Below are 57671 nucleotides of genomic sequence, written 5' to 3'. Positions count from 1 at the left end.
CGCGCCCACGATCATGAACAGCAGGCGCAAGGCCGAGCGCAGGATGATGGCTTGCGCAAGCTGGCTGCGGGCGATCGTCGTTTCAGCCACCGTCACGGAAAAGGGCACGGAATTGATGCCGGTGGAGGCAAAACGGCGGATCGCGGCGATGCGGATCGGCTCGTCACGAAACACTGCATCGCGATAGGCAGGCGTTTCTCCGGCCGGATTCTCCACCGTCGGCAGGTTCTGGTAACCGGTGAGAAATTGCCCGTTTGGCCCGTCGACACGGTAAAACACCCGGTCCTGCGCCGCTGATGTCAGCATTTCCAGCGCGACATAGGGAATATCGACCTCCAGCGAGCCGTCTTCGGCCACCACCACCCGCTCGGCAATCGCAAGCGCGGAACCTGACAGCACCCGGTCGGAGACGACATTGGCCGTATTGACCGCCTCGCGCCAGGTATCAGTGAGCGCAACGCAGCCGATGATGGCGGTGGAGATGAGAAGCCAGCCTAAAAGACGCCGCCTGAGCGAATAGGCGGCCTGTCTCATTCAGCCATCTCCGGCAGCTTTTCCAGATAATAGCCGATGCCACGCGCCGTCTTCACCGTCAGCCCGTGGGGGGCAAGCCGCTTGCGCAGCCGGCTGACATATTGCTCGATGGCGTTGCCTGATATCTCGTCGTCGAAACCGGTCAGCGATTGCACGATCGCCTCCTTGGCAACCACCTTGCCCGCCCGCATGAACAGCACCTCGAGCAGCGCCACTTCACGCGCCGGAATATCGAGCGGGCGCCCATCGGCTGAAAAGGTGCGGGATGTGAGGTCGAACAGGACTTTGCCGAAGCCGAGCGTAGAAGAGCGCAGGCCGGCATTGCGACGCAGCAGCACCCGCACCCTCGCCTCAAATTCGGTGATGTCGAAGGGCTTGATCATGTAGTCGTCGGCGCCGAGATCGAGCCCCTTGACCTTCTCCTCCGGCGTGCCACGCGCCGTCAGGATCAGCACCGCCGCCTTGTCCTGGCGCGAGCGCATGGAGCGCAGCACCTCGATGCCGTCCATTTCCGGCAGGTTGAGGTCGAGAATGACGAGATCGAAATTTTCCGCCGCAATCGCCGCGTCGGCGGAAGCGCCGTCTGAAACGACATCCACCGCATAACCGCTGCCGCGCAGAAGCGCACACAGCCCTTCCGACAGCACCTGATTGTCCTCGACCAGCAAAATACGCAATTCTTCCTCCCGCAACATTGCCGAGCTTATCCAAGCCCTTGGCGCTTGTGAATGGCAAGCGCGTGCGGCATGATCTTTTCCATGCGTATCGCCGTTTTTCTCTGTCTCTGTCTTTGCATGGCCTCACCGGCGCTTGCACAAGTCGCCGTTTTCCCTGCACCATCAGGCAAGGCGGATGCGGAAACGCTGGTGGTTTATTCCTCGCTGGACGAACCGCTGGCCACGCCGATGATAGAGGGTTTCCAGAAGGCCAACCCCGATATCGCCGTCCATTACGAGGACATGCTGACCGGCGAAATCTATGATCGCATCGTGAAAGAAACCGATGCGGGCAAAAAGACCGCCGATTTCGCCTTTTCATCCGCCATGGATTTGCAGGTGAAGTTGAGCAATGACGGTTACGCCCAGCGCTCCGACCTTGCCATGAGCGCGCGCTGGCCCACCTGGGCCAACTGGCGCAACACCGCCTATGCGCTGACCTTCGAGCCGGCGGTGTTCGTGTATCACAAGCCGAGCTTCACCACCGAAAAGCCGCCCGCCACCCGTGCCGAATTCGTCGATTATCTTGAGCGCCACGCCAAGGAAGTGCATGGCCGCATCGCTACCTACGACATTGAGCGCTCCGGCGTCGGCTTCCTGTTCATGTCGCGCGATCAGGAGCAGTTCGGCGATATATGGAGCGTCATCAAGGCTATGGGCGCGGCCGGCGTGAAGGTCTATTCCACGTCATCCGCCATTCTGGAGCGTGTCTCCGACGGGCGCTTCGTGCTGGGCTACAATATTCTCGGTTCCTACGCGGCCGACTGGGCCTCGCGCCATCCCGATGTCGGCATCGTTCTGCCCAAGGACTATACCGTGGTCATGTCGCGCATCGGGCTGGTGCCGGAAGCCGCCGCCAACCCGGCGCTCGGCCGCCGCTATCTCGAATTCTTCATGTCCAAGGAGGGCCAGACGATCATGGCCCGGCAATTGCAGATCCCCGCCGTCAGCCCTGACGTGGCGGGCGAAAATACCGCCAACACCATGCAGGCGATCCACGGCGCACAATTGCGCCCCGTGCCCGTCAGCCCGGGCCTGATGGTCTATCTGGATCAGGTCAAGCGCAGCCGCCTGATCGAGCGGTGGAACGAGGCGCTACGCTCGCAATAGTAGACGGCAAGCACAAATTAATAGAGAGTAAATGCGCAAGGACTTGCGGTGCGTCAGTTAGATGACAGCTTTTTATGATGCTCTGCAATCCTTCTTCATTCCGTGGAGGCGGAAGAAGATGCGGGAGGAAATCTTGAGGACCGTAGAGCTCCGCGCTGCCCTGGCAGCGTCAGGATAAGCACGGCCTGAAACTCCCTTCCGCATAAACGAAAAACGACGCCCAAAAAGGGCATCCTGAGGAGGGTTTTCTAAGTGAAACATTTTCTTATCGGCACATTTCTGGCAGGCGTGATCGCGCTTCCGGCGGTCGCAGCGGACTACACCATCATCGCGCCGGCCAATCCCGGCGGCGGCTGGGACCAGACCGCGCGTTCCCTGCAGACCGTGCTGCAGGAAGAAGGCATTTCCAAGAGCGTTCAGGTGCAGAACGTGCCAGGTGCCGGCGGCACCATCGGTCTTGCACAGTTCGCCAGCCAGCAGAAGGGTAACCCGAACGCCCTCATCGTCGGCGGTTACGTGATGGTCGGCGCGATCCTCACCAACAAGGCGCCCGTCACCCTCAAGGAAGTGACGCCAATCGCCCGCCTGACCGGTGAATATGAAGCAATCGTCGTTCCGGCATCTTCGCCGCTGAAAACCATCGGCGACCTCGTCGACCAGCTCAAAAAAGATCCGGGCAGCGTGTCCTGGGGCGGCGGCTCGGCCGGCGGCACCGATCATATCGCTGTTGGCCTGATCGCCAAGGCGGCCGGCGTCGATCCGACCAAGATCAACTACATCGCCTATTCCGGCGGCGGCGAAGCGCTTGCCTCGATCCTCGGCTCGCAGGTAACAGCCGGCATTTCGAGCTACGGCGAATTCGAAAGCCAGGTCAAGGCGGGCACGCTGCGCCTGCTGGCCGTTTCCAGCGAAGAGAAGCTGGAAGGCGTTGACGCGCCGACGCTCAAGGAAAGCGGCCTCGACGTCGTCGTGCAGAACTGGCGCATGGTCGCTGCTCCTCCCGGCCTGACGCCGGAACAGGAAAAGGCAGTCAGCGCCGATATCGAGAAGCTGGCGAAATCCGCAAAGTGGCAGGAAACGCTGAAGACCAAGAGCTGGATGGATACCTATCTTTCCGGTGACGAGTTCAAGGCGCAGCTTGCCAAGGACACCGACGCCACCGCCGCCATCCTCAAAGAAATCGGACTGGTAAAATGAGCCAGGGTTCCAACCCTTCACAACATCAAGAGCGCCGCCCTGACTGGGCGGCGCTGGCGATCGCCGTAGCCCTCGTCCTTATCGCCTGCGTGATCTTCTGGGACAGTGCGCGTCTCGCCAGCGTCACCGGCTACTCGCCGGTCGGTCCGGCAACGGTCCCCTACGCCATCGCCTTCTGTCTTGTCGGCCTTGCGCTCTGGACGGCCATCGAAGCCTGGCGCGGTGATTTTCCTGAACGGGACAAACAGGAAGTCGCCCCGGTCATATGGGTCGTCGCCGGCCTTGCCGCGCAGATGCTGTTGCTGAACGTCGCCGGTTTCTCCATCGCCACCGGTCTCCTGTTTGCGTTTACGGCGCGCGCCTTCGGCAAACGCAAGCTCTGGTATTCGATCCCCATCGGCATCGCTCTGAGCTTCGTCATCTGGATCATCTTTGCGCGGCTGCTGCAACTTTCTCTGCCTGCCGGGCCTCTGGAGCGGCTGTTGTTCTAACAGCCATTCCGACCAAAATTCGAGATCACAGGAAACCGCCGGCGCGCGATGACGCAAACGCCAGCCGTTCCGCCCGCCCATCTGCTCGACTTGGGGGACATCTGTCCATGAGTACGTTTGAATTCCTGCTGCACGGTCTTGAGGTTGCTGCCCAACCCATGAACCTGCTCTATGCGCTGATCGGCGTGACACTCGGCACTGCCGTCGGCGTTCTGCCCGGCATCGGGCCGGCGCTGACGGTCGCTCTGCTTCTGCCCGTTACATACCGGCTTGATCCCGCCGGTTCGCTCATCATGTTCGCCGGCATCTATTATGGCGGCATGTATGGCGGATCGACCACCTCGATCCTGCTCAACACGCCGGGCGAAAGCGCATCGATCGTTACTGCGCTCGAAGGCAACAAGATGGCCCGTGCGGGCCGCGGCGGTCCGGCACTTGCCACCGCCGCCATCGGCTCCTTCGTCGCTGGTCTCATCGCCACCGTCGCTCTCGCCTTTGTTGCACCCTATATCGTCAAGCTGGCGCTGGTTTTCGGCCCGCGCGAATATTTCGCGCTGATGGTGCTCGCTTTTGTCACCGTCTCCTCGGCTTTCGGAGATTCGGCACTGCGCGGCCTTACCTCGCTGTTCATCGGCTTCGCGCTCGCCATCGTCGGTATCGACCAGTTGACCGGCCAGACCCGCATGAGCTTCGGCATTCCCGACCTTCTCGACGGCGTGGAAGTGACGACGCTTGCGGTGGCCATGTTCGCCATCGGCGAGACGCTGTTCATCGTTGCGCAGGGCCAGAGTGGCGACGAGAAGGTCGAAGCGGTCAAGGGTTCGGTCTGGATGAGTGCGCAGGACTGGGCGCGTTCCTGGAAACCCTGGTTGCGCGGCACATTGATCGGTTTCCCGATTGGCGCCATGCCTGCCGGTGGTGCTGAAATCGGCACCTTCCTTTCCTATGCCACCGAAAAGCGGCTCAGCAAACATCCGGAAGAATTCGGCCACGGCGCTATCGAAGGGGTTGCCGGTCCGGAAGCCGCCAACAACGCGTCCGCTGCCGGTACGCTCGTGCCCCTCCTGACGCTCGGCCTGCCGACGACGGCAACCGCTGCCATCATGCTTGCCGGTTTCCAGCAGTTCGGTCTTCAGCCTGGCCCGCTGCTGTTTGCCACCAATCCGCAGCTGGTCTGGGGCCTTATCGCCAGCCTGTTCATCGCCAACCTGATGCTGCTGGTGCTCAATCTGCCGCTCATCGGCCTGTGGGTGAAGCTGCTGACCATCCCGAAACCCTGGCTCTATGCCGGCATCCTGCTGTTTGCGACGCTCGGCACCATCGGCGCCAACCCGTCCGTGTTCGAACTCGGCATGCTGCTCGCCTTCGGTATCCTTGGTTACATCATGCGCATCTTCGGTTATCCGATCGCGCCTGCCGTGGTCGGCCTCATCCTCGGGCCGCTTGCCGAACAGCAGCTTCGCCGTGCACTCGCCATCGGCCAGGGCGACCCGACCGTGCTGCTCACCTCACCGATTGCCGTCGGCCTGTTCCTTGTCGCAGCCGCCGCCTTCATCGTCCCGCTCATCATGCGCATCCGCGGCCGCGGCGAGGTGCTGACGCAGCTTGCCGCCAACGAGGACTGATAACAAACAGCCTCCCAAGGCAACTGGCCCCGTCTCCTTCCGGATGCGGGGCCCTTTTTATTCACGGCAACGGGATGTGTGACTCAGGCACGGCCGTGGTAGTATTCCTGTCCAACGCAGGAGAAAAACATGCGCAAGATCGCGATCATGCTGGTTCTGGGCCTTGCCGGCTGCGCCACCGCGGCACCCGACGTGCAACCCATTCCGGGCAGCATCACCTATGGCGGACAACCCCACACCAAATTGACCAAGTCACCCATCGGCAGCACGCTCAGCCACGAATTCGTCATGGGCGACGGCCGGCTGGCGATTGAAACCTACCGCATCCAGCCTGACCGGTCGCTGAAACTGGAAAGACGCGAGATCGTCGGCGACTGGCCGCCGAATTGAAAGAAGATACGGCCCCTGATGTGGCTCCGGGGTCTGCTTCCGGTACCACACACATTTCCCGCTCACGGCAATTCAGAACCATTCTAAAACATATTTTTGATTTCCGCATACCTTGCCAATAAAGCTGACAGCGAACATCAAGTTACGCCTGCGGGATCCGCTTCCGCAGGGTCAAGAACCATATTGCAAGGGACATATCCGTGGCCATCAACTTCACCTTCCCCGTTCGGCTGCTGGCAGCAGCGGCCTTCAGCCTTGGCGCGATGACCGCAGGCGCTGAGGAAATGACGATCAAGCACGCGCAGGGCGAGACCGTTCTGAAAGCCGCGCCGAAAAAGGTTCTGGTTCTGGATATCCCCTCGCTCGACAATCTCGATGCGATGGGCGTCGAGCCAGCTGGTGTCCTTGGTTCCAACCTGCCGACCTATCTCCAGAAATATGCCGATGGCAAATATCTGAAGGTCGGCACGCTGTTCGAACCCGATTACGAGGCGATCAATGCGGCAGAAGCCGATCTCGTCATCGTCGGCGGCCGTTCGCGTGCGAAATATCCCGATGTTGCGAAGATCACGCCCGCCATCGACATGTCGATCGATTCCAAGGAATTCATCGCGAGCGTCAAAGCCAATATCACCAAGCTCGGCGATATCTTCGGCAAGCAGGAAGAAGCAAAGAAGCTCGACGCCTCCATTGACGAGAAGGTCGCAAAACTGAAGGCCATCGCGCCGAATTCCGGCACGGCGATGATCCTCGTCACCAATGCCGGCAAGGTCGGTGTTTACGGCCCAAGCTCGCGCACCGGCTGGCTGCACACGGAAATCGGCTTCAAGCCGGTCGCTCCTGATATCGATGACCGCTTCGACCGGGGCGATGTCGTGTCCTTCGAATATCTGGCAGAGGTCAATCCCGAATGGCTGTTCGTGATAGACCGCGATGCCGGCATCGGCCGCGCAACGGACCCAGGCAAGGCCGCCGCCCAGGTGCTGGACAACGAACTGATCCACCAGACCAACGCCTGGAAGAAAAAGCAGATCGTCTATCTCGACCCGCAGGCGGCCTATATCGTCAGCAGCGGTTATACGGCGCTCACCACCTTGCTTGATCAGGTCTACGAGGCCGTGTCCGAGAAGAAGTCGTAAAAACTGCCTTCGCGACGTCATCCCCGGGCTTCTCCCGAGGATGACGAAGGAGAGGTTCAGTCCTCCGGGCAATCTGCGAGGTCGAAGCGAGTCATCACCATTTTCGAAAAACCACTGACGTGAAATCCCTGTCCCTCATCCTCGCCCTCCTTCTGGCGCTGACACTCGCCATCGTCAGCCTGTTCGTCGGCGTGAGCAACGTCTCGCTGGCGACGCTTTTTGCGCCGGATACGAGCGCGGATGCACTGCGGGTGCTCCTCGTCAGCCGCATTCCGCGCACGCTGGCGCTCATACTGGCCGGAAGCTCGATGGCGATTGCCGGTCTCATCATGCAGATGCTGGTGCGCAACCGCTTCGTGGAGCCTTCGACGGCTGGCACCACCGAATCCGCCGGCCTTGGCCTGCTCACCGTCACCCTGCTTGCCCCGGAAACGCCGATCTTCGGCAAGATGTTGGTGGCCGCCGCTTTCGCGCTGGCGGGAACCGCACTTTTTCTGCGTATTCTACGGCAGGTGCCGCTGCGCGATGTGCTGCTGGTGCCGCTGATTGGCATCATGCTGGGCGGCGTCATTTCTGCCGTCACCACTTTCTTCGCCTATCGTTTCGATCTGCTGCAATCGCTCGGCGCGTGGATGACCGGGGATTTTTCCGGCGTGCTGCGTGGCCGCTATGAATTGCTGTGGATTGGCTTCGTTTTCGCCATCGCCGCCTATCTCGCCGCCGACCGTTTCACGGTGGCAGGCATGGGGCGCGACTTCACCACCAATCTCGGACTGAACTATCGCCGGGTGATGGCGCTCGGCCTCACCATCGTCTCGCTGGTCAGTGCCGTCGTCGTCGTCACGGTGGGCATGATCCCCTTTCTTGGCCTGATCGTGCCGAATGTGGTCAGCCTGATTATCGGCGACAATATGCGCCGTTCCGTGCCCTGGGTGGCGACACTTGGCGCGGTCTTCGTTCTTGCCTGCGACATCATCGGCAGAACGGTGCGCGCGCCCTATGAGATACCGATCGGAACCGTGGTCGGCGTCATCGGCAGCGCGTTGTTCCTCTATCTCCTGCTCCGGAAACGCCACCATGCATGAGAGACATCCCGACCGGCGCGCGAAACTCGTGCTGCTGATGCTTCTCGCACTGGCGCTCATCTCCATGGCTGCCTTCATGACGCTCGGTGCAAAGGGCAGTTGGAGCTTCATCCTGCCGTTTCGCGGCATCAAGCTTCTGTCGCTTTTGCTGGTGGCCTATGCCATCGCCGTTTCGACGGTATTGTTCCAGACGGTCACCAACAACCGCATTCTCACCCCTTCGGTGATGGGTTTCGATTCGCTCTATGTGCTGGTGCAGACGGCGCTGATCTTCGTGTTTGGCTCGGCAACCGTGGTGATGATCGATCCGCAACTGAAGTTTCTTGCCGAAACCGCGCTGCTCGTCACCTTCTCCGCCCTGCTCTACCGCTGGCTTTTCGTCGGCGCGGAACGCAGCCTGCATCTTCTGGTGCTGGTCGGCATCGTCTTCGGCGTGTTCTTCCGCAGCCTCTCGGGCTTCATGCAGCGCGTACTGGACCCCAATGAGTATGCGGTGCTGCAGGATGTGCTGTTCGCCAGCTTCAATTCCATCGATCCCACCCTTCTTGCGGTATCAGCCATCATCGTCGGCGTGGTGACGATTATCGGGTTGCGGCTCCTGCACACGCTCGACGTTCTTTCGCTCGGCCGCGCAACGGCTATCAGCCTTGGCGTGGACTACAAGCGAACGGTGACGATCATCCTCGTGCTGGTCTCCGTTCTCGTTGCTGTTTCCACCGCACTCGTCGGCCCTGTGATGTTCTTCGGGCTGCTGGTTGCGGCGCTGGCCCATTATCTCACAGGCAACGGCAAACATGCCTATGTGCTGCCGGCTGCAATCCTCATCGCCATCATCTGCCTTGTTGGCGGTCAGGTGGTGCTGGAGCGGATCTTCGCCTTCAACACGGCGCTTTCCATCATCATCGAATTTCTGGGCGGCATCGTCTTTATCGGTCTTATTCTCAAGCGGGGTGCGCGATGATCATCGCCAGTCAGATCAGCAAATCCTATGGCGAAACGGTTGTTGTCGATGGCGTCTCCGTCGCCATTCCGGCAGGCGGCGTCACCTCCATCATCGGGCCGAACGGGGCGGGAAAATCCACGCTGCTCTCCATCGTGGCACGGCTGATGTCCATGGATGCGGGAACCGTGACTGTGGACGGGCTGGATGTGACCAAGACCCCTTCCGACACGCTGGCAAAACGGCTCTCGATCCTCAGGCAAGACAACCACATCTCGTCACGCCTGACGGTGCGCGATCTCGTCGGTTTTGGACGTTATCCCTATTCCAAGGGCCGTCCCACCATCGAGGACAAGGTCCATATCGACCGGGCGCTGGAATATCTCCATCTCGAAAACCTTTCCGGCCGCTTTCTCGACGAGCTTTCCGGCGGCCAGCGTCAGCGCGCCTTCGTGGCAATGGTTCTGTGTCAGGACACGGACTATGTGCTCCTGGACGAGCCGCTCAACAATCTCGACATGAAACACGCCTCAAGCATGATGAAGATCATGCGTCGCGCCGCCGACGAGCTGAAGAAGACCGTGGTTCTGGTGCTGCACGACATCAACTTCGCCTCCTGGTACTCCGACACCATCATCGCCATGCGTGATGGCCGAATCTGCCGCCAGGGACCGGCGGAACAGATTATCCGTCCGGAGGTTCTGCGGGAAATCTACGACATGACCATCAGTGTCAACGACATAGACGGTCGACGCATCTGTCTGTTTTATGAGTGAGATACGACGATTGCAGAGGTTTTTTGCCTTTGCCGTCCGAGCGACGGAACAGGGCGACCGGCCAGGGCGTTAATCGGGGGAGATTTTGCCAAACGGCATTCCGTCCGCAACGTCAGGAGACATCGATGAAGACGCACAAGACGAAGAACGACCTGCCTTCCAACGCCAAATCAACGGTGATGGGTATTCTGAACGAATCGCTCGCTTCGGTTATCGACCTTGCACTGGTGACCAAGCAGGCGCACTGGAACCTGAAAGGTCCGCAATTCATCGCCGTGCACGAACTTCTCGACACCTTCCGCGCCCAGCTCGACAATCACGGCGATACCATTGCCGAACGTGTGGTGCAGCTTGGCGGCACGGCGCTCGGTAGCCTGCAATCCGTCTCTTCGACGACCAAGCTCAAGGCCTATCCGACCGATATCTACAAGATCCACGATCATTTGGACGAACTGATCGCCCGTTATGGCGACGTGGCCAACATGATCCGCAAGGCTATCGATGATTCCGACGAGGCCGGCGACCCGACGACAGCGGATATCTTCACCGCCGCCTCGCGCGATCTCGACAAGGCGCTGTGGTTCCTCGAGGCGCACGTTCAGGAAAAGAGCTGAGCCGTAACGCGGCTACTGACACCACACACACGAAAGCGCCCGAGATGCCCGGGCGCTTTTTTAATGAAATGGCGCAATCAGTGCCGACGTAAAACCGCAAGACCGATGTCGCGCAACATCTCATGATCGAGAATGCCGCGCTGGGCGCTACGGATCAAAACCGCCGCGCACTCGTTGGCGACGTGGCTACAGCGATCTTGAAGGCACTCGAAACATACGCCGTCGAAAATATTCTGCAGATCGGTGATCTGCTGGGGCGACAATTGTGCGCCGACTCTTTCAAAAGCTGCATACGACAAGGCTCATCCTCCCGATGATGACATGCCAAGTATCGTTTCTTTTTTTGTGGACATGAAATTTGTACACCCGAACGAATCACTTGTCGAATCAGATTTTAACCAAATGTAAACAGGTTATTTTTTGGCCATCCGGCCGGTTGTGTGCTTTTACAACCCAAATAAAGGCCAGCCGAAACAATACCTTCGCCCCCAACACACTTTTTTACGACGCATCGGCCCGGCCGTTTTGAATAAACCCACAGGCCAGACGGATTTCCACCGAAACCGCAAAAGAAACTGTTGCATTCCAAAAACGATTGAGCGATATAGCACCCGTCGCCACGCTTTGGCGGCCCGCGGTCCAGCGAACTACCCCGGACCAGCGGTTTTTGAGCGGGTGTAGCTCAGGGGTAGAGCACAACCTTGCCAAGGTTGGGGTCGAGGGTTCAAATCCCTTCGCCCGCTCCAGTTTTCCCTGGAAAACGTTGGGTTTGTCAAAGCGCTTACGGGCACCGCCCTGATTTTGCCGCCGGTCCCAGATAGCTCCTCTTCAACCGAAGCCTACCCGCATGTTCTGGGCCGATCTGACGCCCAACCATAGTCCCGTGCCCTAGACACCGAACTTATTCGCTTCAGGAAGGCGTTTGCGGACGTGCAAGACATGATAGCCGATTTGGATTCTCATTAGAATTATTTAGTATTAAATATTATTCTTATTTAATATAAGAGTACAGTATATTATTATAAGATACGCAATTACTAATAATACATAATTGTTTCTTAAATTTGTAAGTATAATCATCACCGGAAAAGCGCATGATGCCGAAATATGACCCATGAAGGGCTCGATTTTCTTGTGGGAGCCATAACGATGAGAAATATTCCCGTTGTCGGAAAGTTTTTGACGGTATTTGCGCTATTCGGCGTATGTGTAATCCTGATTGCGGCCTACTCCGCCATACAGATCAAATCGATCGATGGAAGTTATAGTGACCTTATTGCGCGTGACAGCGCAGCGGCCTTGAATTTGGCACTCGCGAACCAAGAACTGCTGAACGGGCGTGCGGCTTTGGCCGATATGATGATCGCCTTTACGGAACAGGGTAATGCCGCTGCCGAAGCTGAGGTGAAGGCCACACGCGACAAGTTCATGGTATCGATGGATGGAGCCATCGCCAATATCCCCGAAGACAACCGCCTGCGCGTACTCAAGGACGACGTGACGACGCTCTATAACGTGACGTGCAAGAACGCCTGGCACCTGGGCCGAACCGCATCAACCGTGGATGAGGCACTTGCGTCGCAAAAAGCGTTTGGCACCGAGTGCCAGCCAGTCTTTGCCAAGATCGGCGCGAAACTTACACAGATAGCCACTGATATTTCGAACCGTAGCGCCCAGCAGAGCGATGATCTGAGCGACATAAGCCAACGGACTGCACTAATTACCGTCGCGGCGGTCGTCCTCGGCTTCATCACCGTCGTCGTCATCGGATATTTCGCGATCAGCAGCTGGCTTGTCACGCCGATCCGGGGTCTTGTCGGCACGATGCAAACGCTTGCGGAGGGTAACCTGTCCGTCAAGGTCGAGGGAACGGACCGGCGCGACGAGGTCGGCACGATGGCAAAGGCCGTTGAGGTCTTCAAGGATAACGAATTGAAGGCCCGCCGGCTGGAAGCGGATGCGGCGCAGGTGCGTAACCAGTCCGAGGCAGAGCGTCAAAGAACCGCCGAAATTGATCGCAGGCGCGCCGCCGAAATGGCGGAAGCGACCAGCGGCCTTGCCGAAGGTCTGAAGCATATGGCCAATGGCGACCTGTCCTACCAGCTGAAAACGCCTTTCTCCGCAGAATTCGAAAGCCTGCGTGCGGACTTCAATATCGCCGTAAACCAGCTTAGCAAAACACTGCTGTCCGTTGCCGATGTAACGGCCACGATCGACAACGGCTCTCGCGAGTTGAGTTCGAGTGCGAGCGACCTGTCGCAACGCACGGAAACCCAAGCCGCATCGCTGGAAGAAACAGCCGCAGCGCTCGACCAGATAACCAGCAACGTCAGCAATTCGACCAAACGGACTGAGGAGGCCCGGATCGTGGCGGTCGAGGCCAACAGATCCGCCCAGACATCCGGTCAAGTCGTGGCAACTGCGGTCGATGCCATGAAGCGCATAGAAAGCTCTTCAAGCCAGATTTCCAACATCATAGGCGTCATCGACGAGATTGCCTTCCAGACCAATCTTCTGGCACTCAACGCCGGCGTCGAGGCGGCCCGTGCGGGCGAGGCAGGCAAGGGCTTTGCGGTTGTGGCACAGGAAGTGCGTGAACTGGCCCAACGCTCGGCGCAAGCGGCCAAGGAAATCAAGGAGCTTATCCGCAACTCCGCCGACGAAGTGCAGAACGGCGTGAAACTCGTGACCGCAACCGGCGACGCCCTGAAGATCATTGAAAGTCACGTCATCGCCATCAATACACAACTCGACGCCATCGCGACATCCGCAAGGGAACAGTCGGTCGGGTTGGCCGAGGTCAACAGCGCGGTGAACCAGATGGACCAGGTCACGCAGCACAATGCCGCGATGGTCGAAAGGGCTACGGCCTCCAGCGCATCGCTTGCCGGTGATGCCGAAAAACTCCGCCAGATCGTCGGCCAGTTCAAGCTGGATGGCGCAATGGCCAGCACCAGCACGGCTAGAACCGCATATATGCCTTCAGCGCCGGTGCGCGTTGCGGACAACGCACAGCCGAGACCATCCCCGGCGCGTCGCATGATCGGCCAGGTGGCCGCAGCGCTCGGCGTATCCACGGCCTCGAAAGATCAGACATGGGGCGAATTCTGATCCACTTTCTCAGAAGACACCCGGATAGCTTATCCGGGTGTCTTAAGGTTATCTATATCAGTGAAAACCGCTCCCCCGTCATGCCGGGCTAGACCCGGGTGACGGCACCAGGAGGAATTCCACCCATACCCGTTGGCAACGGTCAGGCAGCCGCGTCCCATACCGGCGCAAGCCCGTCCGGCGAGACGATACGGCCATCCGGTCGAGCAAGAGCGCGGATCGCATCCGTCTCAGCGACCGACAGCGTGAAATCGAAGATCGCAAGGTTTTCATCAACACGGGCTTCGCTCACCGTCTTCGAAAGCGCAATCACACCCTGCTGCTGCACGAGCCAGCGCAGCACCACCTGCGCCACCGACTTGCCCCGGCTTGCGGCGATGTCCTTTAGAACCGGATCGGCAAAAACCTTGCCGTCGGCCATACCGTAATAACCCGTCACCGACATGCCGGCAGCCTTGGCCGCCGCGATCACCATATCCTGATCGATATAGGGATGGTATTCGATCTGATTGGTGACGATCGGTGCCTTTGACAAACTGACCGCCTCAGCCATCAGCGCCGTATTGAAATTGGACACGCCGATATGGCGAACCTTGCCGGCGTCGCGAACAGCGTTCAGCGCGCCGATCTGCTCGGCCAGCGTTACCGCCTCGTTCGGCCAGTGCAGAAGCAGGAGATCGACATAATCGGTCTTCAGTTTTTTCAGGCTCTCATCGACGGAGGCAAGAAAGGCATCGTGCCTGTAGTTCTCCACCCAGACCTTGGTGGTCAGGAAGATATCGCTGCGTGCCACGCCGGAACCGGCAATGGCTTCGCCGACTTCGGCCTCATTACCGTAAATCTGCGCGGTATCGATATGGCGAAAGCCGGCCTTCAGGGCATGCGGAACGATCCGAAGAACATCGGGGCCGGGAATACGGAAGGTACCGAAGCCAAGCGCCGGGATCGATGCGCCGTTGGCGGTGACATCAAACATATATTTTCTCCTTTCAGGGTGCGCCCGGCCAGCCCTGCGGCAGTGGCCGGGATTTATATGAAAACTCAGGCAGTCTTCAGCGAGAGCGAGGCGCGACGGTCGAGTGCACTGCTCCAGAGGGTCAGAATGAGGGCAATAGCGACAAGGATGGCGCCGACCCATGGGGTTGCGGCAAGGCCCATCGGCGATTCCACCACCAGACCGCCAAGCCACGCACCAATCGCGATGCCGAGATTGAAGGCGGCGATATTGAGCGCCGAGGCGACATCGACAGCGCCGGGGCGATGTTCCTTGGCCAGCTGCACCACATAAAGCTGCAGGCCGGGAACGTTGGCAAAGGACAGGAAGCCGAGCGCCACCAGCGTGATCAGGGTCAGAACCGGCGAAACGGCGGTGAAGGAAAAGACCAGAAGCACGATGGCTTGTGCCAGAAAGAGTCCGATCAACGCCTTGACCGGATTGTGGTTGGCGATTTTGCCGCCACCGATATTACCGGCGGCAATGGCGATGCCGTAGAGCACAAGGATCAGGCCGACGCTCTTTTCGGAGAAGCCTGTGACATCCTGAAGGATCGGCGCCAGAAAGGTGAAGGCGACGAAGGTGCCGCCGTAACCAAGTGCGGTCATGGCGAAAACGATGAGCAGTCGGCCGGAACCCAGCACCCGCACCTGATCGAGAAGGCTGGCGGACGGCGCTTTCTTCAGCGTGCCCGGCAACAGGGCCGCGATACCGGCAAAGGCGATGACACCAAGACCTGCAACCGCCCAGAAGGTGGCGCGCCAGCCGAAAATCTGCCCGATATAGGTACCGATCGGCACGCCGGTGACGATGGCGACGGTCAAACCCATGAACATCATGGCAATCGCCGAGCCACGGCGGTTTTCCGGCACGAGATCGGCGGCGATGGTGGCGCCAACGGAGAAGAACACGCCATGGGCGAAGGCGGAAAGCACCCGCGCGACCAGAAGCGTCTCATAGCTTGGCGACACGGCGGCTGCGACATTACCGACGACGAACAGCGCCATCAGACCCAGCAGCAGCGGCTTTCTTTCGATCTTGCCGGTCAGCGCAGTCAGGATCGGCGCACCGAAAGTGACACCCAGCGCGTAAACGCTGACGATAAGGCCGGCAAGCGGCAGGGTAATGTGGAGATCTGCGGCGACCGTCGGCAAAAGACCGACGATGACAAACTCCGTGGTTCCGATCGCGTAAGCCGCGATCGTCAAGGCAAATATGGCCAATGGCATGACGAGTACCTCTTCGCCCGGAGCGGGATCGCGGGCGTTATGGACAGCGGGTGCTGTCCGGTTGGATCAAATATGTGATTGCAATATGGGCGAAGGGGACTTGCATGATAATCAGCAAGATTGGATAAAGGCCTTTGAATTAATTTCACAAGTGGTGCAGCGATGGACAACAGGGCCGGAGAAATGGAAGTCTTCGTGGCGGCAGCCGAGCTGGGGAGTTTTTCCGCAGCCGGGCGCAGGCTCAAGCTTTCACCCTCGGCGGTGAGCAAACTTGTCACCCGCATTGAAGACCGCCTCGGCACCCGCCTTCTCGCTCGCTCCACCCGCGTGGTGACGCTGACGCCGGAGGGGGAAATCTATCTTTCCCGGGCAAGGCGCATTCTGGCCGACATCGCCGATACGGAGCAGATCGTAGCAGGCGGCGGCAAGGTGGTGCCGCGGGGGCTACTGCGTGTCAACGCCACGCTGGGCTTCGGCGAAAGGTATCTTCTGCCGCTCGCACCGGAGTTTTTATCTCTTTATCCGGAAATCGAGCTGGATATCTCGCTGACCGACGGCGTCATCAGCCTGATCGAGGAGCGCACCGACATAGCGATACGATCCGGCGGGATGGCGGATTCGTCCCTCAAGGCAAGAAAGCTGAAAGAGGTCCGACGGATCATCGTCGCCTCCCCTGCCTATATCGAAAAACATGGCATGCCGGAAAAGCCGCAGGATCTGGCCCAACACAATTGCATCAGCTTCAATTTCAGTCGCAGCCTCAACGAATGGCCTTTCCGTGATCCCGGCACGACTGAAGTCTACCGCCTTCCCGTGACCGGCAACGCCTCGGTCAACAGCGGCATGGCAATGCGTAGGCTGTGCCTGACGGGCCTTGGGCTGGGAAGGGTCGGAGAGTTTCATGTCGAGCCGGATATCGAGGCCGGTCTGCTCGTGCCGGTGCTGGAGGATTACAATCCGGGCGACATGGAGGTGATCCACGCCGTTTATGCCGGACATGATCACCTGGCCGCCCGCGTACGCGCCTTTATCGATTTTGTCGCGGCAAAGGTCGGGCGGTGACTAGCCGCCTCAGACGAGGCTGTGAACCATCTTCGCCAGCCAGTCCACGAAAACACGGACCTTGTTGGTGACGTGCCTCGTCTGTGGGTAGACCACATAGATCGGCATCGGTTCGCGCCGCCATTCCGGCAGAACCGGCACAAGCTCGCCACGCGCAAGCGCGTCCTTGACCATGAAAACGGGCAGCTGCACCATGCCCATGCCCGCCAGCGCGGCGTTGAGATAGGTGCGGCTGTCATTCACCGACACGACATAGTTGGGCGTAATCTCGACGCTGCGAAGCCCGTTGTCGAATGAGATCGGCATGATCTGGCCCGTGGTGGCATTGAAATATCCCACGGAATGATGTCCGTTTTCGAGATCTTCCGGCTGTTGCGGCATGCCGAAACTCTCGATGTACAGGGGAGAGGCGAAGGTTTCGAATTTCAGCTCGCCGACCTTGCGCGCTATAAGGGATTGATCCCGCAAGGTGCCGACCCGCAGCGCGCAATCGACATTCTCCGCGATATAATCGACCAGACGGTCGCCGACGCCGAGATCGAGCCGGATTTGCGGATAGCGCTGGTAAAATTCGCAAAGATGTGGAATAACCACGAGGTCCGCGAAGACACCGGCCATTTCCACCCGCAACCGGCCAGACGGCTGCACCTGCGCGCTGGACATGCTGCCATCAAGCTCTTCGATTTCCGACAGAATCTGCGAGGCCCGCTCATAATAGAGAGCGCCGTCCGTCGTCAGCATCACCCGCCGCGTTGTGCGGTTGAGAAGCGTGGTATGTAAATGCGCCTCCAGCGCCTGGACCATGTTGGTGACGGTGGTTTTGGGCATGTTAAGCGCGGTCGCGGCGCGGCTGAAATTGCCGGTTTCGACGACGCGAGTGAATACCCGCATGGCGGAAAGCTGATCCATGTCGCTATTATCCGTTTTTTTGGAATAGTGTTTTCATTTTGACGTACTTGATCGTTTTCTCCCGAACAATAATATGAATTTCAGATTTTGCAAATATGGTGAGCTGCTGATGGCGGCGCACGGGACCGGATCAGATGAAAGCGCACTGGGAAAATATAGAAGGCTGTGGGGGCTCGGCGTCCCAGCTTTCCGTGCGCCGATATGAAAGTGCCGGCCTGTGCACCAACCCGCCTGTGGTCCTTTATTTGCGCGGCGGCTCGTTTCTTGAAAAGGGCGGCAATTGCCCGGAGCTTCCGGTGGCACGCGCGCTCGCCGAAAGCGGCGCGATCGTCGTCGAGGCCGACTATAGCAAGTCGTCCGGCAACGAGTTTCCGATGGTGATCGATTGTGCCTTCGAAGCGCTGGATCACCTGAGCCGGGACCGCAAGCATTATGGCGGCGCGAAATCGCTGCTGTTTGTGGCCGGCGAAGAGGCTGGTGGCAATGTGGCGGCTGGGCTTGCGCTGAAGGCGCGGGACCGCATGCCGGGCAAGCTTGCCGGTCAAATACTTCTGTCGCCCATGATCGACCCGATGATGACGACGGAATCCTTCCGCGATGCGGACAGGATCGGCATGCGCCAGCGCTGGGCGGATGGCTGGAGCCATTACCTTGCCAAGGCCTGCGGGTTTTTTCACCCCTATGCCGCGCCCTGCCAGTGTACGCGACTGAACCGGGTGGCGCCGGCGCTGATCTTTACCGCCGAGGACGACCCTCTGCGCGACGAAACGGTCGGTTATGCCGACAGGCTCATCGCCTCGGGTGTCAGCGTCCGGCAGCATGTTTTCCCCGCCGGTATTGGCTGGACGGGGCTTTATCAAGGAAAGGGCGGCGGATGGGTTCCATCCGTCTGTTCGGAGTTCAAGACCTTCGTTGACCACATAAAACACTGAAATCGCATTTTGAGCATGTCCAGTAAAAGTGCGTAGCGGTTTTACGCCCGGACCATGCGACAAAACACACAGATAGAGAAACTGACCGGCTCCTGATCCGAGCCAAGGAGAAACCCATGACGCTGACCACAAAGCGCCGGGCCCTGACGGGCGCCGGTATCGGGCTTGCTATGTCCGTTGCAGCCGCAGCACTCATTTTCGACCTGCCCACCAGCCGTGATGCGACGGCAGCTTCCACCCCGGCTGAAACGCCGGCTATCCCAGTCACCGTCGCCAAGGTGGAAAGCCGCGATGTGATGCGCTGGGAAGAATTTTCCGGCCGTCTCGAAGCCGTCGACCGCGTGCAGATCCGCTCCCGCGTCGCTGGCCAGATCAAGGCCGTGCATTTCCGCGAAGGCGCGCTGGTGAAGGAAGGCGACCCCCTCTTCACCATCGATCCGGCCCCCTATCAGGCAGCCGTTGCAGGTGCTGAAGCCCAGGTCGCCTCCGCCGAAGCCAAGGTCAGCCTTGCCAAGACGGAACTCGACCGTGGCCGCAGGCTTTCCGACAATCGCACGATCTCCCAGAGCGACCTCGACCAGCGGCAAAGCTCGTTTGCGGATGCCGAAGCCCAGCTTCGCGCCGCCCGCTCGACGCTGACGACGGCTCAGCTCGATCTTGGTTACACCGAAATCGTTGCACCGGTTTCCGGCAGGGTCGGCCGCATCGAAATCACCGCCGGCAACCTCGTTGCCGCCGGCTCGACATCGCCTGCCCTGACGACGCTGGTTTCGGTCAACCCGATCTATGCCAGCTTCAACGCCAGCGAAGGAACGGTAGCGAAAGCGCTTTCCGAGCTGCCGAAGACAACCGACGCCCTGCCCGCGCTCGAACAGATCCCGGTGGAAATCGGCACGCTTTCGGATGAAGGCACGCCGATCAAGGGCACCCTGCACCTCATCGACAACCAGGTCGATTCCGCCAGCGGCACCATTGGTGTGCGTGCGGTCTTCGAAAATCCTGATGGCAGGCTCATTCCCGGCCAGTTCGTGCGGGTGCGCATGGGTGAACCGAAGCCGGAAAACCGGATAGTCATCAGCGACCGCGCCATCGGCACGGATCAGGACAAGCGGTTCGTCTTTGTCGTCGATGCCGAAAACAAGGTGAGCTACCGCCAGATCAAGCCCGGCGCACCGGCTGACGGCCAGCGCATCATCGACAGCGGCCTTGCCGCCGGCGATACGATCGTTGTCAACGGCCTGCAGCGCATTCGCCCCGGTGCAACCATCGCACCGCAGGCGGAAGACAAGGTCGCCGCCTCGCAATAACGCCGTCCCGCCTCCGGCGAGACGCATTTCACAAAGAACCGGCCCTCACCGGCGGCCATGATGCCGCCGGAACGGTCCTTGCATTTCCAAATCTACCCGGAGAGGGGACTGGATATGAATATTTCCAGATTTTTTGTCGACAGGCCGGTCTTCGCCGGCGTGCTGTCGATCCTGATCGTGGTCGCAGGCCTTCTCGGCATGCGCGCCCTGCCGATTTCCGAATATCCGGAAGTCGTGCCGCCATCCGTCGTCGTCCGCGCCACCTATCCCGGTGCGAACCCTGCCGTCATCGCTGAAACAGTCGCCACGCCGCTTGAAGAACAGATCAACGGCGTCGAGGACATGCTCTATATGGGCAGCCAGGCGACATCGGACGGCGTGCTGACACTCACCGTCACGTTCAAGCTGGGCACCGACCCGGACAAGGCGCAGCAGCTGGTGCAGAACCGCGTGTCGCAGGCCGAACCGCGCCTGCCCGCGGAAGTGCGCGCACTCGGCATCACCACCGTCAAAAGCTCGCCCGACTTCATCATGGTCGTCAATCTCGTGTCGAAGACCGATGCCTATGACATCACCTATCTGCGCAACTATGCGACGCTGAACGTCAAGGATCGCCTCGCCCGTATCGAAGGCGTGGGTCAGGTGCAGGTCTTCGGCGCGGGTGACTATTCCATGCGCGTCTGGCTGGATCCGCAAAAGGTGGCCGAACACGATCTCGCCGCCAGCGACGTATCCGACGCCATCCGTCAGCAGAACGTCCAGGCCGCAGCCGGCGTCATCGGCGCATCGCCAAGCCCCAATGGCGTCGACCTGCAGCTCAACGTCAATGCCCAGGGCCGTCTGACGACTCCGGAGGAATTCGGCAACATCATCGTCAAGAGCGGCGCGAACGGCCAGATCACCCGTCTTCGCGACGTCGCCCGCATCGAACTCGGCGCTGCCGACTATACGCTGCGCTCGCTGCTCGACGGCGAACCGGCCGTGGCGATTGCCGTATTGCAGGCTCCCGGCTCCAACTCCATCGAAATCGCCGATAATGTCCGCGCGACAATGGACAATCTGCAACTGGCGATGCCTGATGGCGTGAAATATGAAATCGTCTACGACACGACGAAGTTCGTTCGCTCGTCCATCGAAAAGGTCGTTGATACGCTCCTCGAGGCCGTTGGCCTCGTGGTACTGGTGGTCATCCTGTTCCTCCAGACCTGGCGCGCCTCGATCATTCCGCTGATCGCCGTTCCGGTGTCGATCATCGGCACCTTCGCCGTCATGTATGCCTTCGGTTTCTCCATTAACGCGTTGACCCTGTTCGGCCTCGTGCTGGCCATCGGCATCGTGGTGGATGACGCCATCGTGGTGGTGGAAAACGTCGAGCGAAACATCGAAAACGGGCTTTCTCCGCGTGATGCCACCTACAAGGCGATGCGCGAAGTCTCCGGGCCGATCATAGCAATCGCGCTTGTGCTGGTCGCCGTTTTCGTCCCACTGGCTTTTATCTCCGGCCTTTCCGGCCAGTTCTACCGGCAGTTCGCGCTGACGATCGCGATTTCCACCGTCATTTCGGCGATCAATTCTCTGACGCTGTCACCCGCTCTTGCGGCCCTGCTGCTGAAAGAGCACGACGCACCGAAAGACTGGCTGACCCGATTCATGGACCGGATTTTCGGCTGGTTCTTCCGTGGATTCAACCGCGCCTTCGGGGCCGCCTCCAACGGTTACGGCAAAACCGTAGGCGGGCTGGTAACGCGCAAAAGCCTCGTCATGATCGTCTATATGGCGCTGGTGGCTGCCACCTACGGCATGTTCAGCGCGGTCCCAAGCGGGTTCGTACCGGCGCAGGACAAGCAATATCTCATCGGCTTCGCCCAGCTTCCGGACGGCGCAACGCTTGACCGCACGGAAAGTGTCATCAAGCGGATGAGCGATATCGCCATGCAACAGCCGGGCGTCAGCCACGCCATCGCTTTCCCCGGCCTGTCGATCAACGGCTTCACCATCGGCTCCAATTCCGGCATCGTCTTTGCAGTTCTCGACGACTTCGAAAACCGCAAGACGCCGGAACTGTCAGGCGGTGCCATCGCAATGCAGCTGAACCAGAAGTTTGCCGGCATTCAGGATGCCTTCATCGCCATGTTCCCGCCGCCGCCGGTTAACGGTCTCGGCCAGACGGGCGGCTTCAAGCTGCAGATCGAGGACCGTGCCGGTTACGGCTACCAGACGCTTGACGAAGCGGCCAAGGCGGTCATCGCCAAGGCATACCAGACACCGGAACTGGCAGGCATCTTCTCCAGCTTCCAGATCAACGTGCCGCAGCTCTTCGCCGATCTCGACCGCGCCAAGGCCGAGCAGCTGGGTGTTTCGGTCAGCGACGTCTTCCAGACGCTGCAGATCTATCTGGGCTCGCTTTATGTCAACGACTTCAACGCCTTCGGGCGGACATACAGCGTGCGTGTGCAGGCAGATGCGCAATTCCGCGCCCATGCCGAAGATATCGGCCGCCTGAAGGTCCGCTCGTCCACCGGTCAGATGATCCCGCTTTCCACGCTGTTGAAGGTAGATGCAACGACAGGACCGGAGCGCACAAACCGTTATAACGGCTTCCTTGCAGCCGATATCAACGGCGGTCCGGCACCGGGCTTCTCCTCTGGACAGGCGCAGGCGGCGATCGAGAAAATCCTTGCCGAAAACCTGCCGGCCGGGATCGAATACGAATGGACGGACCTGACTTACCAGCAAATCCTTGCCGGTAATTCCAGCCTCGTGGTCTTCCCGCTGGCGCTGCTGCTCGTCTATCTCGTATTGGCTGCGCAATATGAAAGCCTGACCCTGCCGATCGCGATCATTCTGATCGTTCCGCTCGGCGTTCTCGCCGCATTGACAGGCGTCTGGCTGACGGGAGGGGACAACAACATCTTTACGCAGATCGGCCTTGTCGTCCTTGTCGGGCTATCGGCGAAGAACGCGATCCTGATCGTGGAATTCGCCCGCGAGCTGGAATTCGAAGGACGAACGCCGCTTCAGGCCGCAGTCGAGGCAAGTCGCCTGCGCCTCCGCCCGATCCTGATGACCTCACTCGCCTTCATCATGGGCGTGGTGCCTCTGGTCATCTCCACCGGTGCGGGTGCGGAAATGCGCGCGGCCATGGGTGTCGCAGTGTTCTCCGGCATGATCGGGGTGACGTTCTTCGGCATCTTCATGACACCGGTATTCTACGTGCTGGTTCGCAAGCTGTCGGGTAACCGTCCTCTCATCCAGCACAAACAGGAAGAACCTGCCAATTCGGACTACAAGCTCGAAAAGGCTGGCTGAGACCTGATCCAATCCACCGCAAACTTCGACGAAAGCCCGCCGCGCATCTAACGATGCGCGGCGTTTTTGTTGGTGGGAACGTCCATGTGCATCGCCTGAAACAGAATCTGTTTCAATGACTTAAGCAGCAAGCACATACATGTTGCGCCGCAATAAAGAAATAACGAATACACTATATCCGCATAAGGCAGCAGATACGTAAAGGAACAATGCTATTTTATGCTTTCCATTTTGTGGTAATTTCAAGAACAGGGTGATTCGGGCTAAATGATTTAGTTCAGGGGTGACATGATGGAGCAGGAATACGAGAACTGGGCGACAACCATTGCCTATTCGATAGTAATGCATGAAGGTCTGGATCTAGCGCTTGCCGCGCAGAATCTGGACAGAGGCAAGACCAGAAACAACCGTGAACGGCTGATGGAAGCCATCCGCAAATCTCTGCTGGAGGCCCGTTCGCGCAGCCATCTGACGGTAGCGCAGCGGCTCTGAAGTCTGTCGCCGTATCCGATGCTGCCACAGGATCAGGTTGGAAGCAGATCGGTCCTTATCGCGGCTTTCAGCGGCAGGTGGTCCGAGGCAATGCGCGCCAGCGCACTGTCATGCGCTTCCACCTGCTCGATCAGCCCTTCGCGGTTGGCGATGATCCTGTCGAGCGCAAGCACCGGCAGGTTGGATGGAAAACTGGGCACTGCGGGCGGCAGGGCGCCGAATGCATCTCTCAGAGTATTGAGCGACGAGCCATTGCCGAGACGCCATTCGTTCAGGTCTCCCATGAGGATGGTCGCGCATTCGTTTCGCGCTTCCAGAAGACCGATAAGCGCCTTTGCCTGCTGGGCACGGGAATGCCTCAAAAGACCGAAATGCGCGGCGATTATTCGCAGTGCGCCACCGCTTTTCAAATCCAGTTCCACCACCAGCGCGCCGCGCGGCTCCAGCCCCGGCAATTTCAGCGTATGAACATCCCGCACCGCACCTTCCTTGAACAACAGGACATTACCGTGCCATCCATGCGCCTTCACACCCGCCAGAACAGGCACGGGGACAAGCCCGCTTTCCCGCTCCAGCCGGGCAAGATCGAGCAGGCCCGTGCGCTCGCCGAAACGGCTGTCCGCCTCCTGTAGCGCGATGATATCCGCGCCAATTTCCTGAATGACGCGGCTGGTGCGATCAGGATCGAACCTGCGGTCGCGTCCGACGCATTTATGGACGTTGTAGGACGCGATGACCGGGAAGGAGTGATCTCTCTCCACCTGCCCGGCATTCTTCCGTTGGTGGCGGTCGCGCAGCGACTGCATGACGAAGGCGGGCAGGCTGCTGTTTTTCGCCAGTGCCGTTTTTCCACGCTCCAGCAAACTGTTTTTCTTCACGCTGCGACGCCTCCGATGCGCAAATTAAAAGTTTTAGAGCGTTTCCGACGCATGGCGCTCTAAAGATACGGCGAAGCGAGCCACAGGACGCGCTCCACAAAACGGACAACGAATGGCCGCGCATTCAGTTCGCTCAGTCGCACGGGTAAAGCGGTTGCCCGTGCTTCCCGGATGCGGTTTCCGATGGTCGCGGCGAATTCCTCATCCATAACTTCCAGATCGACTTCGAAGTTCAGCCGCAATGAACGAGGGTCCAGGTTGGAAGAACCGATGTAGCTCCAGCGCTCGTCGATCACCAGAAGCTTGGAATGATTGAAGGGCCCTGTCGCCCGCCAGATGCGGCAGTAATTCTTCAACATCTGGTCGAATTGCGCCGTCATCGCCCTGTCCACAAGCACCAGATTGTTGCTTTGCGGCACGATGATATCCACCACGACTCCCCGCCTCGCTGCGGTAATGAGCGCTGAAATAAGCTCCCGATCGGGGAGAAAATAGGGCGACATGACGAGAATGGAGGAGCGGGCGACGGAAAACGCCCCCATCAGCATCTTGTGATTGGTCTCTATGCTCTTATCCGGCCCCGAGGAGGAAACGCGGGCGACGATCTGTGAACCCGGCACACCATCGGGAATGGCGATATCCCAGACCGGCGTGTGCAGAAGCTCCCCCGTCGTGAACCGCCAGTCCTCCGCCGCAATGGAGAAAAAATCAGAGACAACCGGCCCGCTGATCTTGAAATGAGTGTCGTGCGCCTGTTTTTCACCGCCGAATTCAAGGGTGAAGCCCTCGCGGATATTCATGCCGCCGCTAAAGGCGAGGCGCCCGTCCACCACGAGGATCTTGCGGTGGGTGCGCAAATTCGCATAGGGCAGCCGCAGCCCCATGATGACATTGCCGTTGAACACATCGGCAACGATGCCTTTTTCCCGGAGCGTCGGCAGGATGCTCGGCACGGAATAGCGCGCGCCCACGGCATCCACCAGCACCCGCACCTCCACGCCCCGGAACTTCGCCCTTTCCAGCGCGGCGACAAAACGGGCGCCGATCCTGTCATTGTCGAAAATATATGTTTCGAGGATGATCGACCGCTTCGCCTCGCCTATCGCCTCCAGCATGGCGGCATAGGCCGCGTCGCCGGTGACAAGCGGCTCGATGCGGTTACCGGTCGTCAGTGCGTGGCGCGTCACCCGGTCGCCGAGCGTCTTCATCGCCTCGAAACGGCGTCCGAACCGCGCGGCAATCACCTCGCCGCTCGCATCCAGGCGCGCCACGCGATCCATGATCTCGTCCTGCATGAAAGACCGCTGCTGCCTGATGCTGGACCGGCGAATCCGGTTGATGCCGGCAATCGCATAAATGACTGCACCGACGATCGGCGACAGAACGATGACGCCCACCCAGCCAAGCGCGGAGCGGACCTCTTCCTTCGTCATCGTGGCATGTACGGCCGCCACGGTTCCCATCAAAATGGAAAGAGCGGCAAGGATATGAGGCCAATAGGCGATGACGAGATCGAGCATGATGCAACTATAGGGCATCGTGCCGAAAAGTGTACCGCGGTTTTGGGAAAACCCGATGCGTAAACAAAAAGGTAGGGCAGTTCGCCGATCCCGCAATAACGGACCGGCACCGGAAAGGCTAAGAAGACCGGACGCCCATCGTTTTACGGGATAGACCCTTGCGGGATTAACGGTGGAAAGTGACGATGCGATATGTCATGAGAGCGCATCTTGATCTGTGAGCAGGGGCACTTGCGGGCTTCTGTGGCGTTTGAAAGCAAGAAGGCCGTGATGCAGGAAAATACCCAGGGCGCCGTCATCGTCATTTCCAGCCACGTCATGCGTGGATCGGTCGGCAACCGTGCCGCAGTCTTCGCGCTGGAGACCCTTGGCTATCCGGTATGGGCGGTGCCCACAATCGTTTTGCCCTGGCACCCCGGCCATGGCCCGTCCACCCGGATGCGCTTTCAGGACGACGACTTCGACAAGGCCATGACCGACCTCGAAAACGCCAAATGGATCGGCGAGGTCAAGGCTGTCCTGACCGGTTATTTCGGCAGCGCGGCGCAGGTGCGCTCCGTCGCAAGGCTGATCCGCAATCTCAAGGAAAAGAACCCGTCGCTGATTTATGCCTGTGACCCGGTCATGGGCGATCTGGGCGGACTATACATTCCCCTTGAGACTGCCGAAGCCATCCGCGATCACCTCATTCCGCTTGCCACCGTCGCCACGCCAAACCGTTATGAACTGGCCTGGATGAGCGGTGCCGAGCTTGAGACCAACAATGCCATCATGGATGCCGCGCTCGCACTCGGCCCGCCGAAAATGCTGGTCACCTCAGCCGTGTCGATGATGGCGGGCGGCACGGGAAATCTCTATTTGAGCGGCCGGCACGCGCTGATGGCGGAACACCGCGCCATAGAAGACGCACCGAACGGTCTCGGAGACCTGATGGCGGCGCTGTTCCTTGCCCGGCTGCTGGAAGGCATGGACGACGAGAAGGCGCTGCAACTGGCCACCGCCAGCGTGTTCGAAATTCTGGCGCGAACCAAAAAACGCGACATGAACGAATTGACGCTGGAGACGGATTCTTCAAGTCTCTCCACACCCATGGCGATGGTGCAGATGCGCCATCTCTTGCATCCTTCGCGCAGCAAGCGCAAATAGCGGCTAAAGGATTGGTCTTCAACGCACCGAGTTCTTCTCTTGATCTTGGTCCAAGCACAACGGTACTGCGATAGATGAAAGATTTTCCGGAAAACCTTCTCAACGGCTACAAGAACTTCATGAGCGGCCGCTATGCCGACGAGCGCGAAAGATACCGCGTTCTGGCTGATACCGGACAGAAACCGCAGACCCTGTTCATTGCCTGTTGTGACTCCCGTTCGGCGCCGGAAACGATTTTCGACTGCGGACCGGGAGAACTTTTCGTCGTGCGGAACGTCGCCAACATGGTGCCGCCCTTTGAGCCTGACGGTCAGTACCACGCCACATCAGCCGCCATCGAATATGCCGTGCAGGTTCTGAAGGTGAAGGACATCGTCGTCATGGGCCATGGCCGCTGCGGCGGCATTCAGGCCGCACTCGACCCCAATCTTGAACCTCTGTCACCCGGCGACTTCATCGGCAAATGGATGAACATGGTGAAATCCGCCGCCGAGCAGATCCAGAGCAACGACGTCATGACCGCTTCCGAGCGCCAGACGGCGCTGGAGCGCGTTTCCATTCGCAACTCCATCGCCAACCTGCGCGGCTTCCCCTTCGTCAAGGCGCAGGAAACCGCCGGCAAGGTGAAGCTGCATGGCGCCTGGTTCGATATCTCGACCGGCGAATTGTGGGTGATGGACGGCAAAACGGGCGACTTTCGCCGCCCGGACCTGTGATTGTCGAAACCTTCTCAAAGCTTCGTCACCCCGGACGTGATCCGGGGCCAAGCGCGATCAAGTCTTTGATTGCTTAGGGTTTTTTCACGGCGCAGACGCGCTGTGACTGGATGCCAGAACTAGTCCGGCATCACGGAAGTGGACCTTCCAATTGGGATAAAGCGGCCTTATTGGCCGTCAATCGCCTTGCCGATAAACGCAATCGCCTGCTGATAAACGCTTGCAGCGTTCCAGCCCTGAATGGCCGCGTAATTCGTCTGCCCCTGCTGATAACCCGCACCGCGCTGCCAGCCGTGGCCGACAAGGAAGTTGGCCGTGGAGGCCAGCGCATCGGCGCGCGAACCGACGAGATCAATGCGTCCGTCGCGGTCGAAATCCACGCCGTAGCGCACAACGTTCAACGGCAGGAACTGCGTCTGGCCGATTTCGCCATGGGCAGCACCCTTGGCGTTAACGTTCAGCGAACCGCTGCCGACGAGCTTCAGGGCCGCATAAAGCTGCTCGGTAAAATAATCCGAACGGCGGCAGTCGAAAGAAAGCGTCGCCACGGCGGACAGCGTGTGCTGGTTGCCCATGAAGCCGCCAAATCCGGTTTCCATGCCCCAGATGGCGAGCAGCGGGCCGGCCGGCACACCATAGGCCTTTTCAATCGAGGCGAAGAGAGCCGCATTGTTCTTCTTCATGGTCTTGCCGCGCGAGATGATCGTCTGGCCGCCACGCTTCTGCATGAACTGGTCGAAGGACAGCTTGAAGCTGTGCTGGCCGCGATCGGCGCGGATGGTCGCCTGATTGTAGGAGACGCCGGAGAAGGCACGATCAAGCACCGAGGCGCTGACACCGCGGCTCGCCGCTTCCTGCTTGAAGGCACCGACCCAGGCGTCGAACCCTGCCGAAGTGTTGCCGCATTGCGCAGCCACAACCGGCGTCGCCGCCAAAACCGAGACCATGGCCACACCAGCCAGAATTGCCTTCATTGCCCGCATCAAAATCTGCCTTCGATATCCTTTGGGGAATTTATCCCGAGAACCAAAACGTCGCTGCTGTATGGGCTCGGGTGCCAAATTGCTTTTTGGCCGCCTAAATTGCCTTTTGGCAGCAAGGCCTGCAAATAAACTGGCCGTGATGATAGCCAATTGGAAAACCCGCCTGCCCCACACAGAACAGACGGGTTATACTTAACGAACCTTAAAAAATCGTATCAAGCCGCTGCCTTGCGGGGCTTGATGAGACCACGATTGACCAGGAGTTCGGCGATCTGGATGGCATTGAGGGCAGCGCCCTTGCGCAGATTGTCCGAAACAACCCAGATGTTGAGGCCGTTTTCAACCGTCGCATCCTCACGGATACGCGAAATATAGGTCGCATCCTCACCGGCGGATTCAACCGGGGTGATGTAGCCGCCATCTTCATGCTTGTCGATCACGAGGCAACCCGGCGCTTCGCGCAGGATATCACGCGCCTGATCGGCGGTGATCTCGTTTTCGAACTCGATGTTGACCGATTCCGAATGACCGATGAAAACAGGAACGCGCACGGCCGTGCAGGTTACCTTGATCTTCGGATCGAGCATCTTCTTGGTTTCGGCCAGAACCTTCCATTCTTCCTTGGTATAGCCGTCTTCCATGAAGACGTCGATATGCGGGATGACGTTGAAGGCGATGCGCTTGGTGAACTTCTTCGTTTCGACCGGATCGGCCACGAAGACGGCGCGTGTCTGCTGGAACAGTTCGTCCATGCCTTCCTTGCCAGCGCCGGAAACGGACTGGTAGGTGGAGACAACGACGCGCTTGATCTTGGCAAAGTCATGCAGCGGCTTCAGCGCGACAACGAGCTGGGCCGTGGAGCAATTCGGATTGGCGATGATGTTCTTGCGGGTGAAGCCCGAGATCGCGTCGGCATTGACTTCCGGAACGATCAGCGGAACGTCCTGGTCGTAGCGCCATGCAGACGAGTTATCGATGACGACGCAACCCTGCTGGCCGATCTTCGGCGACCACTTCTTGGAAATCTCGCCGCCGGCCGACATCAGGCAAATATCCGTGTCGGAAAAATCGTAGTTTTCGAGGTTGGAAACCTTCAGCGTGCGGTCGCCATAGGAGACTTCCGTGCCCTGCGAGCGGGAGGAAGCGAGCGGCACGACTTCATCTGCCGGAAAACCACGTTCGGCCAGGATGTTGAGCATTTCGCGACCGACATTGCCGGTGGCGCCTACAATTGCAACTTTGAAACCCATGATCAAGCTCTCTTTCTGTCTCTCCTCTTTTGGGTGAGGTGGGGAACCCGCATCGCATTGCGGCTTCCTCGATCCCCAGCCAAACCGGGGAGAGAGCGGTGGCCAGAGACGTCAGACGGTTTTAATCGTCGTTTTGGCCGTAATTCGGATAGAATAAGAAAGACGCGGATCATCGCCGGCGGATTGTGCCGGTCCTTCCATGACAATCATGTCTGCAACATGCCTGCGCAAGGTGATGCTCCTTCTTCGCGAGAAGCTATTAGAAGGTTTGGTGTTCGTGTCAAGAAAAAAGGCACGTTGCGAGCGACCCGGCGCATAGGCGCAAATGCCACCTCGCGACATTTTTGCACGTTATGCATTAGACTAAAGTCATAATCCGAAAGCATCGCTCTCATTGGGGTTAATTTTCTGTCACTCTAACATTACGCGCATTGCACCCTTACGGGGGAGTCCGGAGGAGAGACAGGGCTCTGCAATGCGCTCATTTGACATCTGTGGAGGACAGACAATGGCAAACGTAGCAGCCGTGAGCGGCGCCGCCCGTCCCATGACGGGTGAGGAGAAGAAGGTGATTTTCGCCTCTTCTCTCGGAACAGTCTTCGAATGGTACGATTTTTATCTGTACGGCTCGCTCGCGATCTATATCGGCGCGAACTTCTTCAGCCAATATCCGGAAACGACACGTAACATCTTCGCGCTTCTGGCATTTGCCGCCGGCTTCCTCGTGCGCCCCTTCGGCGCCCTGGTGTTCGGGCGTCTCGGCGACATTGTCGGCCGTAAATACACCTTCCTTATCACCATTCTCATCATGGGCGTTTCGACATTCCTCGTCGGCGTCCTGCCCGGTGCATCGCAGATCGGCATCGCAGCCCCGATCATCCTGATCATCCTGCGCATGCTTCAGGGTCTGGCGCTTGGCGGCGAATATGGCGGTGCTGCAACTTATGTGGCCGAACACGCGCCCAACGGTCGCAGAGGCTATTACACCTCATGGATCCAGACGACGGCGACGCTCGGCCTCTTCCTGTCGCTGATGGTCATTCTCGGCGTGCAGTTCGCACTCGGCAAGGAAGCCTTCGCCGCCTGGGGCTGGCGCATTCCCTTCCTCGTTTCGGTTCTGCTGCTTGGCGTATCGGTCTGGATTCGTCTGAAAATGAACGAATCTCCTGCCTTCAAGAAGATGAAGGAAGAAGGCAAGACCTCCAAGGCACCGCTCAGCGAAGCCTTCGGCCAGTGGAAAAACGCAAAGATCGCCCTGCTTGCCCTCGTCGGCGCCGTCATCGGTCAGGCCGTCGTCTGGTATACGGGCCAGTTCTATGCGCTGTTCTTCCTGCAGAGCATTCTTAAGGTGGACGGCCAGTCGGCCAACATCATGGTCGCGGCGGCCCTCATCCTCGGCACGGGCTTCTTCGTGCTCTTCGGCTGGCTTTCCGACAAGATCGGCCGCAAGCCGATCATCATGGCGGGTCTCGTTCTCGCTATGCTGACCTACTTCCCGCTGTTCAAGGCGCTCACATGGGCGGGCAACCCGGCACTGGCGCAAGCGCAGGCCAGCGTTCGCGCCACCGTGACCGCTGCTCCGGGCGACTGCAAATTCCAGTTCAACCCGACAGGTACGGCGAAATTCACCACATCCTGCGATATCGCCACCTCGTTCCTGACACGCAACTCCGTTCCCTATGACGTCGTTGCTGGAGCGGCCGGAACGCCGGCAAGCGTCAAGATCGGCGACGCCACCATTGCGAGCTACGACGCCATCGCAGCCGGCGCGGATGCTGCCGCAAAAGACAGGGCCTTCCAGAAACAGGTCAACATCGCGCTGCATGACGGCGGCTACCCGCTGGTGCGTGGCGTAGCACAGGTGCCGGACGCAAAACTGGATGCCTTCATTGCCGCCAACCCGGAACTCAACCTCAATGCGGAAGCCGTTCGCGCAGCCGACAAGAAGATGGTGGCGACCGACAAGCTGGTGGCCGACAAGTTGCTGACGCCGGCCGAGATCGCCGGAGCGGCGGAAATGGCCGTCTACAGCATTGCCGGTGGTGGTACCTTCGCCATGGTCGCCGATCCGGCTGCCGTGAACTGGGTCGTCATCATCGCGGTCCTGACCGTCCTCGTGATCTACGTGACGATGGTCTACGGCCCGATTGCGGCCCTGCTGGTCGAACTGTTCCCGACCCGCATCCGCTACTCCGGCATGTCGCTGCCCTACCATATCGGCAACGGCTGGTTCGGCGGCCTGCTGCCCGCCACCGCTTTTGCGATGAGCGCGGCGAAGGGCGATATCTATTACGGCCTCTGGTACCCGATCGTTTTCGCAGGCATCACGCTGGTCATCGGCCTGCTGTTCCTGCCGGAAACCAAGGATCGCGACATCCACACCATGGAGTGAGCGGTTTCGCTCCCGACGATAGAGACCCGGCGCTGACGCGCCGGGTTTTTTATTGCCGCAGTACCGCCAGTGCCCGAACTGGCCTTTCGCAGGCTGTCAATCCGCCGCAGGTAGAAACCGCCAAAAACAAGACAAAAACGCTCGAAATAGGCTATGACGCCCTATCGTGCGGAAAAGGGAGAGCCATTTTGAAAATCGGGACGCCTAAGGAATTATATGATGGCGAGGCGCGCGTCGGCATGACGCCCGACAGCGCGCAAGGCCTGCAGAAACTCGGATATGATTGCATCCTCGAAACAGGCGCGGGCAAGGCGGCGGGATTTTCCGACGACGCCTATCGCGCAGCCGGTGTCACCATCGTCGATAGCGCCGATGCGCTTTATACCGGTGCCGACATCATCGCCAAGGTTCGTCCGCCGGAAACGTCGGAGATTGATCGCCTGTCTTCGGACAAGACGCTGATCTCGTTCTTCTATCCCGCACAGAACAAGGACCTTCTGGAGCAGGCGAAGGAAAAGGGCGCAAATGTCATCGCCATGGACATGGTGCCGCGCATTTCCCGCGCCCAGAAAATGGACGCGCTGTCCTCCATGGCCAACATCGCGGGTTATCGCGCCGTCATTGAGGCCGGCAATAATTTCGGCCGCTTCTTCACCGGTCAGGTAACTGCCGCCGGCAAGGTGCCGCCCGCCAAGGTGCTGGTCATCGGTGCCGGCGTTGCCGGTCTTGCCGCCATCGGCACGGCAACCTCGCTTGGCGCCATTACCTATGCCTTCGACGTGCGCCCGGAAGTGGCCGAACAGATCGAATCCATGGGCGCCGAATTCGTCTATCTCGATTTCGCCGACCAGAGCCAGGATGGCGCAGCGACCGGCGGTTACGCCGCCCCCTCCTCGCCGGAATTCCGCGAAAAGCAGCTTGAGAAATTCCGCGAGCTGGCGCCGCAGATCGATATCGTCATCACCACGGCGCTGATCCCCGGCCGTGACGCCCCGAAACTGTGGCTGGCCGACATGGTGGCGGCAATGAAGCCGGGTTCGGTCATCATCGATCTCGCCGCCGAGCGCGGCGGCAATTGCGATCTCACGGTGCCCGACCAGCGCGTCGTCTCGGACAATGGCGTCATCGTCATCGGCTATACGGATTTCCCGAGCCGCATGGCCACGCAGGCCTCAACGCTCTATTCCACCAACATCCGTCACATGATGACCGACCTGACGCCCGCAAAGGACGGTAAGGTCGTTCACAACATGGAAGACGACGTCATCCGCGGTGCGACCGTCACCTATCAGGGCGACATCACCTTTCCGCCACCGCCACCGAAGATCCAGGCCATCGCCGCGCAGAAACCCAAGGAACGAGCAAAAGAGCTTACGCCTGAGGAAAAGCACGCCAAGGAACGGGCCGAGTTCAAGGCGCAGACGAAAAGCCAGGTCGGTCTGCTCGTCATCGGTACGGCGGCCCTGCTTCTCGTCGGCCTTTACGCGCCGGCAAGCTTCATGAGCCATTTCATCGTCTTCGTGCTCGCTTGCTTTATCGGCTTCTCCGTCATCTGGAATGTCAGCCACTCGCTGCACACGCCGCTGATGGCGGTGACGAACGCGATTTCCGGCATCGTCATTATCGGCGCGCTGCTGCAGATCGGTTCCGGCAACTGGCTGGTGGTGATCCTTGCCTCACTTTCCGTCCTGATCGCGACGATCAACATCGTCGGCGGTTTCCTCGTGACACGGCGCATGCTCGCCATGTTCCAGAAGTCCTGAGCCGTGTAGGGGACACATAATGACCATTGGTATCGTTTCCGCGGCCTATGTTGCCGCAGCCGTTCTATTCATCCTCTCTCTCGGTGGTCTTTCCGGGCAGGAAAGCGCCAAGCGCGCCGTCTGGTACGGCATAACAGGCATGGGTCTTGCCATTGTCGCCACGGTCTTCGGACCTGATGTCGGCAACTGGTTCATCGTACTTCTGATGCTGGCGGGTGGCGCCGTTCTCGGCTACTTCGTCGCAAACCGCGTGCAGATGACCGAGATGCCGCAGCTTGTTGCAGCACTTCACTCCTTTGTCGGTCTGGCCGCCGTCTTCATCGGCTTCAACGCCCATATCGAGGAAGCGCATGTCGCCTCGCTCGATGAGACGGCGCGCTCCCTGTTGACAGGCTTTTCCGCCCTCCTCGCCCACAAGACGCCGGTAGAACTGGCAATCATGAAGGTCGAGGTCTTCCTCGGCGTCTTCATCGGCGCCGTCACCTTCACCGGTTCCGTCGTCGCCTTCGGCAAGCTTGCCGGCAAGGTGGACGGCAAGGCGAAGAAGCTTCCGGGCGGACACGTCCTCAATGCCGGTGCCGCGATCCTGTCGCTCGTCCTGCTCATCATGTATTGCAACGGTGCTGGCGCATGGACGCTGGTGCTGATGACGCTTGCCGCCTTCTTCATCGGCTATCACCTGATCATGGGTATCGGCGGCGCAGACATGCCTGTCGTCGTCTCGATGCTGAACAGCTATTCCGGCTGGGCGGCGGCGGCCATCGGCTTCACGCTCGGCAACGATCTCCTGATCGTTACCGGTGCGCTTGTCGGCTCCTCGGGTGCGATCCTGTCCTACATCATGTGCAAGGCCATGAACCGCTCCTTCATCTCGGTCATCCTCGGCGGCTTCGGCGGCACGACGGGTCCGGCGATGGAAATCGAGGGCGAGCAGGTGGCAATCGATGCCGAAGGCGTGGCATCAGCGCTGAACGACGCTGACAGCGTCATCATCGTGCCCGGTTACGGCATGGCGGTGGCACAGGCACAACAGGCCGTTTCCGAACTGACCCGCAAGCTGCGCGCCGACGGCAAGACCGTGCGTTTCGCCATCCACCCGGTTGCGGGTCGTCTTCCCGGTCACATGAACGTGCTGCTCGCCGAAGCAAAGGTGCCCTACGACATCGTGCTGGAAATGGACGAGATCAACGACGATTTCCCCAATACCGACGTCGTCATCGTCATCGGCTCCAACGACATCGTCAACCCGGCGGCACAGGACGATCCCAACTCGCCCATCGCCGGCATGCCGGTTCTGGAAGTATGGAAATCCAAACTGGTCATCGTTTCCAAGCGCGGCCAGGGCACGGGTTACTCCGGCATCGAGAACCCGCTGTTCTACAAGGACAACACCCGCATGTTCTACGGCGATGCGAAGAAGTCGATCAACGATCTTTTGCCGCTGATCAAGTGATGAAAAAGGGCGTTTCCGGGAGACCGGAAACGCCCTTCTTACAGATGGGAACGCGAACGTTTCTTCCGTCATGCCGGACTTGATCCGGCATCCAGCCACGGCGCGTCCGCGCCGTAAAAGAGTCTCTCGCGATCAAAGACTTGATCGCACTGGACCCCGGATCAGGTCCGGGGTGACGCTGTGCGGATGCTACGGCCCCGCCACACGAAACTTTATCGATAGACCGCTCTCAAAGCACCCGGTAACGCCGGTTGAAATACATCAGTGCTTCGTCGCCCTCATTGATCTTCATATCGACGACATCGCAGATCAGGATATCGTGCGTGCCGCCATCATGTGCCTCGCGAATGCGGCAATCGAAGGAGACCAGTGCGTCTTCCAGAACAGGCGAGCCGGTTTCGAGCACGCCCCAGCTTCCGGCAGCGAAACGTTCTTCCGCCGGTGTCTTGCCGCCGAACAGGGTGCTTAGTACCTCGTGCTTGGAAGCAAGCGTGTTGACGCAGATGACGCCATTGCCCTTCACCACATTATAAGCGGAAGAGCCGCGGTTGAGGCAGACGAGAAGCGTGGGCGGATTGTCGGAAACGCTGCAAACGGCCGTCGCTGCAAATCCCGCACGGCCTGCCGCACCGTCCGTGGTGACGATGTTGACTGCCGCACCGAGCCGCGCCATGGCATTTCTATAATCGAGGCTGCGTTCCTGTGCAGTCTTCGTCTCCATTTCCGCTTCCTTTTCAAGAGACATCATCCGCATCTAAACCATCCTTCCTTAACAGGCCCTCAAGCCAGAACACAGGCGTCTTCGAACGCAAGTCGCGGCAGGCGGCCGAACAGCTTCGACGGATCGCCGTAACCAAGATTGATGAGGAAATTGGATTTCCACGTCGTACCCGCAAAAAATGCCGCATCCACCTTGCCCTTGTCGAAACCGGACATGGCTCCGGTATCAAGCCCGAGCGCGCGGGCGGCAAGAATGAGATAACCGGCTTGCAGCGTGGCATTGCGGAATGCCGTTTCCTCGGCCATCGCCGCACTGGAGGTGAACCAGGAACGCGCATCGGCATGGGGAAACAGCACCGGCAGCTTTTCGTAAAATTCGCTGTCGATGGCAGCGATGACCGTGACGGGTGCTGCCATGGTCTTTTCCAGATTGCCCGAAGAAAGCGCCGGCCTCAATTTTTCCTTGGCTTCCGGGCTGCGTACGAACACGAAACGCGCCGGCGAGCAATTGGCCGAAGTCGGCCCCATCTTCGTCAGGTCATAAAGCGCTGTCAGCGTCTCATCCCCGATCGGCTTGTCCATCCAGCCATTGTGGGTGCGTGCCTCGGTGAAAAGTGTTGCCAATGCAGCGTCGTCCAATGCTCTCGTCATTTTACTCTCAAATCCCGTCAGAATGTTTGTGTTGCCGGTAGCAGAAACTGCAAAAGCCGCGCGTTGAAAAGGTCAGAATCGGTGATATTGACCGCATGCGCTCCGAAATCGAGAAGGCAAAGCTCGCTTTGCGGCAAACCCTCCACAAGACGCAGCGACCGGGTATAGGGCACCAGAAGATCGTCCTTGGTCGCCACTACCAGAACCGGATTGCCGATCTCGCCGAGGCGCGCGTCGATATCAAATGCCCGGAGCGCCGCGATGCGCCGAAGCACATTCGCCCTGCCCTGAAAATGCGCGACGCCATGCGCATCGTCACGTGCCAGCCGCTCCTGATGCTCTGACATCCAGGCCGCCGGATAAAGAAACAGCGGCTGGGCTTTCACGAAAGCCTCGACACCGGATTTTTCCAGAAGCTCGATCCGCACATCGAAGCAGCGCCCGGAATGCGGATCGGCCTTGCTCCAGGCATTGATAAGAACAAGCCTGTCGATGAGGCCGGGCTTGCGAAGCGCGATATCAAGTCCGATCAGACCGCCAAGCGCATGGCCCATGAAGTGAAATTTTTCGAGGTTCAGGGCCGAGACGATCTCCAGCACATCATCGGCCATCGCCGATATGCCGCCATCTGCCGGCACCTCGCCGCCGGTCCGGCCAGTTCCGTGATGGTCATAGGTAACGATCCGGAAATGGCTGGAAAGGGCCTCGATCTGCGGCGCCCAATAGGCGCCCGATCCACCCAGCCCCGATGACAGCAGGATAGTGGGCGCCTCAGGCTCGGCCCGGCCATGAACCTCGAAATGCATCATTTTGCCGTTTCGCCTTACTTGCCGATATGTGCGACGGTGGCGATTTCCACCAGTGCATCAGGCTTTACGAGGCCGCACTGGATGCAATAACGCGCGGGCTTGTCGCCGGGGAAATATTCGGCATAGACCGTGTTCACGGCCTGGTAATTCGCCCAGTCGGTGATGAAGATGTGGTTCATCGTCACGTCCTCCATCGTGCCGCCGGCGGTCTCAATAACGGATTTGATGGTTTCCAGAACATGGCGTGTCTGGGCGCTGGCATCGCCCACATGCACGACATTATTGTCCTTGTCGAACGGCAGCGTACCGGAAACGTAAACCACGCCATCGGCAAGGGTTCCCGGCGAAAAAGGGGCGATGGGTTTGCTTGTACCGGCAGGCACGACGATCTTCTTCGGCATTTCATTCTCCTCTTTGTGTTTGGGGATCAATCCCTGACGGGTGCGGCCTGCGAGATGACGCCGCAGAAATCATTGACGGTCGCCACCCAGCCGAAAAATTTCTCGACATTATAGACCGTCGCCTGCTGGATGTAGTCCGGGCCCAGATGATGCGTGGCATCCTCCAGCATCACCCCGAAATATTCGAGATGGAAAGCGTCGCGCAGCGAGCTTTCGACGCAGACATTGGTGGCGATGCCGACGAACACCAGATTGCGGATGCCGCGGGCACGCAGGACGCTGTCCATATTGGTGTTAAAGAAACCGCTGTAACGCGTCTTCGGCACCAGAATGTCGCCGGGCTGCGGCTGCAGCTCGTCGACAATGGCGTAATCCCATGTGCCCTTGGCCAACAGCTGGCCCTGCAATTCAGGCCTTTTGCGCATTGTTTTCAGCGCGTTGGACTTGTGCCAGTTGGGCGAACCCGGCCCACCGGCCTCGACATAATCCTTGTCCCAGCCATTCTGAAAATAAATGACCTGAACACCTGCCGCCCGCGCTGCATCCAGCGTCTTCTTGATGTTGGCGATGGTGCCCTTGGCGCCGGAAATATCGAACCCGGCAAGATCGACGTAACCGCCCTCGGTCGAATAGGCGTTCTGCATGTCGACCACGACAACGGCGGTCTCGCTGGGCTTGAGGGTAATCGGCTCCGGCCTTGCGGGAAGCGTCACACTTTCCGAACGGCTTTCCGGCCCCTTGTAACCCGCCACGACGGCTTCACTCATTCCGCTGCCTCCAGTTCGGCCAGCACATGCTGGCGGCTCTTCATCAGCGGCTGTACATATTTGCCGAATTTTTCGACGCCTTCGAGAAAATCGTCAAAGGTCAGCATCACGCCACCCGTTCCCGGCACTTCGCTCATTTCATCCAGCATCGCCGCTACTTCCTCATAGGAGCCAATTAGCGTTCCCATGTTGATGTTGACGGCCGAGACGGGATTGGACATGTGCCGGACATTGGTATCAGAGCCGGACTTGGTGTCGACAGAACTCTGCAGGCCGAGCCACTTGATCGCGTCCTCATCCGCGCCCGCCTTGTAATGCTCCCACTTCGCCCAGGCATCCTCGGATTTTTCTTCCGCGAGGATCATGGTCAGCACGACGGATTTAACCTCGCGACCAGACTTTTCCGTTGCCGCCAGAAGTCGCTCGTTGGTGGGTGCAAAAGCCTTTGGCGTATTGACGCCGACGCCGAAGCAGAAGCTGTAATCGGCGAATTTGGCAGAGAACGCCATGCCGGAATTGGAGGAACCAGCGCAGATGAGCTTCACATCCCCCTGCGGCACCGGCTTCATGCGGCAATCATCCATCTGGAAGAACTTGCCCTTGAAGTCCGACTGCCCTTCCGTCAGTAGTTCCTTCAGCACGGAGGTATATTCGCCGAGATATTCATAGCGATCACCGAAATAATCGTCGCCCGGCCATAGCCCCATCTGGCTGTATTCAGGACGCTGCCAGCCGGTAATAAGGTTGATGCCGAAACGCCCGCCGGAAATGGAATCGATCGTCGTCGCCATGCGCGCAACGATGGCCGGCGGCATGACAAGCGTGGCGGCGGTGCCGAACAGCTTGATCTTGGAGGTCACGGCGGCGAGGCCCGCCATTAGGGTGAAGGATTCCAGATTATAATCCCAGAACTCGGTCTTGCCGCCAAAGCCGCGCAGCTTGATCATCGACAGCGCGAAATCGAAGCCGTACTTTTCCGCCTTCAGCGTGATTTCCTTGTTCAGGTCGAAGCTTGGCTTGTATTGCGGCGCGTTCTCGGAAAGGAGCCACCCATTATTCCCGATCGGTATAAAAACACCAACTTCCATCTTGCTGTTCCCTTTTTTGGCATCAGGCGTTTTCCTGATTTGAAGAAAGAGTAGCAGGTTCCGTGCCAGACGAAAAAAAATAATTTTATCAATTGGATAATTTTTTGGAGGCGAATTTCTTTTTACCAAAAGATAAAAATTTTATCATTTGGTAAATTAATATGCCTGTTTATTCGGCAAATATCGAACGCAATGTGCGGGAAATGAGCGGCTCTCACAATGGTTCTGAAGCGTTGCACGACAGCCGAAAACCACTCCTCCGTCACGCCGGACTTGATCCTGTATCCAGCCGCGGCCCGTCCGCGCCGCCAATAGAGCTCCACGCGATCAAGCACTTGATCGCACTAGACCCCGGACCAAGCCCGGGGTGACGGCGTGAGGATGCTAAGACGAGGTCAGTACGAATGTGCAACGAGGCATTTCAAGCGCTGTGAAGACAACCAGCGACAAGCTATGCCAAAACTTCAACCGAGGCGTTGCTGCGCGTAGGCATGCACGGCCCTGAAGGCGGCTTCGGCGCCAGCGACGACCCGCTCCTCTTCTTCGATGGTCAGCGAAATTTCATCGAGCGCGGCCGTAAAGGTACGCCAATGCAGGCCGCGCCCTTCCGGAGCGCCGGCCAGATGGCGCGCGCCGAATTCTTCGGTGAGGCCAAGCTTGGCTGCGTCTTTCAGAAGGAAAGCCGCGCCGAGATTCGAGCCTTCGACTACATAAAGCCAGCCCATGGCCTCAGGTAGATCGAACGGCGTTTCGCTGGTAAAGCGCGGCTCGTTTGTTTCAGGAATGGCGTGTCCCAGATCGGCAAGGTCCTGCTCTATCATGGAGAGACGGCGACGACCCTTAAGATCAGGCAGCAGGCCATCAAGCGTTTCATTGGAGAAAAACGCATCGAGGTCGCGATGGAAAAGATATTGCGTTTCCACGAATTTGCCGAAGTTCTCCCGGCTCTCGAACGGCTTCGCTGCCATGATGAAGGTATCGAGACCACCATGCGCGCCACGCGTGGCAGCCCTCAGGCGCTTCACGCGGCTCTGCTCGATCTCTTCCACAGGCGCTGATGGCTCCACAATGGTCATGACGCTTCCCTTTATCCCATATTCAGATTGCCTGATAAAAATCTTTACTTAAACAGTCAAATTTATTTTAGCATTTTTCCTGTGCATCGCTAAAAAATGGCATTCTCGTAAACCGGTGTAGACATTCCATGCCCCCACCGGGCGCAACACAGATCCTGAGGCAGCTTTAGAAGCCAATCCCCCCCATTCCAGCCTCCCGAACAATCATTCTGTAATTACCGCTTTACAACTAACATGTCAGTGTGCCATCAATCTGCAGCCATCTTGGAGGAGCATCTTAATTGACCCAGAAATTCGGCCTTTCGGCAGCACTGACGACCCCTTTCAAAACTGACGGAACCGTCGATACAGACGCCATGATCGCGCATGCCCGCCGTTGCCTTGCAAATGGTTGCGACAGCGTGACACTCTTCGGCACCACCGGCGAGGGATGCTCCGTCGGCAGCCGCGAACGGCAGGTCATTCTCTCCCGCTTCATCGAGGCGGGCATTGCGCCTTCCCGTCTGGTCACCGGCGTTCTCGTGGATTCCATCGAGGATGCAGCCGACCAGTCCGCCGAGGCCCTGAACGCAGGTGCCCGCAATATTCTTCTCGCCCCACCATCCTATTTCAAGAATGTCAGCGATGACGGCTTGTTTGCCTGGTTCTCGGCGGTTTTCGAAAAGATCGGCAAGGGCGCGCGCGACATTCTCGTCTATAACATCCCTTCCGTGACCATGGTAACACTGTCGGTCGAACTGGTGGGGCGGCTGAGACAAGCGTTTCCGGGCATCGTCACCGGCGTGAAGGACTCCTCAGGCAACTGGAGCCACACAGAGCGCCTGCTGAAAGAACACGGCGATCTCGCCATTCTGATCGGCGATGAGCGTGATCTGGCCAAGGGCGTTCGCCTGGGCGGTCAGGGAGCCATCTCCGGCGTTGCCAATTTCCTGACGCAGGAAGTCCGCGCCATGGCCGTTGACGGCAAGGACGATGCGCGCATCGTCGATCTTGTTGTGGAACTTCTGAAATTTCCGGTTACGCCCGCCGTCAAGGTGCTGGTATCACACACGACAGGGGAAAATATCTGGTCTGACGTGCGCGCGCCGCTCGTTGCCATTTCACCGGAGGGCCGGCGGCAGATCGAAGGCGCTTTCGACGCGCTGTTTCGCAAACAGGCCGCCTGAACAGACCTTGAAAGGTTGAGCATGGACGATACCGGCGAACAGACATTGCGGGAACGGGCGTATGAAAGCTTTACGCATCACCTTCTCTCGCGCGACGTTCGCCCTGGGCAATTCATCTCGCAACGCCGCCTCGTGGAATTGACGGGTCTGCCGCTGGGCGCGATCCGGGAAGCAATTCCACGGCTGGAGGCGGAAGGTCTGATCAAGACCGTGCCGCAGCGGGGATTGCAGGTCGCCCATATCGACATCAACCTCATCCGCGAGGCGTTCCAGTTCCGCATCTTTCTCGAGAAGGAGGCCGTGGCGCTCTTTACGCGTTCGGCCTCGGACGAGACTATCGCCAAGCTGTTGAAACAGCACCGCGATATCGTCGAGGCGACGGAAAACGGTGGGGAATCGCCGGAGCTGGACCAGCACGCGCAGCAGGTGGACTGGGGCATGCACGACGCCTTCATCGATAGTCTCGGCAATTCGATCATCTCGAACGCCTACAGGGTCAATTCCATCAAGATGCGCCTCATCAATCAGGAGCGCTTTCGCATCGCAGGCCATGTCAAATCGGTGATGAAAGAACACCTCGCCATTCTCGAAGCCATTGAGAAGCGATCTGTCGAAGACGCCGTGGAGCGGCTGACCGCCCATATCCGCAACGCAAGGGACAGGGCGCTGGCAGTATAGGGCAGTTCCGGTAGGGCAGAAAAAAGGTCCTGCCGGAATTGCATGAAAATAAGCAACAAGCCGGAGGTGAGGAGAATTTCCGGCTAACTGGAGGAGAACTGATATGACGCATTCATTGCTCAACCCCACGCGTCGCGCCTTTCTGGCAGGCACGGCAGCGATCGGTGGCAGCGCGGTGCTCGGCATCCGCCCCGCATCGGCGGCGGTGAACTGGAAAAAACACGCCGGCACCACGCTTGAAGTCAACCTGGTCAAAAGCCCGCGCAGCGAAACGCTGATCAAATATCTGGGCGAATTCGAGGAACTGACCGGCATCAAGGTCAATGCCGAAGCAACGCCTGAACAGCAGCAGCGCCAGAAGGTGGTAATCGAGCTTTCCTCCGGCAAGCCAAGCTTCGACGTTGTGCATCTGAGCTACCACGTGCAGAAGCGACAGTTCGAAAAGGGCAAGTGGCTGGCCGATATAAGCGGCTTCCTGAAGGACCCGTCGCTGACCGATCCGTCCCTTGTCGAAAAGGATTTCGCCGAAGCCGGCATGCTGTTTGCCAAGGATAGCGACGGCGTGCTGCGCTCGCTGCCATTCTCGGTGGATTACTGGATCGTCTACTGGAACAAGGAACTCTTCGAAGCCAAGGGCCTGAAATACCCTGAGACCTTCGAGGAACTGGTGACGGCAGCGGAAAAGATCACCGATCCCGCAACCAACACCTACGGTTTCGTCGCCCGCGGCCTGAAAAATGCCAACACCCCGGTCTGGACTTCGTTGATGCTGGGTTACGGCGCAAAGCCGATCGGCGCGGACGGAAAGGTCGACACCGAATCCAAGGAAGCGGTCGAGGCAGCGAAACTCTATCAACGCTTGATGACCAAAGCCGCCCCTCCCGGCGTTTCCGGCTTCAACTGGGCCGAAGCGCAGTCTGCCTTCCTTCAGGGCAAGATCGGCATGTGGTTCGATGGCGTCGGTTTTGCACCGCCGATCGAAAACCCGGAAAAATCCCGCGTTGTCGGCAAGGTCGGTTACGGTGTCATGCCGAAGGGCCCGGCAGTACAGGCGGCCGGCACCTTCGGCGATGGCCTCGGTGTCGTCGAAGCCAGCAGCAAGAAGGAAGCGGCCTACCTCTTCTGCCAATGGGCGATTTCGCACGACATGGGCGCGCGCCTGTTGCAGGCGGGTGCAGGCGTTCCGTTCCGCCAGTCCATCCTCGAAGACCAGAAGGTGCGTGAGGGCGTGAAGATGCCGGCCGCCTGGCTGGATGCGGTCGTCGGTTCCGGCAAGGTCTCGCAGCTTGCCCTGCCGGTCATCATTCCGGTCACGGAATTCCGCGACATCTACGGCGTCGGCCTCACCAACATGATCGGCGGCGCCGACCCGGCAGCTGAGCTGAAAAAAGCGACGGAACAGTTCGCACCCGTTCTGGCGCGTAGCGAGGGATAATGGCCTCCGTGAGCATCGAAAACACCAAAACAAGCGTCAGCCGGAAAGAAAGGAGCAGGCCCGCAAGGCTTGCTCCCAACTACTGGCCTTTCGTCATACCGGCACTTGTCGTCATCTCGGCGGTGATCGTTTTTCCGTGGGTCTTCACCCTGTGGATGAGCGTGCATCGCTGGACGCTCGGACAGGAGCAGAGCTTTATCGGTTTCGATAACTATATAAGGCTCGCAAGCGACGTGAGGTTCTGGGAATCGCTCTGGCACACCCTCATCTATACCGTGCTGTCGGTCGTCGCTCCGCTGTTTCTGGGAACATTGGCGGCGCTGGTTTTCGATGCGCAGTTTCCGCTGCGCGGTTTTCTGCGCGGCGTGTTCGTGATGCCGATGATGGCGACCCCGGTCGCCATCGCGCTCGTCTGGACCATGATGTTCCACCCGCAGCTCGGCGTTCTGAACTATCTCTTGTCCTTCATCCATATCGGACCGCTGGAATGGATCTACAACCAGTCCACCGTCATCCCCTCGCTGGTGCTGGTGGAAACCTGGCAGTGGACGCCGCTCGTCATGCTGATCGTGCTCGGCGGACTGGCTGCAGTACCCCGCGAACCCTATGAGAGCGCCGAAATCGACGGTGCCAACGCTTGGCAGAAGTTTCGTTACCTGACCATGCCGATGATCGCGCCGTTCCTGATGATCGCCGTCATCATCCGTTCCATCGATGCCGTCAAAAGCTTCGACATCATCTACGCGATGACGCAGGGCGGCCCTGGCACGGCCTCGGAAACCATCAACATCTACCTCTACAACACGGCGTTTTCCTACTACGACATCGGTTACGGCTCGGCCATGGCCGTCGTCTTCTTCATCATCATCGTAGCGCTGTCCTTTGTACTTTTGATGGTGCGCCAGCGTGCGCAATGGAACGAGATGGAGGATCGCTGATGGCTCGCCAATTGCTCAAACGTAAAAACCTCGACCGCATCGGCCTGTTTTTCGTGGCGCTGGTGATGATTTCGCCTGTCATCCTGTTCTTCATCTGGATGATTTCGCTATCGCTGAAATATGAAATCGACAACGGCGCCTATCCGCCGATCCTCATCCCCGAGCGTTTCGCATGGTCGAACTATGTGAAGGTGTTCGAGGAGAATAATTTCTTCCTCTATTTCTGGAATTCGGTGCTCGTCACCGGTGCGGCCACCATTCTGGCGCTGGTGATCGGCGTGCCTGCCGGTTACGGCATCGCCCGGCTGAAGGCGGAAAAGTCGGCTGTCGTCATCATGATCGCCCGCATGACGCCCGGCCTCTCCTTCCTCATTCCGCTATTCCTGCTGTTCCAATGGCTGAACCTGCTCGGCACGCTCTGGCCGCAGATCATCATCCATCTCGTGGTGACGGTTCCGATCGTGGTCTGGATCATGATCGGTTATTTCGAAACCACGCCGAAGGAACTGGAAGAAGCGGCAAGCATCGATGGCGCATCCTCCTGGCAGGTGTTCCGGCTGGTGGCGTTGCCGATTGCCAAGCCCGGCATCGTCGTCTCCTTCATTCTGGCGGTCATCTTCTCGTGGAATAACTTCGTCTTCGGCATCGTGCTGGCCAGCCGTGAAACGCGCACCCTGCCGGTGGCGGTCTACAACATGCTGTCCTTCGAACAGGTGAGCTGGGGACCGCTTGCCGCAGCCGCGCTGATCGTGACGCTGCCGGTGCTGCTGCTCACCATGTTCGCGCAGAAACAGATCGTGGCGGGCCTGACCGCCGGCGCCGTCAAGGGCGGCTGAATCAACCAATTAAAAATACGGGAACCAAAAACATGGCACCGGTCAATATTCTAAACGTCCAGAAGCGCTTCGGCGCGGTCAACATCATCCATGGCATCGATATCGATATCAAGGATGGCGAATTCGTCGTGCTGGTCGGCCCTTCCGGCTGCGGCAAATCCACCCTGCTGCGCATGATTGCGGGGCTTGAGGAAGTCAGCGACGGCGAAATCCACATCGGCGCGCGTGAGGTGAGCAACCTGCCCGCCCGTGACCGCGACATCGCCATGGTCTTCCAGAACTACGCCCTTTATCCGCACATGACGGTGAAGGATAATATGGGCTTCGCGCTGAAGCTGAAGAAGGTGAGCGCCGACGAAACCAAGGCCAAGGTCGACAAGGCCGCCGCCATTCTGGGGCTGGACAAGCTGCTGGACCGTTATCCGCGCCAGCTTTCCGGCGGCCAGCGCCAGCGTGTGGCCATGGGACGCGCGCTGGTGCGCGATCCGCAGGTCTTCCTGTTTGACGAACCACTGTCTAACCTCGACGCCAAGCTGCGCGTGCAGATGCGCGGCGAGATCAAGGCCATGCATCAGCGCATCGGCACCACCACCATCTACGTCACCCACGACCAGGTGGAAGCCATGACCATGGCCGACAAGATCGTGGTGCTGCATGACGGCGTGATCGAGCAGATCGGCGCGCCGCTCGAGCTTTACGACCGCCCGGCCAACCTCTTCGTTGCCGGTTTCATCGGTTCGCCTGCGATGAACTTCATTCGTGGACGCGTCGAAGAAGGCGTGTTCCGCACCGTGAAGGGCTTAAGCCTTCCCCTGCCCGCCAACAGCGACATTGCCGCACTGGGCGGTCGCGACCTCGTCTACGGCGTGCGCCCGGAACATATCCGTGCAGCAAGCGGCGGTATCGAAGGCCGGGTCGAACTGGTCGAAGGCACCGGTTCGGAAATCTATGCCAAGCTGAACTGCAAGGGCGACGAGATCGCCTGCCTGTTCCGCGAGCGGCTGGACGTGAGGTTCGGCGATACGATCCATATCGCCATCGACCCGGAAATGGTTCACCTTTTCGACAAGGCAACCGGCAAGCGCATCTAAGGCGCATGCCGAGTAAAATTGCGTAAGACAAAGACATAGGGTGACGGGCATGGACAGCCAACACGAGAGCCGCAAACATGTGCTGTGCGTGGGTGCAGCCGTGCTCGACACCCTGTTTCGCGTCCATGACATGCCAAAGGGCGAAGGCAAGGTCCTGCCCTACGAAATGTTGCAGATCGCCGAGGGCATGGCATCCAGCGCAGCCTATGCGGTGCACCGCATGGGCGGGCGCGCCAGCCTTTGGGGTGCGGTGGGCGACGACGAGACCGGCACCCGTATCCTGCGCGATCTCGCCGAAAGCGGTATCGACACCACAGGTATGACAGTCGCCGCCGGCGCACGCTCCGCACTCTCCACGATCATTATCGATGATCGCGGCGAGCGGCTGATCGTGCCTTTTTATGATCACAGGCTGCATGAGAAAAAGCGCTCCTGCACACCAGCGGACCTCGCCGCTTACGACGCCGTGCTGGTGGATGTGCGCTGGCCGGAACTGGCGCGCGATGTTCTTGATGTGGCACGCACGCTCGGCAAACACGCCATTCTCGACGGCGACGTCGCGCCGGTCGAAACCCTCGAAAAGCTCGCACCCGCCGCAACCCACATCGTTTTTTCCGAACCCGCCGCCGCCCGGCTGACGGGGCTTGAGACGGTAGAGGACATGCTGCCGGTGCTGCACGCCCGCTACACGCAAACCTTCATCGCCGTCACCGCCGGACCGGCAGGCTGCTGGTGGACGGAAGCTGGCGATCCCACTGTCCATTTTCAGGAAACGATGCAGGTCAAGGCGGTGGATACGCTGGCGGCAGGCGACATTTTCCACGGCACCTTTGCGCTGGCGATAGCCGAAGGCATGGAAAGCCGCGCGGCCATCCGGCTCTCCTCCGTTGCGGCTGCACTGAAATGCACCGTCTTCGGTGGTCGCATCGGGGCGCCCACACGCGAAGAGACCGAGGAAGCCATGCGGCAATGGCTGGAGCGGGAGCGTGAACGGGGACCGGCGCTACGCGCCTTCTGAGCGCATCCATTGCCCGCATAAAACTATTCCATTTTTGCGATGCCGTTTCCCGGCGAACTAGGCTAACGTCAAGTCAGAGCAAAGCTTTTCGCAAGCCGCGCTTGTTCCACCTTGAGCCTGCATTCCGCAAAAGTGATCGCCCGATGCATCAGACGACCCGCCCGAGACTGCGCGATATCGGCTTGCCGCCCGGCCATTTCGAGACCGGCCCGCTCAATGCCATCACCGATGTCGAAGGCGTGACGATCGGCCATTCGACCGTCATCGAAGGCGACACGATCCGCACCGGCGCAACCGCGATCCTGCCGCATGGCGGCAATCTTTTTCAGGACAAGGTGCCTGCGGGTTTTGCGGTCTATAACGGCTTTGGCAAATTTGCCGGCTCGACCCAGATCGAGGAACTGGGCGAACTCGAAACCCCTGTTATCCTTACCAATACGCTCGCAACCGGCCGGGCAATCGAGACGATCAACCGCCACACACTGGCGCAGCCGGGTAACGAAAAAGTGGTGTCGATCAATGCGGTCGTCGGAGAGACCAACGATTCCCGCCTCAACGACATCCGCGCCGGTCGCCCGACCATCGAGGAAATCTCCACCGCGCTGAAAAACGCTGCCACAGGCCCGGTGGCCGAGGGCGGCGTTGGAGCCGGAACCGGCACGGTGGCTTTCGGCATGAAGGGCGGCATCGGAACCGCATCCCGCATCGTCACCGTCGCGGGGGAGGCCTATACGCTCGGCGTTCTCGTGCAGTCCAATTATGGCGGCCATCTTCTCGTCTGCGGCAAACCCTATGTGAGCCCGGAGCACAAGGACAAGGACGGCTCGATTGTCATCATCATCGCAACCGATGCGCCGCTGTCGTCGCGCAATTTGAAGCGCTTGGCCGCTAGGAGCTTCGGCGGCCTCTCGCGCACCGGTGCGGCACTGAGCAATGGTTCCGGCGATTACGCGCTGGCATTTTCGACCAACGAGCGGCTTCGCAAAACACCCGCACGCCGTAAGGCAGTTACAGACTATCCTGAGCTCTCCAACGATGCGATCTCGCCGCTCTTCGAAGCCGCAATAGAGGCAACCGAGGAGGCGATCCTCAATTCGCTCTGCGCGGCAACAACAACATCAGGCTTCAACGCTGGAACCGGCAAGGCCGCAACGGTTGAGGCCATTTGCATCGATACCCTTAAAACCCTTCTTTCAGCCTGACTTTTCCAGACGGAGTTTTCATGACTAGCCAACCCGGTCGCATCGTTTACCTCAACGGCGAATTCCTGCCCGAGGCGGAAGCCCGCCTTTCCATCTTCGACCGCGGCTTCCTGTTCGGCGACGGCATTTATGAAGTCACCTCCGTTCTCGAAGGCAAGCTGATCGACAGCGACCTGCACATGGCGCGGCTGGAACGCAGCGCCCGCGAAATCGACGTACCGCTGCCGGTCACAACAAAGGAAATCGTCGAGGCCGAACGTCGCCTGATTGCCGACAACAACCTTGTCGAAGGCATGATCTACCTGCAACTGACGCGCGGCGCGGAAGACCGCAACTTCCTGTTTTCCGCCGATTTGAAGCCGACGCTGGTGATGTTCACGCAGGCCAAAAAACTCGTCGGCACCGCCGTGGAAGAGACCGGTATTGCGGTCAAATCCGTTCCCGACCAGCGCTGGGCGCGCCGTGATATCAAGACCGTCTGCCTGCTGCCGCAGGTCATGGCAAAACGCATCGCCAAGGCTGAAGGCTGCGATGAGGCGTGGATGATCGAGGATGGTTTCGTCACCGAAGGCGCATCCTCCACCGCCTATATCATCACCGGCGACAGGAAGATCATCACCCGCGGCAACAGCAACAAGACCCTGCCCGGCTGCACCCGCCTTGCCGCCCTGCAACTGGCCAAGGAGGCCGGTTTCACGCTGGAAGAACGGCCTTTCACGCTGGAAGAAGCGATGAACGCAGACGAAGCCTGCCTGACCAGCGCCTCCAACTTCGTGGTTTCGGTGACGAAGATCGACGGCAAGCCGGTGGGTGATGGCAAACCAGGCGCGATGGTGAAACGCCTGCGCGCGCTCTATCTCGAAAACGCCCACCGCACCGCGATCTGACCAGGATCAATCTTCGAGAACCGCCCATATGCGCTCGACAACGGGACGGCGGTTCTCCTTGGAACGATAAAGCCGGATATCCACGGCAATATCGAAACAGTGATCGGCGGCACGCACCAGCGCGCCGCTATCCAGCTCGTGCCGCATCAGGCTTTCCGGCACCCAGGCAACACCCCATCCCGCCATCGCCATGGCTTTCAGCCCCACCGACATGCTGCCCTCATGCACCCGCTCGAATTTCGGCAGGCGCGCACTCAGGAGATCGCGCAACAGCGGCCCGAAGAACGATGCTTTTTCGTAATCCAGATAGGCAAAGGGTTTTTTCGCGCTTTCCGTCAGGCTGTGCAGCGGTGCGCCGTCCTCTGCGGGGGCGGAAACGGGAATGATGTTTTCCGCGCCAAGCACGCGGAATTCGAAGGTCTGCGCATCGAGCAGCATCGGCACTTCGGGGTGGGCGTAGGTCAGAAGGAAATCGCTCTGCCCGTCCACCAGCGAATTGAGGTTCTCCTCCATGCTGCCGGAATCAGGCCGCAGAACCGAAAACAGCGGTCCCGCCTTCTCGTTCACCTGTTTCAGCCAGTCCGGGAAGAAGGTGAAAGACAGCGTGTGCAGCGCCGTCAGCCGCACTGTTCTGGCATCCTCGCCGTCTTCCTGCAACAGGGTGCGACGGGCGTGGTAAAGCTGCTTCAGGGTTTCCTGCGCCACCGGAACGAACTTCACCCCGGCCTCGGTCAGCCGTGAGGGATAGGAAGCGCGATCGACCAGCGTCGCGCCCACCCAGGCTTCCAGCTGCTTGATCCTTCGGCTGAAAGCGGATTGCGTCACATGCCGCTCTTCCGCCGCCTTCGAAAAATTGAGCGTTCCGGCCAGCGCCAGGAAATCCTCGAGCCATTTGACTTCCAAGGGCCTGTTCTCCCACAAAGATGTTGAACCGGCCTTTAGCTGGAACAAGGGTCTTTATTAGGAGCAATAGCAGCTGATTGAAACCCTCTTAAAGGCTTCTTGAATATTCGATCATTCGCGCCCGGCTCGCCACAAGCTCTATCCGGCTGTCGCTCAATTGATTTAGGCAGATGCGCTTCGTCCACGGCCCGTCCGAGAGCGTGAAGAGGAAGCGACCATTGCCGAGCGCCGTCAAAGGCATGGAGCGGCGCGTGGGACCGATGCCCATGGTCAGCGACGAACCGGAAATCGTAAATTCCGCCCCTTCGGTAGAGCGCCAAGTTCCGGAAAGCTCATCGGGCACCGCATGGTCGCCAACCGGCAGGAACCGACGAGCGGCGTGACCTGCCTCGCCGACGATCGCGTCGCCCTCGAGCCTCAGAAGCATCGGAGAGGATGCGGAGCGCGATGACACCCAGCCATCGGCATCTTCATAAAGCGTGTCGTCGCCATCGATGAAGGTCGAGGTACTGCCCTTGATCTCCAGCCACCACGGTCCGCTTTCGGTGACATAGAGGCCTTCCGGCAGGCTGTCGGCGGGTTTGGGTAAAGGCAGACCGGTCAGGGCCGCCATGCTTTCCAGCGCAATCTTGAAGCCGTTGGTATCCTCGCGGTTCGATACCACGACGAAACCCGTGCCGTTTTCCGGATCGAGAAGGAAATACGTCTTGTAGCCGGGATGCGAACCGCCATGACCGACGAAACGTCTGTCGCCGAGATGTGACCAGCGCAGGCCGAGACCATATTCGCTCATCCGTCCATCGGCGAGCCGCCGCTCGGTGGAAAGCCCGTCCAGAACGCTGGCAAAGCTGCCCTCTCCCCGCATCAGCCCCTGCAGCCAGCGGGTCAGCGCTTCGGCACTGCCGGCAAGACTGCCGGAAGCAGAAATATGCAGGCCCGCCGCCGAAAGTTGCCAGTTGCTCTCAGCCTTCCAGTAACCCGGCACCAATCCGTCCACCGGATCGTTCCAGACGTCCGGCGCCTTCAGGAAAACACCGAACGGACCGGCAATTTGCGTCTGCACGAAATCGTCAAAACGGAAGCCATGGCGCTCCAGCGCCGCCTCGACCAGACGATAACCGGTATTCGAATAGGAAACCTCGCTGCCGGCCGGAAAGTTCAGCCGGGTCAGCCGCGACAGATAGTCTAGAAGCGGGCCGGCCTTCGTTTCGGTGTAGACGGAAAGACCAAGCAGCGAGAGGCATTCGCGCGTGTCCGGCAACCCGCCGCTCATATCCAGCGCCTGCCCGACAGTGACGTCGCGGAGTGGCGATTGCAGCTCCGGCAGATGCTTTCCGAGCGGATCGTCAAGCCCGATCAGATCGGAATGGGCAAGCACCATGGCACAGAAGGCATGTTTGGTGACGGAAGCGTAACGCACCACGCTTTTTGGCGTGAACGGCGCAAAGGTCGAAAGGCTTTCGACACCGCCGGAATGGGCAAAACGGATGCCATCTAGATCAAAACCGATCACCGCTCCGCCTGGCTCGTTGCCGGCCCATTGCGAGACGAAACTCTCGGCAAGCGTCGAAGCGGCGTTCCAGTCGAATTGCTGTGACATTGTTCGGTCTCGTGTCTTCGTGGGTCTTGTGGGAAGCCTCATACCGCTGCCGCGACCTTCTCCCCGGTGGGAAGAAGAAGCGAGCAGCAACCGCTCGATCTATGTGCGACGGGGGCTCAAGCCGGCTCTTCCAGCCGGATACTCAGGCTGCGCAACTCTTCTGTATGCGGGTGTTTTGTGCGGCCTTCGCGTAGATCGCCTGCATTCAGCTGCTCGACCATTTCACCATTCAGCATCACGCCCACCTGTGGGCACAGATGCGCGATAACAGCCAGATTGTGGCTGACGAGGATATAGGTGAGGTTGCGCGCCGCCCGCAGATCCTGCAACAGGTTCAGGATTTCCGCCTGCACTGAAACATCGAGCGCCGAAGTCGGCTCATCGAGCAGCAGAACCTGCGGATCGGCAATCAACGCACGCGCAATCGCCACGCGCTGACGCTGACCGCCGGAGAGCTGGTGCGGGTAACGGAAGCGCACTGCCTGCGGCAGGGCCACATCCGATAGCGCCTGCTGGATGCGTTTTTCGATATTGTCCATGCCGTGCACCAACGGCAATTCGCTGAGAATGCGGTCGATGGTCTGGCGCGGATGCAGCGAACCATAGGGGTCCTGAAACACCATCTGCACCTGCCGGAAGAATTCCGGCGTGCGCTTCAGCGGCGCATCCTTGCCGGCAAAGGCGATGCGGCCTTCCCAGCTTTCATTAAGGCCGGCCATGGCGCGCAGGATGGTGGACTTGCCCGAGCCGCTTTCGCCAACGATGCCGAAGCTGCCGCCCTTTTCGACCGAAAAGGACACGCCCTTCACCACTTCACGGTCGCCGAACTTGATACGGAGATTTTCGACGTCGATCATAGGCTGGACCACGCTGCATCACGGTTGAGAACGGGAAGACGCTCGCGCGGATGCGTCAGCGAGGGAATGCAGTTCAAGAGACCCTGCGTGTAAGGATGCTGGGCTTTCAGGAGTTCGGAAGCCTTCAGTTCCTCCATCACCCGGCCGGAATACATGACAGCCACGCGGTCGCAGAAATGCGAGACAAGCGGTAGGTCGTGGCTGATGAGGATGAGACCCATGCCGCGTTCCGATACCAGCTCCTCGATCAGCCGCAGGATTTCCGCCTGCACCGTGGCATCGAGAGCACTCGTCGGTTCGTCGGCGATCAGAAGCTCTGGATCAGGCGCCAGCATCATGGCGATCATGACACGCTGGCCCATGCCGCCGGAAACCTCGTGAGCATAGGACGAAGCGACCTGGCGCGGATTGCGGATCTTCACCTGATCGAGCAGAGCGATTGCCGCCTCCATGGCCGCACGCTTGCTGCCGCCCTTGTGGGCGCGCCAGGCTTCCGCGATCTGTGCACCCATGGTCTTGACCGGGTTCAGCGAATATTTCGGATCCTGAAGGATGAAACCTGCCCGTTTTCCCCGGATCTGGCGCATCTGCTTTTCACTGGCGGAAAGCACGTCGATACCGTCAAAGGAGAGCTTGTCGGCCCTGATATCGGCATTGGAGGGCAGAAGCTTCATCAGCGCGCGCGCCGTGAGGCTCTTGCCCGAACCGGATTCACCGACGATGCCGAGCTTTTCTGTCCCGAGCTTCATGGAAACACCGCGCACCGCCTCGAAGCGGCTGGTGCGGGTCTGGAACGCGATCTTCAGATTTTCGATTTCGACCAGCATGGCTCAATGTCCCTTCGGGTCGAGCACGTCGCGCAGACCATCGCCAAGGAAGTTGAAGGCGAGCGAGACGAGGAAGATGGCGATGCCCGGAATGGTGGCGACCCACCATTGTTCGAAGATGAAGCGCTTGGCCGTCGCAATCATCGCACCCCATTCCGGCGAAGGCGGCTGCGCGCCCATGCCGAGGAAGCCGAGGCTTGCGGCGGTGATGATGATCGAGCTCATGTCGAGCGTGATGCGCACGATGAGGCTCGGCACGCAGAGCGGCGCGATGTGACGGGCGATGATGCGCCAGGCGGAAGCGCCTGTCAGCCGGTAGGCCGCAACGAAATCGCTGCCGCGAACCGTCATTGTTTCGGCGCGAGCGAGACGCGCATAGGGCGGCCAGGCGGTGAGCGCGATGGCGAGAATGGCGCTTTCGACGCCAGGCTTCAGCGCCGCGACGAAGGCAAGCGCCAGGATGAGGCGCGGGAAGGCCAGGAACACATCGGTCACCCGCATCAACACCGTATCGACGATACCGCCGAAATAACCGGCAATGCAGCCGATGGCGAGACCGATCGGCGCAACGAGAACGACGACGGCGATGACCATGCCGAGCGTGACGCGACCGCCATAAAGAATGCGGGAAAGAATGTCGCGACCCAGCTCATCCGTGCCGAACCAGTGCTCGGCACTCGGGAAGGCAAGGCGGTTGCCGAGGTTCTGCGCGGCCGGATCGTAAGGCGCGATGAACGGCGCCAGCAGCGACAGCGCAATGAAGACGATGATGATCGTGAGACCGACCACCGCCAGCGGATTGGACTTGAGGTTCAGCCAGATGCGGTACCGGTTTCCCCAGGCAGCCTGCCTGCGGGAATGCGGCGTCTCATCCAGAGCCCAGTTTCTGAAAGTTGCTAACATCATCGAACGCGGGGATCCATTACTCGGTAAAGTACGTCTGCGAGCAGGTTGAGGCCGACATAGATCAGGCCGATCAACAGGGTCGCTCCGACGACAGGGTTCATGTCCGCGTTCATGAGCGAGACGGTGAGATATTGGCCAAGGCCCGGCCAGCTGAAGACGGTTTCCGTCACCACGGCACCTTCCAGAAGGCCGGCATAGGTGAGTGCGAGAACCGTGACGAGCTGTACGGCAACCGTCGGGAAGGCGTGCCCCCAGATAACGGTCATTGCCGAAAGCCCCTTGGCACGGGCGGTAATGACATATTCGCCCTTCAGCGCATCGATCATGAAGGCGCGTGTCATGCGGGTGATATAGGCCATGCTGAAATAGGCAAGGATGCAGACGGGCTGCACCATATGGGCGATGGCGTCGTAAAACGCGTCCCAGTCGCCGGCAAGCAGCGTATCGACCGTCATCAGGCCCGTGACCGGCGAGATCATGCCGTCATAGATGATGTCCTGCCTGCCCGGTCCGGGTGCGACGCCAAGCGTGGCGTAAAATACCAGCAGCGAAATCAGCGCCAGCATGAAGACAGGCACGGAATGGCCGGCAAGGCAGACGACGCGGATGATCTGGTCCGTCAACTTACCCTGCTTCACGGCGGCCCATACGCCGAGCGGAATGCCGATCAGCGCAGCGAGAATGAGTGCTGCCGTAGCAAGCTCGAAGGTGGCGGGGAAAACGCGCTTGATATCGATCCAAACCGGGTTGCGGGTCAGGATGGAATTGCCGAAATCACCGTGCAGCACCTGCGACACATAGTGGAAAAACTGAACGACCAGTGGCTGGTCCAAGCCCATTTCGGCCCGAACCCGCACAATGACGTCTTCAGGCGCGTTGTCGCCAACTGCCGCGATGACAGGATCGACAGGCATGACGCGCCCGATCAGGAAGGTGATGACCATCAACCCGAACAGCGTCAGAATGACGCTGCTCAGTGTCGACGATATGCTTTTAACGCGCTTGTTCAATGTTACGCTTTCTTAGCATCGTGGTAGGAATTGCCCTCGGAGAGAACGCCGAGTTCAAAGCCGGAAACGCCCTTGCGGAACGCGGCCGTCTTCGTCGTCTGGAACATGAAGACGAAGGGGCTGTTTTCCATGTGCTCGCGCTGCAGCGCTTCATAAAGCTCGATGCGCTTTGCCGGGTCCTTCTCGTCACGGGCGGCTTCTGCCTTCGCGGCAAAGTCGTCGTTCTTGAAGCGCGAACGCCACAGGAAGGGCTTGGACTTGGCGTCGTCGCCATTGTCCTTGTTGATGTTGAAGACATCGGCATTGGAATGCGGATCGAAGTAATCCGTGCCCCAGGCGGAAAGCGCCATCTGGTGTTCGCGGCCACGCATCTTGGTCAGAACCTGACGGTTCTCGGCAGATTGCAGACGCACCTTGATGCCGATATCGGCAAGATTTGCCTGGATAGCCTGCGCCAGATCCGGGTAAGGCTGGGCGGAATAGTGATCCATGGTGATTTCGAAACCGTCGGCAAGACCGGCTTCCGCCATCAGCGCCTTGGCCTTTTCGACATCGCGCTGGTACGGCGTGTCGTTAACGGCGCCGGGGAAACCTTCCGGCTCGAAGCTCTGGTGAACCTTGTGCGTCAGCGGCACGATGTTTTCCTGCATGCCCTTGTAGTCCAGCGCCCATTTGATGGCCTGCCAGACCTGTGGCTTGGCAAGGTTCTCATTGCCCTGATTGAGCGAGATCAGCACCAGCG

Annotated in this window: 54 protein-coding genes and 1 tRNA gene (2 of these 55 cut by a window edge); 31 read left to right on the top strand and 24 right to left on the bottom strand. The window is 59.4% G+C overall.

The genetic code is table 11. The features are described from left to right. Both ACQZ63_RS14890 and ACQZ63_RS14885 read right to left on the bottom strand, forming a co-directional pair. A protein-coding gene (locus ACQZ63_RS14890) for a sensor histidine kinase (RefSeq protein WP_065687504.1) crosses the window boundary here: on the bottom strand, nt 1-534 show its beginning. Its footprint begins 843 nt before the window's first position; 534 of the gene's 1377 nt are visible here — the first part of the coding sequence; it begins with the start codon at nt 532-534; its stop codon lies beyond the left edge, outside the window. Beyond that, on the bottom strand, nt 531-1211 hold the full coding sequence (locus ACQZ63_RS14885; protein WP_025594373.1) for a response regulator: 681 nt from the start codon (nt 1209-1211) through the stop codon (nt 531-533). The genes ACQZ63_RS14890 and ACQZ63_RS14885 overlap by 4 nt, the downstream gene beginning before the upstream one ends. Before the next feature lie 69 nt (nt 1212-1280). On the opposite strand from ACQZ63_RS14885, the gene ACQZ63_RS14880 reads away from it, so the two are divergent. The 10 genes from ACQZ63_RS14880 to dps all read left to right on the top strand — a co-directional run bounded on the left by ACQZ63_RS14880 (nt 1281) and on the right by dps (nt 10617). After that, nucleotides 1281-2360 (top strand): ABC transporter substrate-binding protein, encoded by a 1080-nt coding sequence (locus ACQZ63_RS14880; protein WP_019565081.1) that lies wholly within the window; start codon nt 1281-1283, stop codon nt 2358-2360. A gap of 252 nt (nt 2361-2612) precedes the next feature. Next, nucleotides 2613-3557: a Bug family tripartite tricarboxylate transporter substrate binding protein gene (locus ACQZ63_RS14875; RefSeq protein ID WP_003514032.1), complete on the top strand. Its 945-nt coding sequence runs from the start codon at nt 2613-2615 to the stop codon at nt 3555-3557. Beyond that, a complete protein-coding gene (locus tag ACQZ63_RS14870) occupies nt 3554-4048 on the top strand; it encodes a tripartite tricarboxylate transporter TctB family protein (protein WP_013636754.1) in 495 nt (164 codons plus the stop codon). Before ACQZ63_RS14875 ends, ACQZ63_RS14870 begins: the two co-directional genes overlap by 4 nt. A gap of 107 nt (nt 4049-4155) precedes the next feature. Next, nucleotides 4156-5673, top strand: a complete 1518-nt coding sequence (locus tag ACQZ63_RS14865; RefSeq protein WP_003514036.1) for a tripartite tricarboxylate transporter permease — start codon at nt 4156-4158, stop codon at nt 5671-5673. Nucleotides 5674-5802: 129 nt separating this feature from the next. Then, nucleotides 5803-6063, top strand: coding sequence for a hypothetical protein (locus tag ACQZ63_RS14860; protein WP_003514037.1), 261 nt, complete (start codon nt 5803-5805; stop codon nt 6061-6063). A gap of 200 nt (nt 6064-6263) precedes the next feature. After that, nucleotides 6264-7202 (top strand): siderophore ABC transporter substrate-binding protein, encoded by a 939-nt coding sequence (locus ACQZ63_RS14855; protein ID WP_013636756.1) that lies wholly within the window; start codon nt 6264-6266, stop codon nt 7200-7202. Nucleotides 7203-7321: 119 nt separating this feature from the next. Next, nucleotides 7322-8287: an ABC transporter permease gene (locus ACQZ63_RS14850; protein WP_038492099.1), complete on the top strand. Its 966-nt coding sequence runs from the start codon at nt 7322-7324 to the stop codon at nt 8285-8287. After that, nucleotides 8280-9248: an iron chelate uptake ABC transporter family permease subunit gene (locus ACQZ63_RS14845; protein WP_003514044.1), complete on the top strand. Its 969-nt coding sequence runs from the start codon at nt 8280-8282 to the stop codon at nt 9246-9248. Before ACQZ63_RS14850 ends, ACQZ63_RS14845 begins: the two co-directional genes overlap by 8 nt. Next, nucleotides 9245-10003 (top strand): iron ABC transporter ATP-binding protein, encoded by a 759-nt coding sequence (locus ACQZ63_RS14840; RefSeq protein WP_111783478.1) that lies wholly within the window; start codon nt 9245-9247, stop codon nt 10001-10003. The genes ACQZ63_RS14845 and ACQZ63_RS14840 overlap by 4 nt, the downstream gene beginning before the upstream one ends. Nucleotides 10004-10128: 125 nt before the next feature. After that, nucleotides 10129-10617: a DNA starvation/stationary phase protection protein Dps gene (gene dps, locus ACQZ63_RS14835; protein WP_003514046.1), complete on the top strand. Its 489-nt coding sequence runs from the start codon at nt 10129-10131 to the stop codon at nt 10615-10617. 77 nt (nt 10618-10694) lie between these two features. Here the strand turns inward: dps and ACQZ63_RS14830 are convergent, their stop codons facing one another. Then, complete coding sequence (locus ACQZ63_RS14830; RefSeq protein ID WP_013636760.1) at nt 10695-10916, bottom strand: hypothetical protein; 222 nt, start codon at nt 10914-10916, stop codon at nt 10695-10697. A 372-nt stretch (nt 10917-11288) separates the two neighbouring features. On the opposite strand from ACQZ63_RS14830, the gene ACQZ63_RS14825 reads away from it, so the two are divergent. Continuing rightward, nucleotides 11289-11363 (top strand) — tRNA-Gly (locus ACQZ63_RS14825). Nucleotides 11364-11766: 403 nt separating this feature from the next. Next, a complete protein-coding gene (locus ACQZ63_RS14820; RefSeq protein ID WP_174002897.1) occupies nt 11767-13728 on the top strand; it encodes a methyl-accepting chemotaxis protein in 1962 nt (653 codons plus the stop codon). 142 nt (nt 13729-13870) lie between these two features. Here the strand turns inward: ACQZ63_RS14820 and ACQZ63_RS14815 are convergent, their stop codons facing one another. Beyond that, nucleotides 13871-14704, bottom strand: a complete 834-nt coding sequence (locus ACQZ63_RS14815) for an aldo/keto reductase (protein ID WP_065687500.1) — start codon at nt 14702-14704, stop codon at nt 13871-13873. Between the two features lie 65 nt (nt 14705-14769). Next, the gene (locus tag ACQZ63_RS14810; protein WP_113555681.1) at nt 14770-15951 is read right to left on the bottom strand and encodes an MFS transporter; all 1182 of its coding nucleotides are present in this window, start codon (nt 15949-15951) and stop codon (nt 14770-14772) included. A 162-nt stretch (nt 15952-16113) separates the two neighbouring features. Here ACQZ63_RS14810 and ACQZ63_RS14805 point away from each other — a divergent pair, with 162 nt between their 5' ends. Continuing rightward, nucleotides 16114-17013, top strand: a complete 900-nt coding sequence (locus tag ACQZ63_RS14805) for a LysR family transcriptional regulator (protein ID WP_013636764.1) — start codon at nt 16114-16116, stop codon at nt 17011-17013. Nucleotides 17014-17022: 9 nt separating this feature from the next. Here the strand turns inward: ACQZ63_RS14805 and ACQZ63_RS14800 are convergent, their stop codons facing one another. After that, a complete protein-coding gene (locus ACQZ63_RS14800) occupies nt 17023-17922 on the bottom strand; it encodes a LysR family transcriptional regulator (RefSeq protein ID WP_003514057.1) in 900 nt (299 codons plus the stop codon). Between the two features lie 134 nt (nt 17923-18056). On the opposite strand from ACQZ63_RS14800, the gene ACQZ63_RS14795 reads away from it, so the two are divergent. The 4 genes from ACQZ63_RS14795 to ACQZ63_RS14780 all read left to right on the top strand — a co-directional run bounded on the left by ACQZ63_RS14795 (nt 18057) and on the right by ACQZ63_RS14780 (nt 23962). Then, nucleotides 18057-18854: an alpha/beta hydrolase fold domain-containing protein gene (locus tag ACQZ63_RS14795; protein WP_065702594.1), complete on the top strand. Its 798-nt coding sequence runs from the start codon at nt 18057-18059 to the stop codon at nt 18852-18854. Nucleotides 18855-18970: 116 nt separating this feature from the next. Beyond that, nucleotides 18971-20161, top strand: a complete 1191-nt coding sequence (locus ACQZ63_RS14790; RefSeq protein ID WP_013636766.1) for an efflux RND transporter periplasmic adaptor subunit — start codon at nt 18971-18973, stop codon at nt 20159-20161. 114 nt (nt 20162-20275) lie between these two features. After that, nucleotides 20276-23470: an efflux RND transporter permease subunit gene (locus ACQZ63_RS14785; protein ID WP_019565072.1), complete on the top strand. Its 3195-nt coding sequence runs from the start codon at nt 20276-20278 to the stop codon at nt 23468-23470. 288 nt (nt 23471-23758) lie between these two features. Next, a complete protein-coding gene (locus ACQZ63_RS14780; protein ID WP_019565071.1) occupies nt 23759-23962 on the top strand; it encodes a hypothetical protein in 204 nt (67 codons plus the stop codon). A 32-nt stretch (nt 23963-23994) separates the two neighbouring features. Here the strand turns inward: ACQZ63_RS14780 and ACQZ63_RS14775 are convergent, their stop codons facing one another. Continuing rightward, a complete protein-coding gene (locus tag ACQZ63_RS14775) occupies nt 23995-24840 on the bottom strand; it encodes an endonuclease/exonuclease/phosphatase family protein (protein WP_013636769.1) in 846 nt (281 codons plus the stop codon). Nucleotides 24841-24899: 59 nt separating this feature from the next. After that, nucleotides 24900-26360 (bottom strand): phospholipase D-like domain-containing protein, encoded by a 1461-nt coding sequence (locus tag ACQZ63_RS14770; protein ID WP_025594389.1) that lies wholly within the window; start codon nt 26358-26360, stop codon nt 24900-24902. A gap of 270 nt (nt 26361-26630) precedes the next feature. On the opposite strand from ACQZ63_RS14770, the gene pdxY reads away from it, so the two are divergent. Further along, nucleotides 26631-27506 (top strand): pyridoxal kinase PdxY, encoded by an 876-nt coding sequence (gene pdxY / locus ACQZ63_RS14765; RefSeq protein WP_026330745.1) that lies wholly within the window; start codon nt 26631-26633, stop codon nt 27504-27506. 74 nt (nt 27507-27580) lie between these two features. Then, the gene (locus tag ACQZ63_RS14760) at nt 27581-28222 is read left to right on the top strand and encodes a carbonic anhydrase (protein WP_003514071.1); all 642 of its coding nucleotides are present in this window, start codon (nt 27581-27583) and stop codon (nt 28220-28222) included. Between the two features lie 167 nt (nt 28223-28389). On the opposite strand, the gene ACQZ63_RS14755 is transcribed toward ACQZ63_RS14760, so the two are convergent. Together ACQZ63_RS14755 and ACQZ63_RS14750 are read right to left on the bottom strand one after the other, a co-directional pair. Then, nucleotides 28390-29205 (bottom strand): lytic murein transglycosylase, encoded by an 816-nt coding sequence (locus ACQZ63_RS14755; RefSeq protein WP_038492118.1) that lies wholly within the window; start codon nt 29203-29205, stop codon nt 28390-28392. 215 nt (nt 29206-29420) lie between these two features. Then, a complete protein-coding gene (locus ACQZ63_RS14750; protein ID WP_003514078.1) occupies nt 29421-30455 on the bottom strand; it encodes an aspartate-semialdehyde dehydrogenase in 1035 nt (344 codons plus the stop codon). Nucleotides 30456-30963: 508 nt separating this feature from the next. Here ACQZ63_RS14750 and ACQZ63_RS14745 point away from each other — a divergent pair. From ACQZ63_RS14745 to ACQZ63_RS14735, 3 genes are all read left to right on the top strand, one after another. Beyond that, nucleotides 30964-32847: an MFS transporter gene (locus ACQZ63_RS14745; RefSeq protein WP_162763605.1), complete on the top strand. Its 1884-nt coding sequence runs from the start codon at nt 30964-30966 to the stop codon at nt 32845-32847. 188 nt (nt 32848-33035) lie between these two features. Beyond that, nucleotides 33036-34610 carry a Re/Si-specific NAD(P)(+) transhydrogenase subunit alpha gene (locus ACQZ63_RS14740; protein ID WP_003514084.1) on the top strand — a complete coding sequence of 525 codons (1575 nt, stop codon included), beginning with the start codon at nt 33036-33038 and terminating at the stop codon, nt 34608-34610. Between the two features lie 19 nt (nt 34611-34629). Then, nucleotides 34630-36063, top strand: coding sequence for an NAD(P)(+) transhydrogenase (Re/Si-specific) subunit beta (locus tag ACQZ63_RS14735; RefSeq protein ID WP_003514086.1), 1434 nt, complete (start codon nt 34630-34632; stop codon nt 36061-36063). Nucleotides 36064-36292: 229 nt separating this feature from the next. Here ACQZ63_RS14735 and rutF read toward each other — a convergent pair whose 3' ends face one another. The 7 genes from rutF to ACQZ63_RS14700 form a co-directional block, all read right to left on the bottom strand. Further along, nucleotides 36293-36817: an NADH-dependent FMN reductase RutF gene (gene rutF / locus ACQZ63_RS14730; RefSeq protein ID WP_003514088.1), complete on the bottom strand. Its 525-nt coding sequence runs from the start codon at nt 36815-36817 to the stop codon at nt 36293-36295. 26 nt (nt 36818-36843) lie between these two features. After that, nucleotides 36844-37434, bottom strand: coding sequence for a malonic semialdehyde reductase (locus tag ACQZ63_RS14725; RefSeq protein WP_019565064.1), 591 nt, complete (start codon nt 37432-37434; stop codon nt 36844-36846). Between the two features lie 17 nt (nt 37435-37451). Beyond that, nucleotides 37452-38243: a pyrimidine utilization protein D gene (gene rutD / locus ACQZ63_RS14720; RefSeq protein WP_162763604.1), complete on the bottom strand. Its 792-nt coding sequence runs from the start codon at nt 38241-38243 to the stop codon at nt 37452-37454. 14 nt (nt 38244-38257) lie between these two features. Then, nucleotides 38258-38644, bottom strand: a complete 387-nt coding sequence (rutC, locus tag ACQZ63_RS14715; RefSeq protein WP_003492069.1) for a pyrimidine utilization protein C — start codon at nt 38642-38644, stop codon at nt 38258-38260. A 26-nt stretch (nt 38645-38670) separates the two neighbouring features. Continuing rightward, a complete protein-coding gene (gene rutB / locus ACQZ63_RS14710) occupies nt 38671-39411 on the bottom strand; it encodes a pyrimidine utilization protein B (RefSeq protein ID WP_003514094.1) in 741 nt (246 codons plus the stop codon). Then, complete coding sequence (gene rutA, locus ACQZ63_RS14705) at nt 39408-40499, bottom strand: pyrimidine utilization protein A (protein ID WP_003504013.1); 1092 nt, start codon at nt 40497-40499, stop codon at nt 39408-39410. The genes rutB and rutA overlap by 4 nt, the downstream gene beginning before the upstream one ends. Nucleotides 40500-40963: 464 nt before the next feature. Further along, nucleotides 40964-41575 carry a biliverdin-producing heme oxygenase gene (locus ACQZ63_RS14700; protein WP_003514096.1) on the bottom strand — a complete coding sequence of 204 codons (612 nt, stop codon included), beginning with the start codon at nt 41573-41575 and terminating at the stop codon, nt 40964-40966. Nucleotides 41576-41856: 281 nt separating this feature from the next. On the opposite strand from ACQZ63_RS14700, the gene ACQZ63_RS14695 reads away from it, so the two are divergent. The 9 genes from ACQZ63_RS14695 (at nt 41857) to ACQZ63_RS14655 (ending at nt 50826) form a co-directional block, all read left to right on the top strand. Further along, nucleotides 41857-42741 (top strand): dihydrodipicolinate synthase family protein, encoded by an 885-nt coding sequence (locus ACQZ63_RS14695; RefSeq protein WP_003504010.1) that lies wholly within the window; start codon nt 41857-41859, stop codon nt 42739-42741. A gap of 21 nt (nt 42742-42762) precedes the next feature. Further along, entirely contained in the window at nt 42763-43419 is a 657-nt protein-coding gene (locus tag ACQZ63_RS14690) for a GntR family transcriptional regulator (protein WP_003504009.1), read from the top strand. 103 nt (nt 43420-43522) lie between these two features. Further along, on the top strand, nt 43523-44854 hold the full coding sequence (locus ACQZ63_RS14685; protein WP_003514099.1) for an ABC transporter substrate-binding protein: 1332 nt from the start codon (nt 43523-43525) through the stop codon (nt 44852-44854). Continuing rightward, nucleotides 44854-45792, top strand: a complete 939-nt coding sequence (locus ACQZ63_RS14680) for a carbohydrate ABC transporter permease (RefSeq protein WP_111790586.1) — start codon at nt 44854-44856, stop codon at nt 45790-45792. Before ACQZ63_RS14685 ends, ACQZ63_RS14680 begins: the two co-directional genes overlap by 1 nt. Then, nucleotides 45792-46628 carry a carbohydrate ABC transporter permease gene (locus ACQZ63_RS14675; protein ID WP_003504003.1) on the top strand — a complete coding sequence of 279 codons (837 nt, stop codon included), beginning with the start codon at nt 45792-45794 and terminating at the stop codon, nt 46626-46628. The genes ACQZ63_RS14680 and ACQZ63_RS14675 overlap by 1 nt, the downstream gene beginning before the upstream one ends. 32 nt (nt 46629-46660) lie before the next feature. Next, entirely contained in the window at nt 46661-47719 is a 1059-nt protein-coding gene (locus ACQZ63_RS14670) for an ABC transporter ATP-binding protein (protein WP_013636780.1), read from the top strand. Between the two features lie 49 nt (nt 47720-47768). Beyond that, nucleotides 47769-48737 carry a sugar kinase gene (locus ACQZ63_RS14665; RefSeq protein ID WP_448799307.1) on the top strand — a complete coding sequence of 323 codons (969 nt, stop codon included), beginning with the start codon at nt 47769-47771 and terminating at the stop codon, nt 48735-48737. A gap of 143 nt (nt 48738-48880) precedes the next feature. After that, on the top strand, nt 48881-49939 hold the full coding sequence (locus ACQZ63_RS14660; RefSeq protein ID WP_113555679.1) for a P1 family peptidase: 1059 nt from the start codon (nt 48881-48883) through the stop codon (nt 49937-49939). Between the two features lie 20 nt (nt 49940-49959). Continuing rightward, nucleotides 49960-50826, top strand: a complete 867-nt coding sequence (locus tag ACQZ63_RS14655; protein WP_111783464.1) for a D-amino-acid transaminase — start codon at nt 49960-49962, stop codon at nt 50824-50826. Nucleotides 50827-50832: 6 nt separating this feature from the next. Here the strand turns inward: ACQZ63_RS14655 and ACQZ63_RS14650 are convergent, their stop codons facing one another. The 7 genes from ACQZ63_RS14650 to ACQZ63_RS14620 all read right to left on the bottom strand — a co-directional run. Then, entirely contained in the window at nt 50833-51729 is an 897-nt protein-coding gene (locus tag ACQZ63_RS14650) for a LysR substrate-binding domain-containing protein (protein WP_113555678.1), read from the bottom strand. A gap of 88 nt (nt 51730-51817) precedes the next feature. Further along, the gene (locus ACQZ63_RS14645; RefSeq protein ID WP_113555677.1) at nt 51818-53329 is read right to left on the bottom strand and encodes a serine hydrolase domain-containing protein; all 1512 of its coding nucleotides are present in this window, start codon (nt 53327-53329) and stop codon (nt 51818-51820) included. 116 nt (nt 53330-53445) lie between these two features. Further along, entirely contained in the window at nt 53446-54186 is a 741-nt protein-coding gene (locus ACQZ63_RS14640; RefSeq protein ID WP_003514115.1) for an ABC transporter ATP-binding protein, read from the bottom strand. After that, a complete protein-coding gene (locus ACQZ63_RS14635; protein ID WP_003503986.1) occupies nt 54183-55013 on the bottom strand; it encodes an ABC transporter ATP-binding protein in 831 nt (276 codons plus the stop codon). Before ACQZ63_RS14635 ends, ACQZ63_RS14640 begins: the two co-directional genes overlap by 4 nt. 3 nt (nt 55014-55016) lie before the next feature. Next, nucleotides 55017-55919, bottom strand: a complete 903-nt coding sequence (gene nikC, locus ACQZ63_RS14630) for a nickel transporter permease (protein WP_003514116.1) — start codon at nt 55917-55919, stop codon at nt 55017-55019. Then, nucleotides 55916-56929 (bottom strand): ABC transporter permease, encoded by a 1014-nt coding sequence (locus ACQZ63_RS14625; RefSeq protein WP_003514118.1) that lies wholly within the window; start codon nt 56927-56929, stop codon nt 55916-55918. Before ACQZ63_RS14625 ends, nikC begins: the two co-directional genes overlap by 4 nt. Nucleotides 56930-56931: 2 nt before the next feature. Further along, nucleotides 56932-57671, bottom strand: partial view of an ABC transporter substrate-binding protein gene (locus ACQZ63_RS14620; RefSeq protein ID WP_003514121.1) — the final stretch only. 856 nt of this gene lie beyond the right edge of the window; the window shows 740 of its 1596 coding nt (coding positions 857-1596); its start codon lies beyond the right edge, outside the window; it ends in the stop codon at nt 56932-56934.

Source organism: Agrobacterium sp. CG160-95, from assembly GCF_053521725.1.
Note: the sequence above shows the minus strand (reverse complement) of the source record. Positions and strands in the feature narration are given on the sequence as shown.

What these genes read in the sequence shown, in the direction of transcription:
- ACQZ63_RS14680 (WP_111790586.1), top strand. Translation starts at nt 44,854, where the DNA reads ATGGCCTCCGTGAGCATCGAAAACACCAAAACAAGCGTCAGCCGGAAA.
- ACQZ63_RS14770 (WP_025594389.1), bottom strand. Translation starts at nt 26,360, where the DNA reads ATGCTCGATCTCGTCATCGCCTATTGGCCTCATATCCTTGCCGCTCTT.
- ACQZ63_RS14735 (WP_003514086.1), top strand. Translation starts at nt 34,630, where the DNA reads ATGACCATTGGTATCGTTTCCGCGGCCTATGTTGCCGCAGCCGTTCTA.
- rutF (WP_003514088.1), bottom strand. Translation starts at nt 36,817, where the DNA reads ATGCGGATGATGTCTCTTGAAAAGGAAGCGGAAATGGAGACGAAGACT.
- ACQZ63_RS14690 (WP_003504009.1), top strand. Translation starts at nt 42,763, where the DNA reads ATGGACGATACCGGCGAACAGACATTGCGGGAACGGGCGTATGAAAGC.
- ACQZ63_RS14780 (WP_019565071.1), top strand. Translation starts at nt 23,759, where the DNA reads ATGATGGAGCAGGAATACGAGAACTGGGCGACAACCATTGCCTATTCG.
- ACQZ63_RS14635 (WP_003503986.1), bottom strand. Translation starts at nt 55,013, where the DNA reads ATGCTGGTCGAAATCGAAAATCTGAAGATCGCGTTCCAGACCCGCACC.
- nikC (WP_003514116.1), bottom strand. Translation starts at nt 55,919, where the DNA reads ATGATGTTAGCAACTTTCAGAAACTGGGCTCTGGATGAGACGCCGCAT.
- ACQZ63_RS14675 (WP_003504003.1), top strand. Translation starts at nt 45,792, where the DNA reads ATGGCTCGCCAATTGCTCAAACGTAAAAACCTCGACCGCATCGGCCTG.
- rutC (WP_003492069.1), bottom strand. Translation starts at nt 38,644, where the DNA reads ATGCCGAAGAAGATCGTCGTGCCTGCCGGTACAAGCAAACCCATCGCC.
- ACQZ63_RS14880 (WP_019565081.1), top strand. Translation starts at nt 1,281, where the DNA reads ATGATCTTTTCCATGCGTATCGCCGTTTTTCTCTGTCTCTGTCTTTGC.
- ACQZ63_RS14745 (WP_162763605.1), top strand. Translation starts at nt 30,964, where the DNA reads ATGGCAAACGTAGCAGCCGTGAGCGGCGCCGCCCGTCCCATGACGGGT.
- ACQZ63_RS14800 (WP_003514057.1), bottom strand. Translation starts at nt 17,922, where the DNA reads ATGGATCAGCTTTCCGCCATGCGGGTATTCACTCGCGTCGTCGAAACC.
- rutA (WP_003504013.1), bottom strand. Translation starts at nt 40,499, where the DNA reads ATGGAAGTTGGTGTTTTTATACCGATCGGGAATAATGGGTGGCTCCTT.
- ACQZ63_RS14785 (WP_019565072.1), top strand. Translation starts at nt 20,276, where the DNA reads ATGAATATTTCCAGATTTTTTGTCGACAGGCCGGTCTTCGCCGGCGTG.
- ACQZ63_RS14870 (WP_013636754.1), top strand. Translation starts at nt 3,554, where the DNA reads ATGAGCCAGGGTTCCAACCCTTCACAACATCAAGAGCGCCGCCCTGAC.
- ACQZ63_RS14640 (WP_003514115.1), bottom strand. Translation starts at nt 54,186, where the DNA reads ATGATCGACGTCGAAAATCTCCGTATCAAGTTCGGCGACCGTGAAGTG.
- ACQZ63_RS14860 (WP_003514037.1), top strand. Translation starts at nt 5,803, where the DNA reads ATGCGCAAGATCGCGATCATGCTGGTTCTGGGCCTTGCCGGCTGCGCC.
- ACQZ63_RS14670 (WP_013636780.1), top strand. Translation starts at nt 46,661, where the DNA reads ATGGCACCGGTCAATATTCTAAACGTCCAGAAGCGCTTCGGCGCGGTC.
- ACQZ63_RS14840 (WP_111783478.1), top strand. Translation starts at nt 9,245, where the DNA reads ATGATCATCGCCAGTCAGATCAGCAAATCCTATGGCGAAACGGTTGTT.
- ACQZ63_RS14865 (WP_003514036.1), top strand. Translation starts at nt 4,156, where the DNA reads ATGAGTACGTTTGAATTCCTGCTGCACGGTCTTGAGGTTGCTGCCCAA.
- pdxY (WP_026330745.1), top strand. Translation starts at nt 26,631, where the DNA reads ATGCAGGAAAATACCCAGGGCGCCGTCATCGTCATTTCCAGCCACGTC.
- ACQZ63_RS14660 (WP_113555679.1), top strand. Translation starts at nt 48,881, where the DNA reads ATGCATCAGACGACCCGCCCGAGACTGCGCGATATCGGCTTGCCGCCC.
- ACQZ63_RS14725 (WP_019565064.1), bottom strand. Translation starts at nt 37,434, where the DNA reads ATGACGAGAGCATTGGACGACGCTGCATTGGCAACACTTTTCACCGAG.
- ACQZ63_RS14815 (WP_065687500.1), bottom strand. Translation starts at nt 14,704, where the DNA reads ATGTTTGATGTCACCGCCAACGGCGCATCGATCCCGGCGCTTGGCTTC.
- ACQZ63_RS14845 (WP_003514044.1), top strand. Translation starts at nt 8,280, where the DNA reads ATGCATGAGAGACATCCCGACCGGCGCGCGAAACTCGTGCTGCTGATG.
- ACQZ63_RS14790 (WP_013636766.1), top strand. Translation starts at nt 18,971, where the DNA reads ATGACGCTGACCACAAAGCGCCGGGCCCTGACGGGCGCCGGTATCGGG.
- ACQZ63_RS14810 (WP_113555681.1), bottom strand. Translation starts at nt 15,951, where the DNA reads ATGCCATTGGCCATATTTGCCTTGACGATCGCGGCTTACGCGATCGGA.
- ACQZ63_RS14645 (WP_113555677.1), bottom strand. Translation starts at nt 53,329, where the DNA reads ATGTCACAGCAATTCGACTGGAACGCCGCTTCGACGCTTGCCGAGAGT.
- ACQZ63_RS14750 (WP_003514078.1), bottom strand. Translation starts at nt 30,455, where the DNA reads ATGGGTTTCAAAGTTGCAATTGTAGGCGCCACCGGCAATGTCGGTCGC.
- ACQZ63_RS14805 (WP_013636764.1), top strand. Translation starts at nt 16,114, where the DNA reads ATGGACAACAGGGCCGGAGAAATGGAAGTCTTCGTGGCGGCAGCCGAG.
- rutD (WP_162763604.1), bottom strand. Translation starts at nt 38,243, where the DNA reads ATGATGCATTTCGAGGTTCATGGCCGGGCCGAGCCTGAGGCGCCCACT.
- rutB (WP_003514094.1), bottom strand. Translation starts at nt 39,411, where the DNA reads ATGAGTGAAGCCGTCGTGGCGGGTTACAAGGGGCCGGAAAGCCGTTCG.
- ACQZ63_RS14655 (WP_111783464.1), top strand. Translation starts at nt 49,960, where the DNA reads ATGACTAGCCAACCCGGTCGCATCGTTTACCTCAACGGCGAATTCCTG.
- ACQZ63_RS14820 (WP_174002897.1), top strand. Translation starts at nt 11,767, where the DNA reads ATGAGAAATATTCCCGTTGTCGGAAAGTTTTTGACGGTATTTGCGCTA.
- ACQZ63_RS14760 (WP_003514071.1), top strand. Translation starts at nt 27,581, where the DNA reads ATGAAAGATTTTCCGGAAAACCTTCTCAACGGCTACAAGAACTTCATG.
- ACQZ63_RS14685 (WP_003514099.1), top strand. Translation starts at nt 43,523, where the DNA reads ATGACGCATTCATTGCTCAACCCCACGCGTCGCGCCTTTCTGGCAGGC.
- dps (WP_003514046.1), top strand. Translation starts at nt 10,129, where the DNA reads ATGAAGACGCACAAGACGAAGAACGACCTGCCTTCCAACGCCAAATCA.
- ACQZ63_RS14755 (WP_038492118.1), bottom strand. Translation starts at nt 29,205, where the DNA reads ATGCGGGCAATGAAGGCAATTCTGGCTGGTGTGGCCATGGTCTCGGTT.
- ACQZ63_RS14700 (WP_003514096.1), bottom strand. Translation starts at nt 41,575, where the DNA reads ATGACCATTGTGGAGCCATCAGCGCCTGTGGAAGAGATCGAGCAGAGC.
- ACQZ63_RS14665 (WP_448799307.1), top strand. Translation starts at nt 47,769, where the DNA reads ATGGACAGCCAACACGAGAGCCGCAAACATGTGCTGTGCGTGGGTGCA.
- ACQZ63_RS14795 (WP_065702594.1), top strand. Translation starts at nt 18,057, where the DNA reads ATGAAAGCGCACTGGGAAAATATAGAAGGCTGTGGGGGCTCGGCGTCC.